Origin of the sequence: Salinarimonas sp. NSM (assembly GCF_052380005.1) — a bacterium.
Classification (GTDB): domain Bacteria; phylum Pseudomonadota; class Alphaproteobacteria; order Rhizobiales; family Beijerinckiaceae; genus Salinarimonas.
Map to the genome: position 1 here is coordinate 1 of NZ_JBQTCJ010000022.1, position 56,305 is coordinate 56,305.

Consider the following 56,305-nt stretch of genomic DNA (forward strand, 5'->3'; position numbering starts at 1 on the left):
GCGCTGGCGCGGGCGGCGGACGGGGCGATCGTCGCCTCCGGCGAGGAGGCGCGCGCGCTCGCGCCGCTGCCCGTGCGTGCGCTCGGCGTCGCCGAGGAGGTGGTCGAGGGGCTCGCGCGGCTCGGGCTCTCCCGCATCGAGGACGTGGCGCTGCGCCCGCGCGCGCCCTTCGCCGCACGCTTCGGCACGGATCTCGTGAGCCGGCTCGACGCCGCGCTCGGCCGCACCCGCTCCGCCATCGGCGCGCGGCTCGAGGCGCCGCCCTACGTGGTCGAGCGGCGCTTCTTCGAGCCGATCCTCACGCCCGAGGACGTCTCGCGCACGCTGGCGCACCTCGCCGAGGAGCTCGCCGGCATGCTGGAGCGTCACGGCGAGGGGGCGCTCGCCCTCGAGCTGTCGCTGTTCCGGGTCGACGGGGCGGTGCGGCGGCTGCGGGTGGGGGCGAGCCGCCCCACCCGCGAGCCGGCGCGCATGGCGCTGCTGTTCCGGGAAAAGCTCGCCGGCGAGCGCGACGAGCTCGACATCGGCTGGGGGTTCGAGGTGGTGCGCCTGTCCGCGCTCTCGGCGCGCCGGCTCGACGAGGCCGCCCGCCGGCTCGACGGCTCGGTGGCGGGGGAGGATCTCGCCCGCCTCGTCGACGCGCTCGGCGCCCGGCTGGGGACGGAGCGCGTGCGCCGGATCGCGCCCTGCGACAGCCATTGGCCGGAGACGGCCGCGGCGCTCGTTCCGCCGGGCGCGCCGGCCCGCCCGGAGGGCGATCGCGGGGGGAAGCGCCGGGGGGACGACCATGCCGCCGGCTGGCTCGCGCCCGTCCCCGACGCCGCGCCCGACCGGCCGATCCGCCTGTTCGCCCGGCCCGAGCCGATCGAGGCGGTCGCCACCGTGCCGGACGGCCCGCCCCTGCGCTTCCGCTGGCGGCGCGTCCTGCACGAGACCGCCGCCTACGAGGGTCCCGAGCGCATCGCGCCGGCCTGGTGGGACGGGGAGGGCCTCACCCGCGACTACTTCCGCACCGAGGACAGCGCGGGACGCCGCTTCTGGATCTTTCGCGAGGGCCTCTACGGTCGCGAGACCGCCGCGCCCCGCTGGTACGTGCACGGGCTGTTCGGATGAGCGCGCGGCCGATCAGCTCCCGCCCCATCGGGGCGGGGACGGCGAGCGGGAGCGAGCGAGGGGCGGGGTTGCGTCGCGCGACGCGTGGAGTCTCGGCCGCGTCGCGTGTGCCCCGCCACCGAGACGGCCAACCCGTGAGACCGTGAGCGACGCCCCACCATGACCGGCCTCCTCCCGCTCCACATCCCCTACGCCGAGCTCGCGGTGACGACGAACTTCTCCTTCCTGGAGGGGGGCTCGCATCCCGAGGAGCTGGTCGCCCAGGCGGCGAGCCTCGGGCTGTCGGGGATCGGCATCGCCGACCGCAATTCCGTCGCCGGCGTCGTGCGCGCGCACGTGGCGCTGCGGGAATGGCGCGCGGAGAACGCGGCGGGCACGCGGGACCTGCGTCTCGCGGTCGGCGCGCGCCTCGCCTTCGCCGACGGCACGCCCGACATCCTCGCCTATCCGCGCGACCGCGCCGCCTGGGGCCGGCTGTGCCGGCTGCTCACGCTCGGCAAGAGCCGCGCGCCCAAGGGGTCGTGCGCGCTGCATCGCGACGACCTGCTGGAGCGTGCGGACGGCCTCCAGCTGATCGTGCTGCCGCGGCTCGAGCGGGCGGACGAGGACCTCCGCTTCCTGCCCGCCCTCGCGGAGGCCTCCGCCGGCACCTGGCTCGCCGCGCGGGCCGGCTGGGGCCGCGCGCCCCGCGCCACGCTGGCGCGCACCCTCGCCCTCGCCGAGAGCCAAGGCCTCCCCGCGATCGCGGTGGGGGACGTGCTCTACCACGTGCCCGAGCGGCGCCCCCTGCAGGACGTGCTCACCTGCATCCGCCACGGCACGACCCTCGACGCCGCCGGCCGCCGCCTCGCGGCCAACGCCGAGCGCCACCTCGAGCCCGCCCACGAGATGGCGCGGCTGTTCCGCGAGGCGCCGGGCGCCATCCCCGAGACGATCCGCTTCCTCGACGGCCTCGCCTTCTCGCTGGACGACCTGCGCTACGAGTACCCGGAGGAGGGCCGCGAGGGCTTTCCCGATCCCCAGGCGGCGCTCGCGCACTACGCCTGGGAGGGTGCGCGCCGACGCTTCGGCGAGGCGATCCCCGAGAAGGTCCGCGCCGCCATCCGCCACGAGCTCGCGCTCATCGCCGAGCTCGCCTACGCCCCCTACTTCCTCACGGTGCACGACATCGTGCGCTTCGCCCGCTCGCGCGGGATCCTCGCCCAGGGGCGCGGCTCGGCGGCGAACTCCACCGTGTGCTTCTGCCTGGGCATCACCGAGGTCGACCCGACCAAGCACGACCTCCTGTTCGAGCGCTTCGTCTCCAACGAGCGCAAGGAGCCGCCCGACATAGACGTCGACTTCGAGCACGAGCGGCGCGAGGAGGTGATGCAGTACGTCTACGAGCGCTACGGCCGCGAGCGCGCCGGGCTCGCGGCGAGCGTCATCACCTACCGCGCCCGCTCGGCCGTGCGCGAGGTCGGCAAGGTCTTCGGCCTGTCGGAGGACGCGGTCTCCGCGCTCTCGGGCTCGATCTGGGGCTGGTCGAAGGCCGCCGTCGAGGAGAAGGAAGTCGAGCGGCTGGGCATGGACCCGCACGAGACCCGCCTCGCCCGGGTGCTGGCGCTGGCGCAGGAGCTCTCCGGCTTCCCGCGCCACCTCTCGCAGCACACCGGCGGCTTCGTCATCACCCGCTCGCGGCTCGACGAGGTCACCCCAGTCGCCCCCGCCGCGATGGAGGACCGCACCACGGTGGAGTGGGACAAGGACGATCTCGAGGCGCTGGGCATGCTCAAGATCGACCTGCTCGCGCTCGGCATGCTCTCGTGCCTGCGCCGCGCCTTCGATCTCCTCGGGGAGCACTACGACGAGCGCCCGACGCTCGCCACGATCCCCGCCGAGGATCCGCGGGTCTACGCCATGATCCAGCGCGCCGATACGCTCGGCGTCTTCCAGATCGAGAGCCGCGCGCAGATGTCGATGCTGCCGCGCCTCAAGCCCGCCTCGTTCTACGACCTCGTGATCGAGGTGGCGATCGTGCGGCCCGGGCCGATCCAGGGCGACATGGTCCACCCGTATCTCCGCCGCCGCGAGGGCCGCGAGCGGGTGTCCTACCCCGCCCCCGCCCCGGAGCACGGCCCGAAGGACGAGCTCGAGCGGGTGCTCGGCAAGACGTTGGGCGTGCCGCTCTTCCAGGAGCAGGCGATGAAGATCGCCATCGTCGCCGCGCGCTTCACGCCGTCCGAGGCCGACCGGCTGCGCCGGGCCATGGCCACCTTCCGGCGGGTGGGCACGATCGGCACCTTCGCCCAGAAGATGGTCGAGGGCATGGTGGCGCGCGGCTACGAGCGGAGCTTCGCCGAGCATTGCTTCAAGCAGATCGAGGGCTTCGGCGAGTACGGCTTCCCGGAGAGCCACGCGGCCTCCTTCGCGCTCCTCGTCTACGCCTCGTGCTGGGTGAAGGCGCGCTATCCGGACGTGTTCGCCGCCGCCCTCCTGAACGCGCAGCCCATGGGCTTCTACGCACCGGCGCAGATCGTGCGCGACGCCCGCGAGCACGGTGTCGAGGTGCGCCCGCCCGACGTCAACGCCTCCGCCTGGGATTGCACGCTCGAGCCCGGCCCCCGCGCCGCCGAGCGGCTGCACCCCGCCCACGCCTCGATGCGCGGGGACATCCGCTCGGCCCGCGCCGTGCGGCTCGGCCTGCGCACGATCAAGGGCGCGAACGAGGCCGAGATGCGCCGCCTCGCGGCGCGGCGCGGGGCGGGCTACGATTCGGTGCGCGACCTGTGGCTGAGGACGGAGCTGCCGCCGGCGACGCTGGAGCGGCTCGCCGAGGCCGACGCCTTCGCCTCGCTGGGGCTGACGCGCCGCGACGCCCTGTGGGCGGTCAAGGCGCTGCGGCGCTCCGGCGACAAGGACGACCTGCCGCTGTTTCGCGCCGCCACCATGGCCGAGCGCGAGCCCGACGCCGCCCTGCCCCCGATGCCGCCGGGCCAGGAGGTGGTGTGCGACTACCGCTCCCTCACACTATCGCTGAAGGCTCACCCGATCTCCTTCCTGCGCGCGGAGCTGGCCCGGCGCGGCGCGACGCGCCACGCCGACCTCGCCGGCGCCCGCGACGGGGCGCGGGTCGCGGTATCGGGCCTCGTCCTCATCCGCCAGCGGCCGGGCTCGGCCAAGGGGGTCATCTTCATGACGCTCGAGGACGAGACCGGCATCGCCAACCTGATCGTCTGGCCCAAGACCTTCGAGGCCTTCCGGCCCGTCGTCGTCGGGGCGCGGCTGGTAGGCGTGCGCGGGCGGCTGCAGCGGGCGAACGGCGTCGTCCACGTCGTCGCCGACCGGCTGGAGGACTGGTCGGGCCTCCTCGCCCGGCTCGGCGCGCAGGCGCTGCCCGAGGCCCTCGCCCGCGCCGACGAGGTCAAGGGAGGCTCCGCTCCCGATCCGCGGGAGAAGGAGACGAAGCGCGAGCGCGAGGCCCGCTTCCGGGCGCTGGTCCGCGAGGAGCCGGCGCTCGCGCGCGACGTCGACCGCCACGAGGCCGAGCGCGCCGTGCGCAGCCGAGGGCGTGGCGCCGTCGCCGCGGTCATGCCCAAGGGGCGGAACTTCCGGTGAGGCGCGCCCATCTCCCGTCCCGCCATGCTGACGCCGCGTTCACGACCTCCTAACGTGGGGCGCGTCATCATCCGCACGACGCCGATCCGACGCGATTCGGCGCCCTCTCGGGAGTCCCACCGGCCATGTGCCGCTTCCTCGCCTACCGGGGCGAACCGGTCTTCGTCTCCGATCTCGTCTGCGCGCCCAAGCATTCGCTCGTGCACCAGTCCCTGCACGCCGAGGAGGCCAAGACCGAGACCAACGGCGACGGCTTCGGCATCGGCTGGTACGCGGAACGGCCCGAGCCCGGCCTCTACCGCGAGATCCGCCCGGCCTGGTCCGACGAGAACCTGGCGAGCCTCTCCGAGCAGGTGCGCTCGCGCCTGTTCTTCGCCCACGTGCGCGCCTCCACCGGCACGGCGACGACGCGGGCAAACTGCCATCCGTTCAAGCAGGGCAGGCACCTGTTCATGCACAACGGGCAGATCGGCGGCTACGCCCGCATCCGCCGCAGGCTCGACGCGCTCATCCCCGACACCCTCTTCGACGCGCGCCAGGGCAACACCGACTCGGAGGCGATCTTCCTGATGGCGCTGGCGAACGGCCTCGCCGAGGACCCGATCGGCGCGATGGCCCGCACGCTCGCCACCGTGCGGGCGATGGTGCGGGCGGCCGAGATCGACGAGCCGGTGCGCTTCACGGCGGCCTTCACCGACGGGGAGAGCCTCGTCGCCTATCGCTGGGCCTGCGACGACCGCCCGCCCTCGCTCTACTGGCGCGAGAGCGCGACCGGGCTCCTCGTCGTCTCCGAGCCGATCGACGCCGAGCGCGAGGGCTGGCGCGAGATGCCCCGGGGCTGCACGCTGCTGGCCCGGCCCGGCCGCCCGGTCGAGATCGCCTGCCTCAACGCCGCCATGGCCCGGGCCGCCTGACGCGGCCCGCCCGCTCTCGGATGCGCACTCAGACCATCGCGAGGGCAAGCATCGCCACCCCGCCGACGAGACCGGCGCAGGCGAGCGCGGAGGCGACGAGCGAGGCCCGCGCGCTCGCGCGGTAGCCGAACGCCGCGTCCGCACCCCGCCGCACGCCCGCGGCCGCCGTCCCACCCGTGTCCCGTACCATGATGGCCCCTCGTCCGGCACCCGCGGCCTCCCTGGCCGGCGGGCTCGATCACGGGAACGAGAAGGCACCGGACGCGCTGAACGACCGGTAAAGCCGATCCGTCGCATTCGATCTATCGTGAACGCTCGGTTAGCTCACGCCGCGCGGACCGAGGCGAGGAACGCCGTCACCTGCGCGCGCAGCTCGCCCGCCTGCCGGTCGATGTCCTCGGCCGAGGCGCGGATCTGGTCCGCCGCGGCGCCCGTCGTCGCGGCCGCCTGGCGCACGCCGGAGATGTTGGCGGAGACCTCGTTCGTGCCCGACGACGCCTCGGCCACGTTGCGGGCGATCTCCTGGGTCGCGACGTTCTGCTCCTCGACGGCGGCGGCGATGCCGGACGCGTAGGTGTCGAGCTTGCGGATCACCGCCGCGATGTCGCCGATCGCGGAGGCCGTCTCGCCGGTCACGCCCTGGATGTCGCGGATCTGCTCGGCGATCTCCTCCGTGGCCTTGCCGGTCTGCGCGGCGAGCGACTTCACCTCGGCGGCGACCACGGCGAAGCCCTTGCCGGACTCGCCCGCACGGGCCGCCTCGATGGTCGCGTTGAGCGCCAGCAGGTTCGTCTGCTCGGCGATCTGCTGGATCAGCCCCACGATGTCGCCGATGCGCTGGGCGGCGTCGGTGAGCCGGCCCACCTTCTCCACCGTCGCCCCCGCCTGGTCGGCCGCGCCGCCGGCGAGCGTCGCCGTCTCGCCGACCTGCCGGCCGACCTCCTGCACTGTCGCGGCGAGCTCGGTGGAGGAGGCGGCGACGTTCTCGACGTTCGAGGCCGCCTGCTCGGAGGCGGCGGCGACGGCGGTCGCCTGGTTCGTCGTCTCCTCGGCGGTGGCCGACATCGAGCGCGCGCTCTCGGACAGCTCGCTGGAGGAGCGATCGAGGGCGGCGGTCACCGTCTCGGCGCTCCTCTCGAAGCGCGCGATCGCCGCCTCCATCGCCGCCTGGCGCCGCTCGCGCAGGGCCTGCGCCTCGGCCGCCTCGGCACGCAGCCGCTCGGCCTCCACGCCGTTCTCCTTGAAGACCGCGACCGCCTGCGCCATCTCGCCGATCTCGTCGCCGCGCCCCTGCGCGGGGATCGCGACGCTCCAATCGCTGCGGGCGAGGCGGCTCATGGCCCCGGTCATCTGCCGGATCGGAACGGATACGCTGCGCGTGAGCCAGAGAACGACGCCGACGGCGGCGGCGAGCGCCGCGACGAGCGCGGCCGCCATGGTCCAGGTCGCGCGCGCATGGGCGGCGCGCGAGTTCTCCATGCGCTGGCGCGCACGCTCGACGGTGTATTCCATGAAGGCGTTGACGCTCTCGCGCGCCGCGCGGAAGCTCTCGACCGCCGACGTGCGGGCGACGCGCTCCGCCTCCTCGAGCGCGCCCGCGTCGACGGCGGCGAGGACTCCGCTCTCGAGCGTCGCGAGGTAGTCCGCCGACGCCTCCTCGAGCGTGCGCAGGTAGCCGGCCTCCTCGGCCGAGAGCCGGGTGGCGCGCAGCGTGCCGGTGCGCACGGCCAGGCGATCCGCCTGCTCGCCGATCTCGGCGCGCAGCTGCGTGCGGGTCTCCGGACGGTCGGCGAGCACGTATTCGAGGCTGTCGCCGCGCACCCGGTAGAGCGACGACTTCACGTCGTCCAGCGCCTCGATGGCGAGGAGCTCCTGCGTGTACATGTCCTCGAGGCGGCGGTTGCTCTCCCCGAGCGCCCAGAAGGCGATCGCACCGACGATCCCGCCTCCGGCCACGATGGCCGACACGCCGAGCATGACCTTGTGCGCGATCCGAAGGTTGAGAAGGCTGACCATCGTCGTCTCCCGTGATTTTCCAGCGGACGCATGGTCCGAGCGTGGCGGGGACGCTAGTCGTCGCAACTTACCTGTTCGTTATTTCTATCTAGTAACAAATGATAATCCTGAATAGTCGCAAGCCGAATCCCGTGAAGACCAAGGCGTCATCGGGATCTTGCGCGAGTGCCGACGCGCATGCGCTTTGCTGCAAGGAGCCTAATTCCCGGCTTCCGGCCCCGCGCGCCTCACGCCTCCGCGACCACCCGCGCGAAGGCGAGCACGTCGACGCGCGCGGCGCGGGCGCGGCGCAGCGCGCGGGCCGCAGCCTCGGCGGTGGAGCCGGTGGTCAGAACGTCGTCGACGAGCACCACGTGCAGCCCCGCGACGCGCGGGCGGAGCGGCTTCGGGACCACGAGCGCACCGGCGAGATTGCGCGTGCGTTGCGGGCGGGTGAGGCCGACCTGGGTGCGCGTCGCCTTCACCCGGCGCAGGACGAGCGGGTCCGTCGGCACGCCGCTCGCGCGCGAGAGCGCCTGCGCGAGCGCCGCCGCCTGGTTGAAGCGCCGCCGCCAGAGCCGGCCGGGGTGCAGCGGCACCGGCACCAGGAGATCGGCGTCGGCGAGGAGCTCGCGCCCGGCCCGCAGCATCATGCGCGCCAGCGTCGGCGCGACGTCGAGCCGGTCGCCGTACTTGAGCTTGTGCACGAGCGTGCGCGCCCCGCCTTCGTAGGCGACGGCCGCCCGGGCGCGGGCGAAGGGCGGCGGTGCGGCGATCGCAGCCGGCGAGAGCGCGCCCGCGCCCATGTCCACGGGAAACGGCGTGCCGAGCCGCTCGCACCAGGGCCGCTCGAGGAACGTCAGCCCCCGCCAGCAGGCGGCGCACAGGCCGGGCGCCTCCGCCAGCGCGCCGCCGCAGGACGGGCAGGCCGGGGGGTAGACCACGTCCGCGAGCCGCGCGAGCACGCCCCGCCGCGCCGGCGGGACGAAGCGCGACCGGGGCGGGTGCGTGGGAGCGTCCATCGGCCCAGGATAGCCGGAAGCGGCCATTGCGGGAAGGCGGCGCGTCAGCCGTCCGCGCCGGTCCGCTCCCCCGCTCGCTCCCCCGCTCGCTCCCCGTTGCGTCCGCGCTTGCGGGCGTGCGCGGCGAGCAGCGTGATGGCGGCGGGCGTCATGCCCTCGATGCGCGCCGCCTGGCCCAGCGTGCGCGGGCGCACGCGGTCGAGCTTCGTGCGGATCTCGTTGGAGAGCCCCGGCAGGGCGGAGAAGTCGATGCCGTCGGCGAGAACCACGCTCTCGTCGCGCCGGTGCGCGGCGATGTCCGCCGCCTGCCGGTCGAGGTAGACGGCGTAGGTCGCGTCGGTCTCCAGCCGCTCTCGCAGCGCCGGTGCGATCGTGCCGAGGTCCGGCCAGGCGCGCACGAGGTCGTCGAAGGAGACGTGCGGGTACGACAGCAGCTGGAAGGCCGAACGGCGGATGCCGTCCTGGTTGACGGCGAGGCCGACGCCGGCCGCGTCCGTCGGCGTGAGCATGCGCGCCTCGAGCAGCGCGCGAGCGGCCGCGAGCCGGTCGCGGCCCTCGCCGAACACCCGCGACCGCTCGGACCCGACGCAGCCGGCGGCGAGCCCGACCGGGGTGAGCCGCTCGTCGGCGTTGTCGACGCGCAGGCTCAGCCGGTACTCGGAGCGCGAGGTGAACATGCGGTAGGGCTCGCTCACCCCGCGGGTGACGAGGTCGTCGATCAGCACGCCGAGATAGGACTGCGCCCGGTCGAAGACGACGCCCTCGCCGCCGCTCGCCCGCAGCGCGGCGTTGATGCCCGCCGCGATCCCCTGCGCGCCGGCCTCCTCGTAGCCGGTCGTGCCGTTGATCTGTCCGGCGAGGAAGAGGCCCGCGACGCGCTTCGTCTCCAGCGTCGGCGAAAGGCTGCGCGGATCGACGTAGTCGTACTCGATGGCGTAGCCCGGCCGCAGGATCGTCGCCCGCTCGCAGCCGGGGATGGCCGCGACCACGCCGGCCTGCACGTCCTCCGGCAGCGAGGTCGATATGCCGTTGGGGTAGACGGTCGGGTCGTCGAGCCCCTCCGGCTCCAGGAAGACCTGATGCCCCTCGCGGTCGCCGAAGCGCACGACCTTGTCCTCGATCGAGGGGCAGTAGCGCGGGCCGGTGGAGGCGATGTCGCCGGAATACATAGGGGCGCGGTGCAGGTTGGCGCGGATGAGGTCGTGCGCGGCAGGCGTGGTCCGGGTGATGCCGCAGGCGACCTGCGGCGTCCCGATCCGCGTCGTCAGCGCCGAGAACGGCACGGGATCGTCGTCGGCTTCCTGCACGGCGACGCTCGCCCAGTCGATGGTGCGCCCGTCGAGCCGCGGAGGCGTGCCGGTCTTCAGCCGCCCGAGCGGGAAGCCGTGGCGTTCGAGCGTCGCCGAGAGGCCGAGCGAGGGCGCCTCGCCGGCACGGCCCGCGGGGATCTTGCGCTCGCCGATGTGGATGAGCCCGCACAGGAAGGTGCCGGTGGTGATCACCACCGCGCCGGCGTTCAGGCGCCGGCCGTCGGCGAGCACGAGCGCGGCCACGCGGCCGTCCACGATCGCGATGTCGTGCGCCTCGCCCTCGACGATCGCGAGGTTCGGCTGCGCGGCGAGCGCGGCCTGCATGTGCCGCGCGTAGAGCCTGCGGTCGGCCTGGGTGCGCGGCCCGCGCACGGCGGGGCCCTTGCGGCGGTTGAGCAGGCGGAACTGGATGCCGGCCGCATCCGCGACGCGTCCCATCAGCCCGTCGAGCGCATCGATCTCCCGCACGAGATGGCCCTTGCCCAGCCCGCCGATGGCGGGGTTGCAGGACATCGCGCCGATGGTGGCGGCCTTGTGCGTCACGAGCGCCGTCTTCGCGCCCATACGCGCCGCCGCCGCCGCCGCCTCCGCGCCGGCATGGCCGCCGCCGACCACGACGACGTCGAAGGAGAGGATCTCGGCGTGCGGCGGGGGGCCGTCCGGCGGGGTCATGGCGGCTGGTCTCGGCTCGAGTGGACCGCCGGGATATACAGCCTGTGTCCGCTCGCATCCAGGGCGCCCGATGCCGCCCCTTCACTTCCCGATGCAGAACGCCCCGAACAGCGCGTCGAGCACGTCCTCCACGTCCACCCGTCCCGCGATCGCTCCCACCGAGCGGGCGGCGAGGCGGACGTCCTCGGCGGCGAGCTCGGTGTCCCCGGCGGCGAGCGCGCCGGCCGCGCGGAGAAGCGCCTCGTGGGCGACCTCGAGGGCGATCCGGTGGCGGGCGCGGGTGACGACGGCGTCGCCGCCGTCGCCGATCGCGGCGCGGGCGCGCGCCTCGATCGCCGCGAGGAGGTCGGCGATGCCGCGCCCCGTCGCCGCCGACAGGGCGAGCGCGCCGGAGGGCGTCGCGTCGGCGAGATCCACCTTGGCGGCGACGTGCAGGACCGGCGTCGCTCCGCCCGCGTCCGGCGGGGCCGGCGCGTCGACCGGGTCGAGCCAAACGACGAGGTCTGCGCCCGCGATCCGCGCGCGGGTGCGCGCCACGCCCGCGGCCTCGATCGCGTCCTGCGTCTCGCGCAGCCCTGCGGTGTCGATCAGCGTCACGGGCAGGCCGCCGAGGTCGAGGGCGACCTCGATCGCGTCGCGGGTCGTGCCGGGCACCGCCGAGACGATGGCGACGTCGCGCCGCGCGAGCGCGTTCATCAGGGTGGACTTGCCGGCGTTGGGCGGGCCGGCCAGGACGACGACGAAGCCCTCGCGCAGCCGCTCCCCGCGCCCGGCATCCGCCAGCGCCGCGCCGATCTCCGCGGCGAGCGCGGCGATGCGCTCCGCCGCCTGCGCCTCCACCGAGGTGGCGACGTCGCCCTCGTCGGAGAAGTCGAGGGCGGCCTCGATCAGCGCCTGCGTCTCCACGAGCCGCCCGCGCCAGGCCTCGGCCAGGGCGCCGAGCCCGCCTTCGAGCTGCCGGAGCGCCTGGCGGCGCTGCGCCTGCGTCTGCGCCTCGATCAGGTCGGCGAGGCCCTCGACCGCGGTGAGGTCCATGCGCCCGCCGAGAAAGGCGCGGCGGGTGAACTCGCCGGGCTCCGCCGCGCGGCAGCCGGGCAGGCGCGACAGCGCCTCGAGCACGCCCGTGCGCGTGGCGAGCCCGCCGTGAATGTGGAGCTCCGCCTGGTCCTCCCCCGTGAAGGAATGCGGCGCCGGGAAGAAGACGACGAGCGCCCGGTCGAGAGCCTCCCCGCTCTGCGGATCGCGCAGGGTGCGCAGGGCGAGGCGCCGCGGCGCCGGCGTGCCGCCGGCGAGCGCGTCGAGCACGCGGCGCGTGCCGGGGCCGCTCAGGCGCACGACGCAGATCGCCGCGCGGCCGAAGCCCGAGGCGGGGGCGAAGATCGTATCGGTCTCGGCCGGCGCGTCCCGCGTCACGGTGCGCCCCGCCGCTCGGCGTCCGTCGGCTCCCCGCGCCCCGCCGACCGCCCCGCGACCGCCCAGTAGACGAGCCCCGCGACGGCGCCGGTGACGAACAGGATCGCGGTCAGCCGCCCTTCCGCCGGCAGCGCCGCCGCCTCCCCGGCGCCCCCGCGGGCGATCCACGGCACCGCCGCCGTCAGCGCCGCGGCGAGCCCGCCGTAGAGGACGAGGGAGCGCGCGCCGGCGATCTCGCCCACGGCCGAGACCAGCGTCACCGGCGCGACGACGAGCACCGTCGCGAGCATCCAGAAGCCGAGGAACAGCGTCTCGACCACGGGCGCGGGATCGCCGCCGGCGGCGGCGATCCGGAAGACGGCGGCGAAGGCGGACAGCCCGATGCGCGCGATGGTCTCGCGCGCGAGGGGATCGTTCAGGACGCCGACCGCCAGCGCCACCGCACCCGCGGGGATGGCGAGCACGAGCCCGACGAGCCAGAAGGCGAGGCGCGAGAGCGCGTGCACGGAGACCTCAATCCCCGGCCTCGGCGGCCGCCGCGGCGTAGACGCCCTCCGCGCCGATGCCGCTCTCCAGCATCATGCGGGCGCGGGCGCGCAGCTTCTCGGTCTCGCTCTTGAGCTGCCCGCAGGCGGCGAGGATGTCGCGCCCGCGCGGCGTGCGCACCGGCGAGGCGTAGCCCGCGCGGTAGACGATCTCCGAGAAGCGCTCGATCCGCTCCCAGGACGAGCACTCGTACTTGGAGCCGGGCCAGGGGTTGAACGGGATCAGGTTGATCTTGGCCGGGATGCCCTGGAGCAGCTTCACCAGCGCCCGCGCGTCGGCGTCCGAATCGTTGACGCCGTCGAGCATCACGTACTCGAAGGTGATGCGCCGCGCGTTGGAGAGGCCCGGGTAGTCCCGGCAGGCCTGCATCAGCGCGGCGATCGGGTACTTCTTGTTGATCGGCACCAGGGTGTTGCGCAGATCGTCGCGCACGGCGTGGAGCGAGATGGCGAGCGCGCTGTGCGCCTCCTCGCCCAGCCGGCCGATCTGCGGCACCACGCCCGAGGTCGAGACCGTGATGCGCCGCCGCGAGAGGCCGAGCCCCTCGTTGTCCGCGAGCACGCCGATCGCCGCGACGACGTTGTCCGTGTTGTAGAGCGGCTCGCCCATGCCCATGAAGACGATGTTGGTGACGAACCGCCCGCCGTCGGACGGCACGAAGGCGCCCTCCGGGGGGCTCGCGTCGGGCCAGTCGCCCAGGCGGTCGCGCGCGACCACGAGCTGGGCGACGATCTCGGCGGAGGTGAGGTTGCGCACGAGCTTCTGCGTGCCCGTGTGGCAGAACGAGCAGGTCAGCGTGCAGCCGACCTGACTCGACACGCAGAGGGTCCCGCGGTCGCTCTCGGGGATGTAGACGCACTCGATCTCGGCGCCCTTGTCGTACGGGCCGGTCGAGGGCATCCGCACGAGCCACTTGCGGGTCCCGTCCTTGGAAACCTGCTCGGAGACGACCTCCGGGCGCGCCAGCGTGTAGTGCTCGGCCAAGAGCGCGCGCAGGTGCTTGGAGACGTTCGTCATCGCGGCGAAGTCGCGCGCGCCGCGGAAGTAGATCCAGTGCCAGATCTGCGCCACGCGCATCTTCGCCTCGCGCTCGGGCACGCCGGCCTCGAGCAGGCGCGCCTTCAGCTCCTCGCGGGTGAGCCCGACGAGGGAGGGCTGGCCTGCCTGGGCTCCCGGCGCGAGCTCGAGCTCGGCCGCCTTCTCGATGGCGACCTCGTCGAGGGCGGGCGCGTTCGGGTTCCGGCGCGCGATGTCGAGCGCGTGGGGCATGGATGGTTCCGACCTTCGTGTCTCGTGATCCGGCTCATATAGGGGAAAAACGCGGCGAGCGTGAGTCCCCCGCGGATCCGGCGAATGCAGCTCACGCCACGGCGGGAGATCGAGCGCCGCGCGCGTGCGGGTCCGTCGACTGTTGACGCCGCAGCTGGGCGCGCGCATATTGCGGGTGCCTTCGAAAAGCGTTCATGCTCCTTTCGACAAGAGCGAGCAGGAAGCTGTCACCTTCCGCGACTCGCGAAGAAGAGACGCCGAGCTCCCCCCGGGGCTCGGCGTCTCCGCGTGCGGCTCCTTACCGCGCGGTCGCGATCAGGAGCGTCGCCATGATCTGAACGATCATTAGCATCAGCACTGCGCCTTCATAAGCGTCCATTCGCCCTCCTTTCCGCCCGCCGGCTGAGATTGGCCGCGCGCTGTCACAGCACGGCCGCCGCCTCGCCGGGCGTGGCCGCGGAAACTCCGGGGCGTTCCGCGGCCCGCACAGCCCGGGAAGGCTGCAGGCCGTTCGTTATCGGCCAGTACACGCAAGAGAGCAATGTACGTCGGATGACTATCTCCTTTGCGCGCGAAGCCCCGCGACCGCCCGCGGCAGGCGTCCGTCGATCGCGGCGAGGCCGAGGCCGATCAGGGCCATGCCGACGAGGTGCTTGGGCGCCAGCGTCTCGCCGAGCACGAGGACGCCGAGCAGGATCGCGCTCACCGGAACCAGGAAGGTGACGAGGAGCAGGTTCGTCGCGCCCGCGGTGGCGAGCAGGCGGAAGTACAGGATGTAGGCGAAGGCGGTCGAGACGAGCGCCACGCCCGCCAGCGACGCGACCGTCGCGAGGCTCGGCGCCGGCAGGGCCAAGGGCCGGTCCACGAGGAGCGCGAGCGGCACGAGCACGAGGGCGGAGGCCGCGAGCATGCCCGCCGCCGTCGTCATCGGCGCCACGCCGAGACGCGCGAAGCGCCGGCCGTAGACGCCCGACACGGCATAGGAGACCGCCGCCGCGAGGCAGGCGAGCTGCGCCGCGACGCTCTCGCCGAGCCCGGAGAGCGCGGCGGGGCCGATCATCGCGACGACGCCGAGGAAGCCGACGGCGACGCCCGCGACGCGGAGCGGCGTCATCCGCTCGTCGCGGGTGAAGCGGTGCGCCACGAGCACCCCGAACAGCGGCGTCGTGGCGTTGAGGATCGCCGCGAGCCCCGACGCGATGTGGGTCTGCCCCCAGACGATGAGGGTGAACGGTATCGCATTGTTCAGGACGCCCATCACCAGGAACGCCACGAGCACCGTGCCGCCGACGGGCAAGCGCTGCCCGCGCGCGGCGAGCACGATCTGCAACGCGAGCGCCGCGACCGCGACGCGCACGGCGACGACGGTGAGCGGCGGCAGCTCCGCCACGGCCACGGCGTTGAAGAAGAACGACCCGCCCCAGACGAGCGCGAGCAGCACGAGCATCGCCCATTGGCGGGCGGACATCACGGCGGCGGGTGCGGAGTCTGCGGGCATGGCGGCCTCTGGTGCGGGGAGCGCGGACGCCGGGTGTAGAGCGCCGCCGAGCCGGCGGCGACCCGTTTTCGTCGTTCGCGCCGCGCCCTATTCCGCGACCAGCACCCGCCGGCACGCGTCGGGGAGATCCGCCAGGGTCTTCTCGCGCCGCGCGCCGCCGCCGCCAGGCCGCGGGTTCAGCACCTCGTCCGAGAACCACCAGTCGAGGGAGGCGTCGCATCCGTCGCCGGGCGGGACCGTGGCCTGGGGCTCGCAGCCGCTCTCGCCGGCCGGGCACGAGATGCGGATATGCATGTGGTAGTCGTGCCCCCACATCGGCCGGACCTTGCCGAGCCAGGAGCGGTCGCCGGTCGTCTCGCGGCACAGGGCCTTCTTGATCGCGGCGTTGACGAACAGCCGCTCGACCCGCGGCTCGCGCGCGGCGAGGGCGATCAGGCGGGCGTGGGCCGGCGTCCAGACCGCGGGATCGACGTCGCGGCGGTCGGCGCGCACGACGGAGGTCGCCATCATCGACTCGCGCTGCGCGCGGTCGACGCCGGCTTCCGGCATCGGCGTGAGCCAGACGTCGGCGTCGAGCCCGTTCTGATGCGAGGCGTGCCCCCAGATCATCGGCCCGCCGCGGGGCTGGGCGAGGTCGCCGACGAGGAGCCCGGGCCAGCCCACGGCCTCGGGCGTCGCCTTTGCGAGGCGCTCGAGCAGCGCGACGAGGTCGGGATGACCCCAGTTGCGGTTGCGCGAGACGCGCATCACCCGCCAGCCCGGCCCGTCGACGGGCAGCGCCACGGCGCCGGCGAGGCAGCCGGCGGCGTAGGACCCGAGCGCGCGCGCCGCGAGCGGGGCGGGCTCGGCGGCGCGGCCGAACAGCTCCTTGGCGGGGAGCGACGGGTCGCCCGGGTTCGCGAGCGCGGGCAGCGGCCGCGGGTCGAGCGTGCCCGGCGTCTGGGCGGAGGCGGGAGCGGGGGCGGCGGCGGGCGCCAGCGCCAGCGCCAGCGCAGCGGCGAGGAGAAGGGTGCGGACGTATCTCGTGCGGACGTGTCTCATGCCGCGAGGATCGGGCCGCATGGTTGACGAAACCTTGCGGCCCGGTCCGTCGGCCGCGCTCAATCGCCGACCGCGAGACCCTCGCGCCGCGGGTCGGCGCCGCCGACGAGCCCCGCGGGGGTCACGACGATGGCGTGGATCCCCGAGGTCATCTCGGCGAGCCGGACCTCGTGGCCGCGGGCCTCCAGCGCCTCGGCCCAGGCCGCGGCCGCGGTGCCCTCCTCCAGCTCGGTCGGTCCGTTGCGCGACAGGAAGCCCGGGAGCGCGGCGGCGGCCTGCGGGTCGAGGCCCCAGTCGAGAATGCCGATCAGCGTCTTCGCCACGTAGCCGATGATCCGGCTGCCGCCCGGCGAGCCGGCGACGACGTAGAGGCGCCCGAAGGCGTCGAGCACGATCGTCGGCGCCATCGACGAGCGCGGCCGCTTGCCCGCCTCGACCCGGTTCGCCACCGGCCGGCCGTCCGCCTCCGGGCGGAAGGAGAAGTCGGTGAGCTCGTTGTTGAGGAGGAAGCCGCCCGCCGTCATCAGCCGCGCGCCGAAGGCGCTCTCGATCGTCGTCGTCAGGGAGACGGCGTTGCCGTCCGCGTCCACGATCGAGACGTGGCTCGTGCCGGTCGAGCGGTCGATCGAGGGGGCGAGCCGGCCCTCGCGCTGGAAGGGCGGCTCGCCGGGCTCGGCCTGGCCCAGGGAGGCGTCGTCGGCGATCAGCCCCGCGCGCTCGGCGAGGTAGCCCGCGTCGAGGAGGCCGCGGACGGGCACCGAGACGAAGTCCGAATCGGCGACGAAGTGGTTGCGATCGGCGAAGGCGAGGCGGCTCGCCTCGGACACGACGTGCGCCGCGTCGGGCCCCGGGCCCATGGCGGCGAGGTCGTAGCCCTCGACGAGGCCGAGGATCTGACCGACCGCGATGGCGCCGGAGGACGGCGGACCCATGCCGCAGACCTCGTAAACCCGATAGGGGACGCAGACCGGCTCGCGCGCGACGACGCGATAGGCGGCGAGGTCGTCGAGGGTCATGTCGCCGGGATTGGTCGGATGGCCGGTCACCGTGTCGACGATGTCCTGCGCCACCGCGCCGGAATAGAAGGCGGAGACGCCCTCCTCGGCCATCGCGCGCAGCGTCTCTCCGAGCGCCGGGTTGCGCAGCATCGTGCCGACGGGAAGCGGGCTGCCGTCCTCTCCGTAGTAGAGGGCGCGGGCGCGCGGATCGTCGCGCAGCGCCGGGTCGCCGTCGAGCAGGGCGTGGAGCCGCTCGGAGACGGGGAAGCCTTCCTCGGCGAGGCGGATCGGGATCGTGAACAGGCTCTCCCAGGGCAGCCGGCCGTGGCGCGCGTGCGCCTCGGCGAGGAGCGCGGGCGTGCCGGGCACGCCCACCGAGAGCCCGCCGACGACGGCCTCCATGAAGGGCCGCGGCTCCCCGTCGGGGCCGAGGAAGCGCTCGGGCGTCGCCGCGGCGGGGGCGGTCTCGCGCCCGTCGAGCGTGGTGAGGTCGGAGCGGTCGGCGTCCCAATGCAGCAGGAAGGCGCCGCCGCCGATGCCGGAGCTCTGCGGCTCGACGATGTTGAGGACGAGCTGCGTCGTCACCATCGCGTCCACCGCGCTTCCCCCGGCGCGCAGGATCGCGAGCCCCGCCTCGGCGGCGATGGGGTTGGCGGCGGCGACCATCCGGCTCTCGGCGCGCGCCGGCTCGCGCGCCTCGGCGACGCCGGTCGCGGCCTCGGGCGCGGGGGCGAGATCGGCGGTCTGGGCGAGCGCCGCGCCCGGCAGCGCCGCGCCCGCCAGCACGAACGCGGCGGCGAGCGCCGGCCCGCGGGCCTCTCGAGGAATGCGCATGGGGTCTCCTCCTTCGTGGGGCGGCCCGTCCCGAACCGCCGGGGGGAGCTTAGCACCCCGGGGTCGCGACGGAAGCCACTTCACGCGGAGGCCCGACGCGATGGCGAGACGAGATCCGAGCGCCTGCGCTGGGCGCATGACAGTCGCCGCCGGCCGTGGCATCGTCGGCTCGAACCGCCCCGCTCGGAGACCCACAGCCGTGATGCGATTCCTCCGCTGCGCCGCCGCGGCCGCGCCGTGCGTCGCGTCCCTCCTCGCCCTGCACGCCGTCGCGGCGGCGGAGCGCACGCCCGATCCCGCCGCCGGCGCCGCGATCGCGGCGGCGCTCGCGAGGGGCTATGCGGGCGCCTGCACCGCCGACGAGGCGCAGCCTGCCGAGGCGCTCGAGATCGCAGCCTGGGACATCGCCTGGACCCCGTCCTGGGCGAGCGAGCCGCAGGCCTGGACGCTCTATCGCGCGCTCTGCACGCGCGGCGCCTACAACGCGGTGCACGCGTTCTTCCTCGACCAGGGCTACGGCCTCGAGCCCGTCGCCTTCGCCGAGCCGAACCTCGACATCGCCTATGCCGACGAGGAGCAGACCGCCGCCGAGGCGATCACCGTCGACGGCTTCGCCGCCACCGCGCTCCTCGTCAACGCCGAGTTCGACCCGAAGAAGCGGGCGATCACGACCTACAGTGCCTGGCGCGGCCTCGGCGACGCGTATGCGTCCGCCACCTACCTGCTCGGGGAGGAGGGCGGCTTCGTGCTCGTTCGCTACGAGGTCGACCCGACCTACGACGGCGAGCAGGACGGGACGGTGGTCTTCGCGCGCGATTGAGCGGGGCTCGGCGCGCGTCGTGGCGAGAAGGCTCAGCGCGCGTCGCTGCGGCCCGCCCCGACGATCGGGCCGGGATGGTCGCCGTGGCGGGACTGGACGAGGACGACGTGGAAGTCGCCCCGGCCGGCGAGCGCGTGGTGAAAGGTGCGGGCTTCGCCGGCCCATTCGCCGACCTTGGTCATGGCGCGCACGACATTGGCGTAGGTGGCGTGCCGCCCGGAATTCTCACCGCGGCCGATGGAGACCTCCTCCTCGCGATCGACCGCCATCAGCCAGACATCCGCCGGTGCGCCACCACCTGGGCCGGCACCGACCTCGATCCGCGCCTCGCCGGCGGCGACCTCGACGGCCACCGGGACGGGCAGGCGCTCGCCGGAGGCGGCGACCTCGGCACGGGCACGCGCGAGGGCGTCAGCAACGTCGGCGGGCTTCGAGCCGACGCAGGCGAAGGTGCCGTTCACCACCATCTGCGGGGTGAAGACCATGCGGTCCCCGCGCGCTGCGGCATAGCCGCGCTGGCGGGCGGTATGGGCCGGCGCGGCGAGGGTGTCGGTCCAGCCGAGATAGTCCCAGTAGTCGACCGGCAGCGTCAGCGCCAGGAGATCGGGATCGCGGGCCATCTCGACGAGGGCGGCATCGGCCGGCGGGCAGGAGGCGCAGCCCTGGCTCGTGAACAGCTCGACGACGGCGCGCGGCGCCGCCTGCGCCTGCGCGCCGCCGCTCGCCGGGACGAGGCAAGCGGCGAACGTCGCGCCGAGCGCGAGGAGGGCGAATGAGAGCTTCATGAGCCCATCTAAAGCACGGACGCGGTAAACGGCGAATTCACGTTGCCTTGAGGCTGCGCGTGATCGGAGGCGGCGCGTGATCGGGCTCGGCGCGCGCGGATCAGGGCGCCCGCTTCGGCACCGGCCGCCAGCGGCGGTGCTGCCAGAGCCATTGCTCGGGATGCTCGCGCACCCAGCCCTCGACGACGTCGGTCATCGCCTGCATGGCGCCGGCGACGTCGATCTCGCCGTTCGCGTCCCGCGGCAGGTCGAGCGGCGGCGTCAGCTCGAGGCGGAAGCGGCCCTGCGGCAGGCGCACGACGCGCACGCCGTGCACGGGGCACTCGAAACGCCGCGCGAACTTCGCGAGGACCGGGTTCGCCTTGGCCGGCATGCCGAAGAAGGTGACGTCGACGCCCCGGGTGAAGTGCTGGTCGACGAGCATGCCGAGGTGCCCGCCGCGATCGAGCACGCCCGCCATGGCGAAGGCGGCGCCCTGGCGCGCCGCCTCGAGCCCGCCCATCGTCTGCGAGCGCACCTCCATCACGGCGCGCGCCACGGCGGCCGTGTTCGGCGCGCGGAAGACCGCGGTCGCCGAGAGGCCGTAGCGGTGCGCGCAGATCGCCGGCAGCTCCCAGTTGGCGAGGTGGGCGGAGAAGATGATGCCGGGCAGCCCGTCGTCGCGCAGGGCCTCGAAATAGGGGATGCCCTCGACCTCGACGCGCCCGGCGCCGGGGTTCGCCGGGTCGAAGTCGAAGAGCGTGTCGAGATGGGCGTATTCCGCCGCCGTGCGCCCGAGATTGTCCCAGGCGCCGCGCACGATGGCGCGGTGCTCGGCGGCGGACTTCTCGGGGAAGGCGGCCGCGACGTTGGCGAGCGCGGTGCGGTGGGCCGGCACGAGCGGCCCGAGCGTGCGCGTCAGCGCCGCGCCCACGCGCGCGGCGCGATCGGGCCCCAACCGGCGCGCGAGCCCGAACACCCCCCGCACCGCGGCGACGCTCAGGCCTTCGAGGACGCGCCCGGAGAGCCGAGCCAGACGGAGACGGAAACCGGACACGGGAGGGACGCCTGAGACCTCGAACGGGGGCGGGCAGCGCGAGCTGGGGACGGCGCGCGTGTGTGGCCGATCGCGGACGCGGGGTCAAGCGAGGCGGGCAGCTTCGCCGGCCGGCCTCACAGCGTCACCACCACCTTCCCGAACACCTTTCTCCCCTCCAGCCGCTCGAGCCCCTGCTGGAAGTCGGCGAGCGGGAAGGTCGAATCGATGACCGGCGTCATGCCGCCGGCCATCTTCTCGAGCGACTGGGCGATATTGCGCATCGAGCAGCCGAAGGAGCCGAAGATGCGATACTGCTGCTGGAACAGCTGCATCAGGTTCATCTGCGTCGAGACGCCCGAGGTCGAGCCGCAGGTGACGAGGCGCCCGCCACGCTTGAGGCAGAGCAGCGAGCCGTTCCAGGTGTCGGCGCCGACGTGCTCGAAGACGACGTCGACGCCCTTCCTCTTGGTGAGGCGGCGGACCTCGCCCTCGAAGCGCTCGGTCTTGTAGTTGATCACGTGGTCGGCGCCGAGCGCCCGGGCCTTCTCGCCCTTCTCGTCGTCGCCGACCGTGGTGTAGACCGTGCAGCCGATGGCCTTGGCCATCTTGATCGCGGCGGTGCCGATGCCCGAGCCGCCGGCGTGGACGAGGATCTCTTCGCCCGGCTCGAGCTTCGCGTTGTCGAAGAGCATGTGCTGGACGGTGCCGAAGCCGATCGCGGCGCAGGCGGCGTCCTCGAAGGCGACGCCGGCGGGCACCTTCACGAGCAGCCGCTCGGGGCGGTTCATCAGCTCGCGGGCCATGCCGTCGATGTGGAAGCCCATGATGCCCTTGACGTTCTCGCAGAGATTGTCGCGCCCCTCGCGGCAGGCGCGGCACTCCCCGCAGGTCTCGGCACCGTAGGGCACGACGCCGTCCCCGACGGAGAAGCGCGTCACGCCCTCGCCGATGGCGACGACCTCGCCCGCCGCCTCGACGCCGGCCACCTGCGGCAGCTTGCGCTTGGCGAAGGCCATGCCGCGAAAGCCCCACACGTCGAGAAAGTTGAGCGCGACGGCGCGCACCCGCACCCGCACCTCGCCCGGGCCGGGCGGAGGCGGATCGTCGAGCGTCTCGAGCCTGAGGTCGCGGTCGCCGTGGAGACGCAGGGCGCGCATGGGATCTCCGTTGCCGTCTCGTGTTCCGGTCCGGGGCAGGTGGGCGGCTTAGCGGGTGGCGGGGGGGATGACAAGCCGGGGGGACGGGGCGCGGTCGGGTGCTCGATCCGCACGCGATGGGGAAATGGGCGCGCCGTTCGGCGGCTTCGCCTCAAGCGCCCTGCTCGTCCAGGTGAGCGGCGGCTGCCAAGACGGCGGCGCTTTTCCCTTCCCGCAGCAGATCGACGGGGCGGCGCCCATCGAGCCGTTCGTCGGCGTTGACGAGGAAGTTGAGCGCAGCCCAGGGATCGCGTGTGGGCAACGCCGCGAGGATTGCAGGCAGGCCGGGCAGGAGCGATCCGCCGGCCGCGACCTGGAACGTCGGATAGATCCGCCGCCCGCTCGGACCGGGAACTGCTAGCAGCTGCCCCGCCTCGACCTTGCGAGCGACCATCTGCCGTGAGATGTCGCCGAGGACGGTCCGGACCTGCTCGAGATCGTAGGCTCCGCCCGCATCGCGAAGGTCCTGTGCTGCGATCTCCCCCCCGCGCAGGATGGCGCGCGCACGGGCATCCGGCACAGCGGCTCGGTGGAGTTCGGCCTCCTGATCGGTGAGCGGCACGGGGCGGACCTCTGCTCATGCAACGGGACGCTAGGATGAGCGTCTGCTTCGGGCACGTCAAACGATGAGCCGCAGCGTTCACCCGATCAGCATCGCGCGAAGCCCGTGGTCCACGGCAATGCGGTCCGTTTCGCAAAGCGCTCCCAATCGGCGCCCGACGAGCGTCTTGTCGATGGAGAAGAGCTTCCAACGGACGACGCAGGGGTGCGTCAGGCCGCTAGCCGCCAGATCCGTGACCCTGACGTCGGAGGCAATCGTGCCCGCGGCTGCCGTGGTGATCATCGCGACGACGACATGCCCGTGCGCCGCGTTGAAGGGCGCGACGGAGAGGATGACCACCGGCCGCCGCTTGGACACTGCCACGTCGACGAACGGAAACGGGACGACGACAACGTCGAACCGCTCAAAGCTCATCGAACGCCGCCTCGTCCTCGGCCGATGCCCATTCCCGTAGATGCGCGTCGAGATGGAGGAGGTACGGGTCGGTCGTTCGCGGCGGCAGGGCGACGCTGACGGGCTCGCCGCGCCGGGGCTGGAGCGCGTCCCAGAGCGGCTTGTCCTGCGCGAGCGGCTCGAGAGCGTTTGTCGGTCGACCGTCGAGACCGTTGCGCATCTTGACGAAGCGGATCGGCCGCTCGGCGACGAGCAGGGTGAGCGCCTCGCCCTCACGCATGCCGCGGATCGCGGCGGCGAGCACCTCGTCGTCGAGGTGCTTCGCCCACAGCGCGTCGTCGTCGATCGTGGTCATGCAGCCCATGAGGACCTCCGGTCGCCGGAGCATACGCGGCACCGGCGCCGGAGGCGAGCCCCTCACTGCATCGTCGGGATCGAGAACTCCGCGCCCTCCTTCACGCCCGACGGCCAGCGGGCGGTGACGGTCTTGGTCTTGGTGTAGAACAGGATCGCGTGGGGGCCGTGCTGGTTGAGGTCGCCGAAGCCCGAGCGCTTCCAGCCGCCGAACGTGTGGTAGGCGAGCGGCACCGGGATCGGCACGTTGATGCCGACCATGCCCACCTGCACCTTGGCGGCGAAGTCGCGGGCCGCGTCGCCGTCGCGGGTGAAGATGGCCACCCCGTTGCCGTACTGGTGATCGTTGGCCAGACGCAGCCCCTCGTCGTAGTCCTTGGCGCGCACCACGGAGAGGACCGGGCCGAAGATCTCCTCCTTGTAGATGCGCATGTCCGGCGTGACCTCGTCGAAGAGGCAGCCGCCCATGTAGAAGCCCTTCTCGTAGCCCTGCAGCGAGAAGTTCCGGCCGTCGACGACGAGCCTGGCGCCCTCCTCGACGCCGAGGTCGACGTAGCGGCGCACCTTCTCGAGGTGGGCCTTCGTCACCATCGGGCCGAAGTCGGCGGAGGGGTCGGTGGAGGGGCCGACCTTCAGGCTCTCCACCCGCGGGATCAGCTTCTCCATCAGCCGGTCGGCGGTTGCCTTGCCGACCGGGACCGCGACCGAGATCGCCATGCAGCGCTCGCCCGCCGAGCCGTAGCCGGCCCCGACCAGCGCGTCGACCGTCTGGTCCATGTCCGCGTCGGGCATGATGATCATGTGGTTCTTGGCGCCGCCGAAGCACTGCGCCCGCTTGCCGGTCGCGGCCGCGCGGGAATAGACGTAGTGCGCGATGTCGGAGGAGCCGACGAAGCCCACCGCCTTGATGTCGGGATCGTCGAGGACGGCGTCCACCGCCTCCTTGTCGCCGTTGACGACGTTGAGGATGCCCGCCGGCAGCCCGGCCTCGATCATCAGCTCGGCGAGGCGCATGGGCACGCCCGGGTCGCGCTCGGACGGCTTGAGGATGAAGGCGTTGCCGCAGGCGATCGCCGGCGCGAACTTCCACATCGGGATCATGGCGGGGAAGTTGAACGGCGTGATGCCGGCGACCACGCCCAGCGGCTGGCGCATCGAGTACATGTCGATGCCCGGGCCCGCGCCCTCGGTGTACTCGCCCTTCTGCAGGTGGGCGATGCCGAGCACGAACTCGCAGACCTCGAGCCCGCGCTGGATGTCGCCCTTGGCGTCGGGGATGGTCTTGCCGTGCTCGCGGGCGAGCAGCTCGGCGAGCGCGTCGTAGTCGCGATGCAGGAGCTCGATGAACCGCATGAACACGCGCGCGCGGCGCTGCGGGTTCGTGGCGCCCCAGGCCGGCTGCGCCTCGAGCGCGTTCTCGACGGCGGCGCGGACCTCGTCACGGGTGGCGAGCGCGACCTTGGCCCGCACCTCGCCCGTCATGGGCTCGTAGACGTCGCCGTAGCGTCCGGAGGAACCCTCGACCTCGCGACCACCGATGAAATGTCCGACCGTGCGCATGTTGCACGCCTCCCTTGCTCTCGCGGCATACGGTTAGCATTTGCGATATTCGCACAGCTATAGGAGAAATCGAAGCCGTGACGTGCGAAACTGCACGCGCGCTGACCCTTGGGAAACGCCCGCGGACGGGGCCGTGCCTCCCGCCCGAGACCGGAGCTTGGTGGAGTCTAACATGAGTCGCTTCGATTGGGACGACCTGCGCTTCTTCCTCGCCGTGGCGCGGGTCGGCCGTCTCACGGTCGCCGCGCGGCGGCTGGGCGCCGACCACGCGACGGTATCGCGCCGGATCACCGCGCTCGAGGACGCGCTGAAGGCCAAGCTCTTCGAGCGCCGCCCGCAGGGCTACGCGCTCACCGAGCACGGCGAGCGGCTGCTCGCCAAGGCCGAGGCGATCGAGACGCAGGCGCTCGCGGTCTCCTCCGAGATCGGCGGGGCGGACCTCGCGCTCTCGGGGACCGTGCGCATCGGTGCGCCCGACGGCTTCGGCACGATGTTCCTCGCCCCGCGCACGGCGGACCTCGCCAAGCAGTTCCCCGACCTCGAGCTCCAGATCGTGGCCATGCCGCGGCTGCTCTCGCTGTCGAAGCGCGAGGCGGACATCGCGATCTCCCTCGCCCCGCCGAAGGAGGGCAAGATCGTCGCGCGGCGCCTCACCGACTACAAGCTCGGCGTCTTCGCCACCCAGGCCTATCTCGACCGGGCCAAGCCCATCGAGACGCCCGAGGATCTGCAGGACCACCCAGTCATCGGCTACATCGACGACCTGATCTTCACGCCCGAGCTCGACTATCTCGACGAGGTCAACAAGGGCCTGCGCGCCAAGATCGCCTCCTCCTCGCTCGTCACCCAGATGCAGGCGGCGCTGGCCGGCGCCGGCGTGTGCGTGCTGCCCTACTACGTCGCCGCCCAGGACCCGCGCCTCGTGCAGATCCTGCCCGAGAAGACGAGCTTCTCGCGCTCCTACTGGCTCATCGTCCACGCCGACCTCAAGGACATCGCCCGCATCCGCGCGACGATGGACTTCCTCGTGCGCGAGGTGAAGGCCGCGCGCGCCGACTTCATGCCCGAGGACCGGCCGTGAGGGGCCGGGAGGAGGGCTCGGGCGCGGCGAACGCGCGAGGCTGATCGCAGGCCGGAGAGAAACTCTTCCTGTGCTGGTGCGTTTTCCGGCTTCCTCCACCAGGAAGAGGCCCGGATGCACTCCCGCTATGCCCTCGTACTCGTTCCCGCCCTGTGCGGCGCTGCGCTCGCGGGCGTCGCGTATCTCGGCATCCATACCGGCGTCGACGGGACGCTCGGGGCGCTGCTCGCGTTCGTCGGCGCCTGCGCCGTCGCGGCCGGCGCGCTCGTCGCCCTCCTGGTCCCCATACGCGCGGGCCTTCTCGCGGCGCTCGACGGGCTCCTCGCCGTCGGCGCGCTGCTGACGGCGCTCGCCGCGTGGTTCCTGATGCAGGACCTCTTCCTCGCGGCCATGGTCGTGACGCTCGGCATGCTCGTCGTCGTGCGCGTCGTGCCCACCACGCCCAAGGCTCGCCTGACGCGCCTCGGACTCCTCGCCGCGCTGGTCGCGGGATCGCTCCTCGCGCTCCCGGCGCCCGACCACCCCGCCCGTGCCGAGCAGCCCGCCTGGCGCTCCTTCCACGGGGACCTCGCCTCGCGGAAGTTCGCCGACGTCGAGAGCTTCACCCCGGAGGCGATGTCGCGCCTCGAGCGTGCGTGGGAATACCGCACGGGAGACGTCTCGGACGGCTCGGGCGAGCTTCCGGCGACCGTCTGGTCGGCGACGCCGATCTACGCCAACGAGACGCTCTACCTCGGCACGCCGCTCTACCGGATCATCGCGCTCGACCCGGCGACCGGCACGGAGATCTGGAGCTACGACACGCGCTCCACGCTGGAGGCGCTGACGCAGCCGGCGCTGAAGAACCGCGGTGTCGCCTACTGGGAGAGCGGCGGGCAGGGTCCATGCGAGAAGCGTGTCTACATCGGCACGATGGACGCGACGCTTCACGCCGTCGACGCCGACACGGGCACGCCCTGCGCCGACTTCGCCGATGGCGGCGTGCTGAACGTCAACCAATGGAACGACGTCAACGACGAATTCCCGTTCTCGCTGCTCCAGCCGCCCACCGTCGTCGGCGACATCCTTCTCCTCGGCTGGGCGGGCAAGGACTGGGAATACAGCGTCGCGCCCCCCGGCAACCTGCTCGCCGTCGACGCGCGCACCGGCGCGCTCCTCTGGGAGACCGCGTTCATTCCCGAGGCGATGATCGAACGCACGGGGACGGCCAACATCTGGACGGCGATGTCGGTCGATCCCGAGCTCGGCCTCGCCTACGCGCCGGTCTCCTCGCCGAGCCCGAACTATTGGGGCGGCGATCGCACCGACCCGATCCCGCTCGCCACCTCGGTGACGGCGATCGACCTCGAGACCGGCGCCGTGGCGTGGACCTTCCAGCACGTGCGCCACGACATATGGGACTACGACACGCCGTCGGCGCCGACCCTCGTCGACATCGACCGCAACGGCGAGACGATCCCCGCGCTCGTGCAGGCGACGAAGCAGGGCTTCCTCTTCGTCCTCGACCGTCGCACCGGCGAGCCGGTCTTCCCCGTCGAGGACCGTGCGGTGCCCGCGAGCGACGCCCAGGGCGAGGTGGCCGTCGAGACCCAGCCCTTCCCGACCGCACCCGCACCGCTGAGCGACGCGCTCGACCTGCCCGAGGTCTGGTGGCTCGCGGACGCGATGAGCCTCGGCCAATGCTCGCGCGAGCGTGAGCAGTATCGCTACGACGGCCTCTTCACGCCCCCATCCGAGCAGGGGACGCTCATGTACCCGGGAACGGCGGGCGCCACCAACTGGGGCGGCGTCGCCGTCGACCCGAGAACCGACGTCCTCTACGTGAATTCCATGCGCGTGGTGCAGCTGATCAAGCTGATCCCGCGGGAGGAATACGAGCGCATCGGCGGGGAGTCGGGCGCCGAGGAGGGCTACTATCCGCAGGAAGGCTCTCCCTACGGCTTCCTGCTGACCGACTGGAGCAACTGGGCCGGCATCCCCTGCTGGGAGCCGCCCTTCGGCACCTTCAGCGCGATCGATCTGCGCACGGGGGAGCGCCTCTGGGAGGTGCCCTTCGGCATGGGCCAGTACTGGGGCTTCTACGGGCTGCGCGACTGGGGCACCCCGACGCTGGGCGGCCCCGTCGTCACCGCGGGCGGCGTCGTCTTCATCGGCGCGTCGATGGACGCGCGCGTGCGCGCGCTCGACGCCGCGACCGGCGAAGAGCTCTGGTCGGACCGCGTCCACGCGCCGGCGGTCTCGATCCCGGCGGTGTTCACCCACGACGGCGTCGACTGGGTGGTCTTCGCGGTGGGCGGCAACCCGATCCTGAAGGACCAGGTGGCGGATCAGGTGGTGGCGTATCGCCTCGGGGAGTGAGGGGCGCGGCCGCGCGGCCGGTTACCGCGTGCGCTCGATGTAGGTCTGCACCTCGGACGTGAGCTGCGCCGTCTGGCCGTCGAGATCCGTCGAGACGCGGCTCACCGTGCCCGCCGCGCGGCCGGTCTCGGCGGCGGCGTCTGAGACGCCGGTCATGTTGGCGGTGATCTCGCGCACGGCCACCGACTGCTCCTCCACCGCGGCGGCGATCTGGTCGGAGGTCTCGCTGAGCGTCGCGATCTGGCTGCGCACGGCGGCGATGACGTCCACCGTATCCCCTGTCATCGCCTGGATTCCGGCGATGCGCTCCTTGATCTCGTCGGTGGCCTTCGCGGTCTGGGTGGCGAGCGCCTTGACCTCCGCGGCGACGACGGCGAAACCGCGGCCGGCCTCGCCCGCGCGGGCGGCCTCGATCGTCGCGTTGAGCGCGAGCAGGTTCGTCTGCGCCGCGATCGTCTGGATCACCTCCGTGATGCCTCCGATCGACGCGGCGGCCTCCGCGAGACGCTTGATCATCGTGTCCGCGCCCGTGGCCTTCGACGTCGCGTCGCGCGCGAGGCCCGAGGCGGTCGAGACTTGCTCGGCGATCTCCCCGATCGAAGCGGCGAGCTCCTCGGTGGCGGCGGAAACGGACGCGGCCATCGCCTGCGCGCGCTCCGCGATCTCCGCCATGCTGGTCGCGGACTCGGACATCGCGTTCGAGGACCCCGCCATCTGCTCCACCGCCTCCGTCACGCTGTGCGCGAGGCGCACGCTGTCGGAGATGATCGACCAGGACACCATCGGTCCCATATAGGCGCCGTTCGCGTCCAGGATCGCGTTGACCTTCAGGTTGAGGGTCTCCGGCCCGACGCGGATGTTGGCGTTCATCGGCAGGCGCGAGGGATCGCGCAGGATGCCGTGCTGATGGCTCGGGTTCTTGTGGAACACGTCGACCGTCGAGCCCATCATCTGGTCGACCTTGATCGGCAGGTGCTGCTCGATCCGCTTCAGAGTCTCGCGGCTGGTCTTGTTGAGGTAGTTGATCTTGAAGTCGACCGGGTCGCAGGTCATCACCGCGATCGGCATCTCGTCGATCATCTGGAGGAGGCGCTGCGTCTCGGCCTCCTTCTCGAGCACCTTCGTGACGACGTTCCAGGTGAGCGACGCGTGCGTGTAGCGCCCGCGCGCGTCGAACACCGGCGCGATGTGCAGCGACAGGCGTTCGCTGCCGAGGCGGATGTGGGCCGTGTGGGGCAGCCGCTTCGGATCGGAGAGCATCGTGCGCTGATGCTCCGGGCGCTTGTGGAACACGTCGATCGACGTACCGATGATCCGCTCGACGTCGATGTCGAGCTCGTGCGCGATCTCGCGCAGGAGCTTTCGCGAGGCGGCGTTGGCGTAGACGATCTCGAAGCTCGGGACCTCGCAGATCATCACGGCGTCGGGCAGGCCGTCGAGGACGGAGCGGGCGTCGACGCCGAGCGACGACGACTGGGCGGGCCTGGTCTTGAGGGCGAGCATCGGGTTGGTCTCCGGGAACGTCACTGGCGCGCCGCAACGGCGCCTCGCACGAGGGATAGGCGGAAGAAGGTCTCGCCGGCGAACCGGGCATTCGCGGCCGCGCGTCGCCGGCTCCACGGGGGCGCGGCGCTCGGTCGATCGCGGCGACGCTCTGCCACCCACTCGCGCATCCGGTCGACGACGGTGACGAGTGCATGGTCGAGCATTCACATGGTATAGCGCGTGAGTTGTTAAACGGCGCTTAATCGGATCGCCACCGGGTCGGTATTCGCCGAGAAAGAGAGCCGATTTGGTGCCGAAGGATGGGCCATTGCTTCGTTCTGGAAGCATCTCGGCTGGCGATTGCTGGAGAGTTCGCTGATCAAGGGCTGGTACGGCAAAGCCGAAACAGGCAAGAAACGCGAGGAAGGAATCTCCCTATGATTGCCTATCAGTCCCGTGAGACGCGGATGCGTGCGCGCTCCACCGCCATCGCCGCGTCGTTGACGGAGCTCAAGGGCCTGTCCAGCGAGATCGAGGCCAATGCGCACGCCTTCCGCGCGAACCTCGAGCGCGTGACCCGCTCCGAGGCGCTCGCGAGCATGCGCACGCTGCTCAGCTCGATTCGCTGATCCCCGCGGGATGACGGGAAACTGAGAAGCTTGACTCAGATGTTCGGCTGAAACCGTTGCGCACGCTCGATTTTGGCTGTACCGCCCTCACCATAAGCTTGACTCGCTACTTGCGAAAGCTGGACTCGGCGGACGCCCGACTCACGAAAAGTGGACTCGAGCACGACGACGAACGGCAATCCGCCGGATGCCGAATTTCGGCGCTGCCTTCGATTGCGCATCGCAAGAACGACGCTGACGGCCCGTGTCTCGGCGCCGGCCCCGCCGGTGTCGCCAATCCTGCACCGGCGCGTCGAGGACGTCACCGCGCCTCCCGCGCTGGCGCCGACGTCCTCGTTTTCGTACCGTCCGCTCCTGGCCTGGCGCGAGGCACGGGGGGGGGCGGATGGCGATCAGCGTGCTCATCGACACCTGTGTTTGGCTCGAGCTCGCCAAGGATCACCGCGAGCAGCCCGTCATCGGCGCCCTCCAGTACCTGGTCAGGGATCAGGAGGTGGAGCTCATCGTGCCGGAGCTCGTCCGTGAGGAGTTCGCGCGCAACAAGGCGCGCGTGATCGCCGACGCCAAGCGCAGCCTCCAGGCTCATTTCCGTATGGTGCGTGACGCGGTGAAGCGACATGCCGATGCGGATCGGGCGCAGGAGACGATCGACGCCTTGAACGAGATTGACCACCGCATCTCGTTGAAGCCCGACGGCGTCGTCGAGCTCGTCGAGCGCGTGGAGATGCTCCTCGAGCCGGGAACGATGGTTCGGCTCACCGACATGACCAAGGTCCGAGCTGCGGAGCGCGCCTTCGCCCGCTTGGCCCCGTTCCACCGCTCCAGGAACAGCATTGGCGACGCCGCGCTGATCGAGATCTACGCCGAGCTTCTGGAGAACGCGCCGGAGGGCCGGCTCTTCGCCTTCGTCACCCTGAACTCGCACGACTTCAGCCATCCTCAGGGCGACATGGCCTGTTCTCTCGCCATGACGTGCAAAACGGCTGGTCTTTCACAAGCTAGGCGCTCATCATTCTAAGGCATGAGAAGCACCTTGGGTGCGGCGATGCGGCCCTCTGCGAGGGCGGCGAGTACGGCCGGCCCCTCGATCATCGGCCGTAGCTCGACGAGGGCGTCCAGGTGGCGTACGATAGGGAGTCGCCCGTCGAAGATCGCCGCCGCCGTCTCGCGGAAATCCTCCGCCGTGTAGGTATAGGTGCCGAAGAAGGTCACCTCCTGCAGCGTCGCGTAGCGCGGATCGAAGCCGCCCGTTCCGCCGCCCAGCCCGATATGCGCGATGACGCCGCCGGGGCGCACCGCCGCGAAGGCAGCCGCGCGGGTGGCGTCGATGCCGACCGCGTCGATCACCGTCTCGGCGGCGGTCGGCGTGTCGGCGACGGTGATGCCGTCGAGCCCCCGCAGGCGATCGGCGCGGGCGGCATTCGGCTCCACCACGGTGACGGCCTCCGCGCCCTGCGCGACGAACGCGAGCGCCGCGCCAAGCCCGATCGCGCCGCCGCCCAGCACGAGCGCGTGCCCGAGGGGCGCTATGCGGCGGGCGAGCCGCACCGCGTGCCAGCCGCAGGCGAGCGGCTCGGCCAGCGCTGCCGCCTCGAGCGGCACGCCGTCGGGGATCGGGACGCAATAGCGCGCCGGGGCAGAGACCGCCTGCGCGAAGCCGCCGGGGCGCGGGGGCATCGACAGGATCTTGCGCTCCGGGCAGAGATTGTCGCGGCCGGACGTGCAGCACGCGCAGGTCCCGCAGGTCGCGAGCGGGTTCACCGTCACCGCCCGCCCGGCGGCGTCGTATCCCGCGATCTCATGGCCGAGCACGATCGGCGTCGGCCGGCGCGGGTCGTGGCCCGCATAGGCGTGCATGTCGGAGCCGCAGACGCCGCAGAAGGCGACGCGCACGACGTCCGCTTCGGGCGCCGGCACGTTGCGGATCTCGAGGCTGAGGGGAGCGGTCTGGACGAGCGCCTTCATTTCGCGGTGAAGCCTCCGTCGACATGCAGCACCTGGCCCGTCACGTAGGCGCAGGCGGGCGAGCAGAAAAACAGCGTGGGGCCGTCGAGATCGGCGAGCGCGCCGTTTCTCCCGATGCAGGTCTGCGCCGCGTTGCGGGCGGCACGCTCCGGATCGGCGAAGACCGGCCCGGTCAGCTCGGTGGGGAAGAAGCCCGGCGCGATGGCGTTCGCCATGATCCCGCCTGAGGACCAGGCCTCCGCCATCGCCCGCGTCAGCTGAGTGACGCCGCCTTTCGACGCGCCGTATGGGATCGAGTTCGCGAAGGCCCGGGAGGATTGGAGCGAGGCGAAGGTCACGATGCGCCCCCAGCCGCCCATCCCCGGCACCAGCGCGCGGGACAGGAAGAAGGGTACCTTCAGGTTCAGGTCAAGCGTCGCGTCCCAGGTCGCGCCCGAGATCGCATCCCACGGCTCGCGCAGGTTCACGCCCGCCGCATGCAGGACGATCTGCGGCGGGCCGAACGGGGCGGCGAGGGTCGCGGCGAAGCCGTCCCAGTCCTCGATCGCGGCGAGGTCCGCGGGACACGCCGCGATGCCGTCGCCCAGCCCCGCCAGAGCCTCGGCGCGGCGGGCGACCGCCACGACCCGCGCGCCCCGCGCGGCGAGCATCCGCGCGAGATGGGCGCCGATCCCCGAGGACGCGCCGGTGACGACCGCGACGCGCCCGGACACGTCGAACAGGTCGACGTCGAACGGGCTCATGACGCAGCGCTCAGGTCGAAATTCTCGCCGGGGAAGTACTTGGCGAGCCGCACGTCGGCGGTGCGGGCGTGGCCCTCCATGCCCTCGAGCCGGCTGATCCGGGCGCAGGCCTGGCCGATGGCCCGGTTCGCCTCCCGGGTCGCGCGCTGCCACGTCACGGTCTTGATGAACTTGCCCACCGAGAGCCCGCCCGTGTAGTGCGCCGCGCCCTTGGTGGGGAGCACGTGGTTGGGGCCGGAGCACTTGTCTCCATAGGCGACGGTGGTCTCCTCGCCGAGGAAGAGCGAGCCGTAATTCGTCAGGTTGTCGAGCCACCAATCAAGGTCGACCGCCTGCACCTGCAGGTGCTCGGAGGCGTAGCCATCGCTGATGCGAACCGCCTCCTCGCGGCTGTCCGCCAGGATGATCTCGCCGTACTCGTCCCAGGCGCGCGTGGCGTTCTCCCGGTTGAGATCGGGAAGCTCGGCGATGCATCGCGGCACGAGGCGAGCCACCTCCTCGGCGATGGCGCGGTCCGTCGCGATCAGCCAGACGGGGGAATTGTAGCCGTGCTCCGCCTGGCCGACGAGGTCCCAGGCGACGATGAAGGGGTCGGCGGAGGCGTCGGCGATCACCATGCTCTCGGTGGGGCCGGCGAACATGTCGATGCCCACGCGGCCGAACAGGATGCGCTTGGCTTCCGCCACGAACTGGTTCCCGGGTCCCGCGAGGACGCGGGCGGGCTGCGCGCCGAAGAGGCCGAACGCCATCGCGGCGATGCCCTGCACGCCGCCCAGGTTGAGGATGCGGTCGGCGCCGCAGACGTCGAGCGCGTAGAGCACGGCCGGGTTCATGCCCACGCCCGGCTTGGGCGGCGAGCAGGCCGTGATGTGGCCGACCCCGGCGACCTTGGCGGTCGTCACCGTCATGATGGCGCTCGCCACGTGGGCGTAGCGCCCGCCCGGCGCGTAGCAGCCCACCGCCGAGACGGGGATCTGCTTCTGGCCGGCGACGAGGCCCGGAACGACCTCGTATTCCACGTCCTGGAGGCTCTCGCGCTGGCGCTCGGCGAAGCGCCGGACGTTGTCGCGGGCGAAGCGGATGTCGTCCTTGAGCTTCTGGTCGACCTTGGCCGCGGCCGCCGCCCGGTCCACGTCCGAGACGACGATCTCCCCGTCGTAGCCGTCGAGCTCGCGGGCATAGCGGCGGGCGACGTCGTCGCCGCCCGCCTCGATCGCGTCGAGGATGGATTGCACCGTGTCGCGGACGTTCCGCTCGTCCGTCGCTGCCGTCTTCCGCGCCGTCTTCAGGTATTCCATCCTCGTCTCCACTCGATTGGTGAGATCACTCGCCGCGGGCGAAGGCCGCGAGCTCGGGGGTGTCGGCGACGAGCCGCATGTAGCTGGGATCGACGAAGGTAGAGGCGTCGAGCTCGCTCTCGAGCGTGCCGGTCGAGGTCATGTAGCCGCCGAGCCCGTCGAACCACTGGACCGCGGTGGGGTTGTCGCCCTCCATGATCTCCAGCTGCTCGTCGAGGGTGAACATGGGCCGCAGGGCGATCTCCTGGCGCAGGAACTCCTCCGGCAGCTCCACGCCGGTGAGCGCATAGAAGTCCGCCATCATCGAGACCGCTTCGTCGTTGTTGTCGCGGATGTAGTCGACGCCGCGCAGGAAGACCGCGAGGTAGCGCGCCACGAGCTCCGGGTTCGCCTCGGCGTAGTCGCGCCGCGCGATCAGCGCGCCGGGCACGATGGCGCCGGCATCCTGGCCAGAGCAGAGCAGCTCGGCGCCGGCGCGGTCCTGCAGCGTGTAGATGTTGGGCGCCCACAGGCCCGCCATCTTGCCGGTGCCGCTGGCGAAGGCGCTGATGATCTCGCCCTGGTTCAAGTTCACGACGTCGACATCCTCGGGATAGCTCAGCCCGAAGCTCTCGATGCAGGCGGCTGCGGCGTATTCGCCGGTCGAGTTGGTGGTGACGAGAAGGCGCTGCCCGCGGAGTTGGCCGGCGGGATCGGCGCGGATGGCCTCCGCCTCGTCGCCGCGCACCATCATGGCGTTGGTCGCGCTTTCATTGTTGGTGATGCCGATCGTCACGATGTCGAAGCGCGCGGCGCCGAGCACCGCGGGCGCCGAGCCCGTGCCGCCGACGTCCCAGTCGCCCGCGGCAGCGGCCGCGACCTGGGGCGCGCCTGAGGGGAAGGTCGAGTAGGAGGGCACAAGGCCGACCTCCTCCCACCAGCCCATCTGGTCGGCGATGTAGTAGGGCAACGCCCAATACAGCGCCGGCTGATAGGAGACCTTGATCTCGGTCGTGCCGTCCTGCGCGGCGGCGGCGCCGGGCAGCGCGAGCGCGGCCGCGACGATGAGCGCATGGCTTCGCTTGAAGGTCATCGGAACGTTTCCCCTCTTGTCTTCGTCAGACGTCGGCGCCCATCTGCTCGCGCAGGAGACGCCAGACCTGGCCACGCAGGTGCGTGAAGCTCGGCTTCTCCATCACGTCGTCGATGGGCTCTTCGGACCACCTCTCGGCCTGCCGGGTCGAGGCGACGTCGATCACCTCGCGGATGTGGCCGGGATTGCGGCCCATCACCACCACGCGGTCGGCGAGGTAGACCGCCTCCTCGACCGAGTGGGTGATGAACATGACGGTGCGCGGATTGCCCTTGGACACGCGCACCAGCTCCTCCTGCATGATGGTCCGGGTCTGGGCGTCGAGCGCACCGAAGGGCTCGTCCATGAGCAGGACGCCCGGATCGGTGGCGTAGCTGCGGGCGATGGCCACGCGCTGCTGCATGCCGCCCGAGAGCTGATGGGGATACTTGTCGGCGGTGCCCTCCATCTTCATCAGATGCAGGTAGTAGGCGACCGCCTCGTCGCGCTCGTGCTTCGTGGCCCCGCGCGAGCGCATGCCGAAGACGATGTTCTCCCGCACCGTCTTCCACGGGAAGAGCGCGAATTGCTGGAAGACCACGGCGCGGTCGGGACCAGGGCCGGTGACCGGCTTGCCGGCCACGCGGATCTCGCCGCGGCTGACCGACTCGAGCCCGGCGACCATCCGCATCAGGGTGGTCTTTCCGCAGCCCGAGGGACCGACGACGGAGATGAATTCCCGGTCGGCGACGCGCAGCTCGACGCCCTCGATCGCGACGAAGGGCTTGGCCGAGCCTTCGCCGAAGATCTTGGACACCTTGTCGATGACGATCTCGCTCATTGTCCTTCCCACTTCCGGCGCACGGCTGTCTCGACGCCGCGCAGGCCGACGTCGATCAGGAGACCGATGAGGCCGATGACGAACATCGCGGTGATCACGGTCTGGGGGCTGAGGTTCGACTGGCCCTGGATCATCACGTAGCCGATGCCCGAGCTGACCACGATCAGCTCCGCGCCGATCAGGGACTGCCAGCCGAGGCCCGCGGAGACCCGCAAGCCCGCGACGATCGAGGGCAGCGCGCCGGGCAGCAGGACCTCGGTCGCGATCCTGAGCTCCGAGGCGCCGTGCGTCTGCGCGGCCTCGATCAGGTGCTTGTCGACGAGGCGCGCGCCGCGATAGGCGTTGATCAGGCAGGGCGCGAAGGCGCCGGTGAAGATCACCATGATCGCGCCGCCGACCCCGGTCCCGAACCAGAGCGCCGCGAACGGCACCCAGGCGAGCGGGGCGACGTAGCGATAGGCCTCGAAGACCGGCGTCACCATCTCGTCGAGGAGCCGGAAGCGGCCCATCATCAGGCCGAGCGGCACGCCGATCACGGCGGCGAGGCCGAAGCCGCCGAGGAAGCGCAGGAAGGACGAGAAGGCGTGCTCCCACAGGAGCGCTCCGGCGAACGGGCGCTGCATCATCGCGATCGCCCGCTCCGCCACCGTCACCGGCGAGGGCAGCACGAAGGGCGAGACGAGGCCGAGCACCGTCACGCCGTGCCACACGCCGAAGAACAGGACGAGGCTGGAGGCGGAATAGGCCCAGAGCGGAACGGCGCGCGTCATGGCTCCGCCCTCCAGCGGATGAGCCGCTTCTCGAGCTTCGAGAGGAGGATCGTCGTCGCCGCACCGGCGATCGCGATCGCCACCATGGCCACAAGGATCATCGGCGTGTTCACGTCGCGATAGGCCGTCTGCAGCGCGCGCCCGAGGCCCAGGAACGCGCCGACGAGCTCGGCTGCGACGAGCGTCGTCCAGCTCGCCTGCAGGGAGAGGCGCAGGCCCGTGAAGATCATCGGCGACGCGTCGGGGAAGTAGACCTCGCGGATCACGCGCCCGCGGGTCGCCCCGTGGACGAGAGCCGCCTCCACGAGGTGCTTACGAACGTTGCGCACGCCGGTATAGGTGTTGATGACGGACGGCACGAAGGCGGATACGAAGATGACGAACACCTTCGAGGCGTCACCGAGGCTGAACCACACGATGGCGAGCGGGATCCAGGCGAGCGGCGGGATCGGCCGCAGGACGAGGAAGACGGGATTGACGAACGCCTCGATGCGCCGGTCGTACCCCATCGCGAAGCCGAGCGGCACGCCGATGACGACCGCGGTGAGGAAGCCGATGAACACGAGGCGCACGCTCTGCACCACGTGCTCGATCAGCGTGCCGCCGGCATATCCCTGCGTCCAGATCCGGTCGAGGGCGGCGAGGAAGGCCTCCGGAGAGGGAAAGCGCGCAGGGCTCACGAGCCCGAGCACGCTGGTCGCGAGCCACCACGCGACGAGCAGCGCGCCGATCGTGGCGATGCCCGTGACGACGGATCGCCTCATCCTCGGCTTCCATGACACGCGTTTCGCGGGGGCGGGCCCCACGACGGTCTGCGTCATCGTCCCCTCCCGTGGTCCGATGCTTCAGTCTGCGCCTTTGTTTGCGCTTTCATTCGAGTGTATACGCATACAATGACCGAGAGCAACCCAAAAACCGCAGAGCCTCCGCGCCTCGGCGGAGCGACGCAGATCGACGTCGCGCGCCGTGCCGGCGTCTCGACGGCCACCGTCAGCCGCGTGCTGAACGGATCGCCCCTCGTCAGCCCCTCGTCGCGGGAGAAGGTCGAGGCCGCGATCCGGGAGCTGGCCTACATGCCCCACGAGGCGGCGCGCTCGCTCGCGACGCGCCGCTCGCGCACGCTGGGCGCCATCATACCCACGCTGACGAACGCGATCTTCGCCGCTGGCGTGAACGCCTTCGAGGACGAGGCGCGCCGCCGCGGCCACGCGCTCTTCATCGCCGTCTCGAACTACGATCCCGTTCAGGAGGGCTTTCTCATCCGGCAGATGGTCGAGCGCGGCGTCGACGGGCTGCTGCTCGTGGGCAACGATCGCGGAGCGGAGAGCCTCGCGATGCTGGACGCGTCGGGCCTGCGTTGCGCCTGCGCCTGGGCCTACGACGAGGGCGCGCGGCTCGCCAATGTCGGCTTCGACAACGCCGCCGCGATGGCGCCCGTGGTCGATCACCTCGTCGCCAGCGGCCGGCGCCGCGTCGCGATCCTCGCCGGCGTGCTCGCGGGCAACGACCGCGCCCGCGCGCGCCTCGACGGGACCGTGGCGCGCCTCGCCGATCACGGGCTCGCGCCGGTCGCGATCGCGCAGACCCGCTACTCGATCCGGCGCGCCAAGGAGGCCGCGCGCGCCCTCCTCGACGAAGCCCCGGACGCCATCGTGTGCGGCAACGACGTCATCGCGCTCGGCGCCCTGGCGGCGGCGCGCAATGCCGGCTTGGCCGTGCCCGACGACGTCGCCATCACCGGCGTCGACGATCTCCCGATCTCGGCGGAGATGGACCCGCCGCTCACCACGGTCCGCATTCCCGCCGAGGAGATGGGCCGTCGCGCTGCGGCGGAGCTCATCGCAGCGATCAAGGAGGAGCGCCCCGTCTCGCCGATCCGGCTCGAGACGCGCCTCGTCGTGCGTCGCAGCAGCTGGCGCAGGCCCGCCGACCAGGGCTCGCCCGGCCCGGGTGCCGCCGCCTAGGCCGCGAGAGCGGCGACGGCATCGCGGATGTGGCCGGCGATGAGGTCGCAATCCTCGAGCGAGAAGGTCAGCGGCAGCCGCATGTCGAAGAGGCCCGACAGGATGCGGTCCGTCCGCGGCAGCGTCTGCGCGGGCACGTATCGCCAGCTGCGATGCGCCGAGGTGAAGCCGACAGGCTCGGGCGCGCCGAACCATTTGAGCTCGACCCCCTGCGCCGCGCACCGCGCGAGGACGGCGCGTGCCGCATCCGCGCCGATACCGGGCACGAGAAACTGGATCGAGGAGCCGACATACGCCTCCTGCGGCGGGCGCACCGGCAGGCGTATGTGCGGAGCGTCGGCGAGATGCGTCGCGACACGGTCGTGACGGGCGTTCCAGCGGGCGATCGCGTCGTCGATCCGGGCAAGCTGGGGACGCAGGATCGCCGCACGCAGGTTGTCCATGCGCGCCGACATGTTCGGCGTGTCGAGCCGGATGTCTGCGTAGGCCTCGGGCGGGGGGCCCGCGCCGTGGCGATCGTAGAGCATGTAGCTGCCCGAGAGCATCGTCGCGCGCGCCATGAAGGCGGCGTCGTCGCTCGTGAGCAGGCCGCCCTCCCCTGCGTTGAGATGCTTGTAGGTCTGCGTCGAGAAGCAGCCGGCGAGGCCGAAAGTGCCGGACTTGCGGCCGTTCCAGCGCGCGCCCATCGTGTGCGCACAATCCTCGATGATACCGATGCCGAGCTCGGCGGCGAGCGCCACGAGGCGGTCCATGTCGCACAGGTGCCCGCGCATGTGCGACAGCAGCAGCCAGCGCGCGCCGCTCGCGTGCGCCTTCGCCGCGAGATCGTCGAGATTGATCACGAGGTCCTCGGTGATCTCGACGAGGACCGGCTCGGCGCCGATCCCGGCGATCGCGCCGGGGACGGGGGCGAGGGTGAAGGCGTTGGTCAGGACGCGCTCGCCGGGGCGCACGCCGGCTGCGCGGAGCGCGATCTGCATCGCCTGCCCGCCGGACGCGAGGGCGAGGCAGAAGCGCGCGCCTTGCCAGGCGGCGTAGTCCCGCTCCAGCGCGGCAGCCTCCCCGGCCTCGCCGGGACGCGTGTTGTAGCGGTGGAGGCGCCCGCTCCGCAGCACCGCCACCGCGGCCTCGATCGCCTCGTCGGGGATCGGTTCCTGCTGGGTGAAGCTGCCTGTGAAGGTTGGTCGGCTCATCGCATGTCGTCGCCGCGGCCTCCCGAGCGGGCCGGCGGGGCGTAGCATCGGCGAGGGAGCCGCGCGTTGCAAGCGCTTACTTCGCGCGTTCGCACGCGCGCCGCGCCGGCTCAGCCGACGAGCGCCCCCGTTTCCGAGGCAGCCAGGCACTCGTGCCGAAAGGCCGCGATCTCGTCGGCGACGCGGTCGCGATCGTGGTCGAGCGTGGCGACATGGTAGGAATTCTCGAGCCAAGCGAGGCGCACGCGCGACGCCGCCACGCTGCCGACGATCCGCAGCGCGTTCTCGGGCGAGACCACGTGATCCTCCCGCGATTGCAGCACGAGGACCGGGCGCGTGATCAGCGGGAGCATGTGGCCGGTGGCACAGGCCAGAACGTAGCGGTTCTGCAAGGCCGGGACGGGGATGCGCGCATAGGCGATCTCCCGCACGCCCGCGCGCTTGATGTCCGAGCCGATCCCCGGCACGTCGCCGCTCGGGTCGGCGTCGAGGAGCTGAGCCGCGACGGTGGGCTTGTAGACGCCCGTGGAGGCGTTGATCGCCGCCACCCCGAGAACGAGATCGCCACGTCGCGCGCACAGGTTGAGAGCGATCGTGCCGCCCATCGACAGGCCGACGACCAGCACCGGCCCATGGCGCGCCGCAAGCCCCTCGAGCGCTCCTTCCGCGGAAGCGACCCAGTCCCGGTAGCTGCAGCTGCGCAGATCCTCGGGCACCCCGCCGTGCCCGGCCAGCAGAGGCGCATGGACGGTCGCGCCGGTCAGGTGATGCAGACGCTCGCCCACGGGCCGCACGCCCTGCGGCGTCCCCGTGAACCCGTGGATCAGGAGGATCGCGGTGCCCTCCCCCTCGAGAAGAAACGGATCGGTTTCGGCGGTCAAGAGAGCGCTTCCCGGCAGGTCGCTCCCCCGTGCGGCGAGCGTTCCTCGGGTTTGTCCGACCATTCGCCGCCGCATTTCCAATCGAAAGAAGAGATCGATCGATCGCGATCTTTGATCAGCGCCCCTCGGTGAAATAGCTCCGGAACCGGCGCAGCAGCCCCGTGTCGGCCGCCTCGTGATAGGCCATGCCGATCGTCGCGCGCGCCTCGAGATCGCGAATCGGGATCGTCGAGAGCTGCGCCGGCAGGCTCTCGGCGATCGAGGCGGGATAGATCGTCACGCCCTTGCCGTCCGCGACGCGCTGGAACATCACCTGGACGTCCCAGACCTCGTCGACGACCCGTGGCCGCAGGCCGTGCGGCGCGAGCGCCTCGTCGAGGAGGAGCCGGTAGCTCCGCCAATTCTCCCGCAGCCCCATCACGAAGGCTTGGTCCGCGAGCTCGTCGACGCGCACCGACTCGGGCAGCGCCGCCCGCGGCGCGACGAGGGCGAGCGGATCGTGCCAGAGCGGCTCGATCGTCAGGTCTCCCCGCGCCACGGAGGCATGGTCGAGCAGGAAGCCGACATCGATCGTGCCATCGGCGAGTCGGCGCGTCATCGTGTCGGTGGAGAGCACGTGCATCTCCACCTGCACGTCGGGGCAGGCGCGCTGGAAGCGCTCGAGCGCACGCGTCAGCGCGCTCGAGGTCGCGAGCGCCGAATAGCCGACGATGACGTGCCCGCGCGTTCCGCTCTCGTTGCGACGCGCGGCGCGCACCGTCCGCTCGAAGAGAGCGACCGCCGTGCGCGCGTCGGCGAGGAAGCTCGCGCCGGCTTCGGTCACCACGACGGAGCGGGTCGTGCGCTCGAAGATGGCGAAGCCGAGATCCTCCTCGGTGTCCTTCACCGTCTTGGTGATCGCAGGCTGGACGACGGCGAGGGCCTCCGACGCGCGCCGGAAGCTCCCCGCATCCGCCACGGCGACGCAGGTCCTCAGATGCCTGATGCCGATCCGCGACGCCCTCATCCACCGCTCCTCGCTCGGGAGGCAGGCTGATAGCCGATCGTGATCAGTCGATCAACAAAGGATATTTGTGCCGCGAACCGATCGAGGAAATCCTCAAGCCCGAAGAAGAGCCGGCGCGAGCGGCCTTTTTGCGGGACGAGACGAGGGAGATCGGGAGTGGCGAGCCTCACGCGACGCGCATTCGACGGCCTGCTCCGCGCGCTGACGCTCATCGGCGGTGCGGCGCTCGTCCTGATGATGCTGCACGTCACCCTCGACGTCGTGCTGAAGAACCTCCTCGGCCAGCCGATCCAGGGCACGATCGAGATCTCGTCCTACTATTACATGGTCGCGATCGTCATGCTGCCGCTCGCCTTCGTCGAGCGCAACGACGAGCAGATCAGCGTCGATCTCGTCTTCAACCGCCTTCCCATCGCGCTTCGCAAGGTCGCCCTCGCGCTCGCCTGCCTCGTGACGGCGAGCGTCCTGTCGGTCATGACCTACCGCACCGGCCTCGACGCCATGCGCGCCTTTCGCGTCGGCGAGGTGGTGATGGGCGCCCGCGAGGTCGTGGTCTGGCCTGCGCGGCTGATGCTGCCCGTCGGCTTCGGCCTGGCCACCCTCGCGACGCTCCTGCGGATCGTGCTGCTCGTGCGCGGCGACGAGATCGTGGACGCGCATGCGCCGAAGGACGTCGCGTGATGAGCGCGCTCGCCGTGGGCTGGGTCGGCATCGCCGCGCTCTTCGCCCTCCTCGCCATCCGCGTCCCCATCGGCGCAGCCCTCGCGCTCGTGTCGATCGTGGGCATCACGGTGATGACGAACCACGTGGCAGCGCTCGGCATCGTGAGCGCGCTGCCCTTCACCTTCATCGGCGACTGGTCGCTCACCGCGATCCCGATGTTCCTGCTGATGGGCTTCGTCGCGGCCAACACGGGGCTCACCGCCGGCGCCTTCGACCTGATGCGACTGCTGCTGCGGCGGGTCCCCGGCGGGCTCGCCTCCGCGAGCGTCGCCGCCTGCGGGCTCTTCGCGGCGGCCTCGGGGTCGAGCATCGCGACGACGGCGGCGATGTCACGCATCGCCGTGCCGGAGATGCTGCGTGCCGGCTACCGTCCGTCGCTCGCGACCGGCGTCGTCACCGCCTCGGGCACGCTCGGATCGCTGATCCCGCCCTCGATCCTGATGGTGCTCTACGGCATCTTCACGGAGCAGTCGATCGGTCAGCTCTTCATCGCGGGGATCGTGCCGGGCATCCTGTCCGCCCTCATCTACATTGCGATGATCACGGTTCGCGCCGTGCTCGACCCGAGCCTCGCGCCGGCCGACCGCGCGGATCGCGTCGCCCCCGGCGAGCTCGGCCGGCTCATCCTCGCCGTCTGGCCGTTCCCGCTGCTCATCGTGGGCGTCCTGGGGGGCATCTTCGGCGGCTACTTCACGCCGACGGAAGCGGGCGCGGTCGGCGCCTTCCTCGCCTGCACCATCGCGGCGCTGCGCGGGCAGCTGACCCGCGCCGCGCTCTCCGCGGCCGTGCGGCAGACGGTGGTGGCGACGGCCTCGATCTTCTTCCTCTCGATCGGCGCGATCATGTTCACGCGCTTCATGGGCCTGTCGGGCGTTCCCGATCAGCTCGCCGACGCGATGCTCTCGATCTCGACGGAGCCGCTCGTCGTCATCGCCATGATCGCCGTGCTGTTCATCGTGCTCGGGATGGTGATCGACTCGATCGGCCTGATGCTGCTCACGCTGCCCGTGCTGCTGCCCGTGCTGGAGGCTGCGAACGTCGACCTGATCTGGTTCGGCATCATCGTCATCAAGCTGCTCGAGATCGGCCTCGTGACGCCGCCCGTCGGGCTCAACCTCTACGTCATGCACTCGGCGCTCTCCGGAAAGGTCCGCCTCGGCGAGATCCTGCGCGGGACGACCTGGTTCCTCGCAATGGACCTCGTGACGCTCGTGCTCCTCATCCTCGTGCCCGGCCTCACCCTCGCCCTGCCCGCCTTGATGCGCGGGTGAGGCGATGCGCGGGTGAGACCGGGCCCGAGAAGAACCGCCCCACAGGAGGAAAATCGCCATGAACAGAACGCATTGCGCGGCGCTCGTCGCCGCCGCCCTCGCCTGCGCCACGAGCACGACGGCGCTCGCCCAGGCCAACGCCAACCACTTCTTCGCCGAGCGCCATTCGATGGTGCGCGGCCCCTATGTCGAGTTCGCCGACCGCGTGCGCGAGCGCACCGACGGCTCCGTCGACCTGCGCGTCTTCAGCGGCGGCTCGCTTCTGCCGCCGGCCTCCTCGCTCCAGGGCGTGCGCGACGGCATCGCCCAGGTGACCTACCACGCAGGCACCTACACGCCGGCCGAGCTGCCCATCGCGAACCTCGTCGGCGACATGGCCTTCTACAACACCGATCCGATGGTCATGGCCTTCGCCTCGACCGAGTTCGGCCTCACCGACCCGCGCATCCAGGCCGAATGGGAGGAGAACGGCGTCGTCTTCGGCGGCGGCTATTCCACGTCCCAGTACTTCATGATGTGCAACACGAAGGTCGAGACGCTCGCCGATCTGCAGGGCAAGCGCCTGCGCATGGCGGGGGGCGCCTGGTCGCGCTTCGCCGAGCATGTGGGCGCCGTGCCCGTCTCGATCCCCTCGAGCGAGATGTATACCGGGCTCGACACCGGCTCGCTGGACTGCGCCGTCGCGGCCGCCGACGCCCTCGACAGCTTCAGCCTGAAGGACGTCGTCACCTCGATGAACATGCTGGAGATCGGCAATTACTATGCCGGCTTCCTGTGGGGTTACAACCCGAGCTTCTGGCAAGGCCTCTCCGATGAGGAGCGGCGCGTCCTCTTCGACGAGATGGCCTATTACCTCGCCCAGCACCGCGTCGCGTTCGACGCCGATGTCGAGGCGGCCGTCTCCGCGGCGAAGGCAGCGGGCATGACCGTCTACGAGCCCGATGCGGCGCTCGAGCAGGCCTTCGCCGAGTTCGTGGCGCAGGACGAGGCGGCCCTGGTGTCGATTGCGCAGGAGCGCGGCGTCGAGGATCCGGAAGCGATTATCGCCGACTTCAAGGCGACGATCGACAAATGGGACGTCCTCCTCGCAGACGTCGACCGCAGCGATGTCGAGGCGCTCGCCGCCCTGGCGCGCTCGGAGATCTACGATCGCCTCGAAGCGAGCGCCTACGGCCTCTGATCAGTTCTCCCCTCGTGGGCGCGCGCTCCTGTGCCTGCGCCCACGCCCAGCTCATGGCGGAGGCGATCCGACCTCGCGAGCGACCGCTTTCGCAGCGTGCAAGGCACCGAGCTGCCCGTACCGTTCGAACGTGACCTTCACACGTTTGCACGGGCGAGCTTCGGTCGAACGAGTCTGATGTTCGGAAGTGGCCGACGCCGGTCTGAGACGGTCCGGCGCATAATCCCCCTTCAGCTGGCCCTTCATCTTCATCAACAACCAAGCACCGTTTTCGCCACGCGCCAGCCGAACGGGCTCGTCAGGCCGATTCATCGTGGGCTCCTCGTTCGGCAAGCCGCGCATGCAGATACGCATTGGCTCCTGCAAGCGTCGTGAGGCGTGCCGTGTCCGTCTCGGGAATGTCGATATGAAGCCGCTCGTGGAGCGCCGCGACGAGGTTCAGGAGATCCATTGAATCGATGTCTATCGCCTCCCGCAGATCGTGGTCGGGGTCGACGCCGGCGAGGTCGGCATCGGGGGCGATCCGGAGGAGCTCCTCCTCGAAGACTGTACGAGGATCGGGCGTCGTCATAGGTTATCGGCCTCCTGCAGCAGACGGGCGACCTCCGCGAGAAACAATGCGCCCCGATGGCCGTCCCCGGCACGGTGGTCGGCAGAGAGGGTGATCGTCGCGAGCGGTCGGGGGACCACGGCGCCGTCGACGACGGAGGGGCGCTCGCGCGGAGTCCCGACGCCGACGAGCGCGACCTGAGGCGGGTAGATCACGCCGGTCGGTGCATCTACGCCGCGCTCGCCCAGGCTCGAGAGCGTGATCGTCGCGTCGGTCATCTCGGAGGAACGCAGGCGAGCCGCTCGCGCCCGCGTGACGAGATCGCGGAAGGCCGCCATCAACTCGCCGAGCGGTCGCACATCGGCATCGTGCAGGGCCGGGGCAATGAGCCCTCCGCCGCGGATCGAGACCGCTACTCCGACATGCACGGCCTGCGCCGGACGAAAGCCGCCCGCCTCGAAGAAGCCAATGAACTCGGGGTACCGCCGCACCGCGCGGGCAACCGCTCGCACCACGATGAGACCGAGGAGGAAGCGCTCCCCGGGCGGGAGGTTCGCGTTCCGGAACGCGACCCAGTCGCGCGCTGCGCCGACGTCGACCTCGTGAGCGAGGTAGTAGTGCGGGATCTCACGCTTTGCGCGGGCCATGGCGCTGGCGATCGCCTTGCGCATTTCGCCGACATCGAGACCCACCGAATGCCGCGGGACGAGCGCCGCACGAGCGGCGACGACCGCCTCGACTACGGCAAGCGTCATCGCGCCGTCGGGCCCGGAGCCGGTCAGGCCCGCGAGGTCGATGCCCTGCGCCTCGGCGAGACGCCGTGCGGCCGGGGATGCGCGCGGACGGCCCGCGACAGATCCTGAAGCTGTCGGAGGCGCCTGAGGCGGCGGCCGGTCCGGCGGGTGTCCCGGCGTCCGCGCCGGCGCAATCGTCGCGCCCAGCTCGTCGGCCCGCTCTTCCGTAACCGTTTTCGCCTCCACCGCAGCCTCGCCCGGAGCGCGGATCTCGGCGAGCGCCGTGCCGACGGGCACGGTCGCGCCGACCCCGACGAGATGGCGCGCCAACACGCCCGGCTCGAAGATCTCGATCTCGATCGCGCCCTTCTGCGTCTCGACCACGGCGACGACGTCCCCGCGGGAGACAGCCGCGCCGGGCTCGACCAGCCATTCGACGAGGGTCCCGGCCTCCATGTCAGCACCCAGCCCATCAGGAAGACCCGCGGGTCGCGTGCGAGCGCGTCGCGGATGCCCTGCTTGACCGCCTCGCGATAGGTGGTCTCGACGGGCGTCGCCTGCTCGTGCGTGGGCGGAGGCGGCGGCGTGGGGCGCTCGTCGGCGGTGACGAAGCGCGCGAGCTCCGAGACGGGCTCCAAGGTCCCGCCTTCGGCCTCGGCGCGGGCCCGTCGATCTCCGCCTCGATCGCCTCATCGATGCGGGTGCGGTCGGTCTCGTGCAGGACGCCGATCTCGCGCAGCCAGGCCTCGAAGCGTACGATCGGCCCTTTCACCCGCCAGGCCTCGATTTCCTCCTTCTGCCGGTAGAGCTGCGCGTCGAACATGGAATGCGCCGTCGTCGTCATGGACAATCTCTTGAGCCACAAGGGGCCGCGGGTCCGCGAGCTGATCGAAGCCACCGGCGCGACCCTGCTCTACCTCCCGCCCTACAGCCCCGACTTCAATCCGATCGAGAACGCCTTCGCCAAGCTGAAGGCGTTCCTCCGAAAGGCCGCCGAACGCAGCGTCGACGGCCTCTGGGCCGCCATCGGCCGTGCCGTCGACCTCTTCTCACCGGAAGAGTGCTCAAACTACTTCAAGGGCGCAGGGTACGATGCAAGCTGATCGGCGGATGCTCTAGAATGACTGAAGCCGGGTTGCCGATATGGCAGCCCGGCTTCAGTCGTTCAAGGATTCGGTATCAATCCTTCCGCCCTTGACGGAAGAACGGCTGAAGGGCAGCATCGCATCGACCTTACCTGGTGGAAAAATGCAATCGACGCGCGCTGCAACAGCAGCCGAGCCCTGAATGCAGAGTCCAATTTCTAGGAGTCGTGAGTCGAAATACCGGCCCTCTGAGTCAAATTTCTCTGTTTCCCGTCAGGGAGCACGCCCGTCGCCCGGGCCCTCCTCCGCATCCGCCAGCGCAGCGAGCGCGATTCCGCTCGTCACCGCCACGTTGAGGCTGTCGAAGCCTCCGCGCATGGGGATGCGCACCGTGCGCGCGCGGGCAAGGATGGCGTCGGGGAGGCCCGGGCCCTCCGTGCCGAGCACGAGCGCCGTGCGCTCCGGGCGGGCGAGGACCGCGAGCGTCTCCTTCCCGCGCGGCGACAGCGCGAGCGGCGTGAATCCGGCGTCCTCGAGCATCGAGACGGTCTCCGACGGCCCGCCGGCACGGGCGAAGGGCACGAGCAGCGCCCCGCCCGCGGAGACGCGGATCGCCTTCCTGTAGAGCGGGTCGCAGGTCTCGCCGTCGAGGATCACCGCGTCGGCGCCGAAGGCGGCGGCGTTGCGGAAGATGCCGCCGACGTTGTCGTGGTTCGTGAGCCCGATCAGCGCCACGACGAGCGCGCGCGGCGGCAGGCCGGCGAGCAGGGCGCCCGCGTCTGGCGCCTCCCCCCGCAGGCCGATGGCCAGCACGCCGCGGTGGATCGGGAAGCCGGCGATCGCCTCCAGCAGCGGCTGGGGCGCGACGTGGATCGGCACGCCCGCGGGGATCGTCTCTGCGAGCGCCGCGCGCTTCTCCGACAGGAGCACCGAGGCGAGGGGGAAGCGCCCGCGCCCCGCCGCGATGCGCAGCGCCACCTCCCCTTCGATCACGAACCTGCCGGCACGCCCGACGAGGTCCTTCTCGCGGATCGCGCGATAATCGACGATGCGCGGGTCGTCGGGATCGTCGATCTGGATCGCCTCGCGCACGGTCTCCCTCACCCGTCCCCGTGGACGATCGCACCGTCGACGATCGTCAGGACGCAGCGCGTCTCGCGCACGGCCTCGGGCTCGGCGAGGAAGTCGTGCGTGAACACGGCGACGTCGGCGAGCATGCCCGGCGCGAGCCGCCCACGTGTCGTCTCCGCCTTCTCGACCCAGGCGCCGAGCTCGGTGAAGGCGGCGAGCGCCGTCTCGGGCGAGACGCGCTCGCGCGCATCCATCACCCGTCCCGTGCGGGTGCGGCGCGTGATCATCGCGTCGAGCGAGAGCCGCGGGTCGAGCGCACAGACCGGCGCGTCCGAGGAGGCTGCGGGGTGGAGGCCCGCCTCGATCCAGGTGCGGGTCGGGTAGGATGCGAGCGCGCGCTCCTCGCCGAGGACGTCGACGTAGAGGTCGCCGAAATCGTGCAGGAAGACGGGCTGCGGCACCGGCTCGATCCCGAGCCGCACCATTCGCGCCGTCTGGTCGGGGCGGGCGAAGCCGCAATGCTCGATGCGATGGCGCCGGTCCGGATCGGGCGCTTCCGCCAGCGCGGCCTCGATGGCGTCGAGCGTCTGCTCGATCGCGGCGTCGCCGATGGCGTGGACGGCGAGCTGCCAGCCCTGCTCGTGGTACCGGCGGGTGAGGTCGCGCATCTCGTCGTCCGTCAGCGACAGGAGCCCGCGGGTCTCCGGAATGCCGCGATAGGGCGCGCTCATCGCGGCGGTGCGGCCGCCGGCGCTGCCGTCGGTGAAGATCTTCACCTGCTTCGCCATCAGGCGCGCATCGCCGCGGCCGGGCCGGAACCCGGCCTCCCAAGCCGCCTCGGCGATGCCGCCCGGGCCGCCGAGCAGGCATTGCGAGACGCGCACCGGCAGCCGGCCCGCTTCGTGCGCCGCGTCGTAGGCGGAAAGCTCCGCCATCCCCGCGCGCATGCCCACCGCCGCATCCATCACCCCGACGATGCCGTGCGCCAGGCAGGCGTGCCCGGCGCGCTCGACGGCGTCGACCAGCTCGGCCTGCGACGGATCGGGCATCGCCGCGCGCACGGGGTCTCGCGCGGTCTCGGCGAGGAGGCCGGTGAGCCGGCCGGCCGTATCCCGCTCGATGAACCCGCCCTGCGGCGCGACGCTCGCCTCGTCGAGGCCGGCGAGGGCGAGCGCCGCCGAGTTGCAGATCGCGACGTGGCCACAGGCGCGCACGACGTAGGCGGGGTTGGCGGGCGCGGCCCGGTCGAGCTCGTCGCGGGTCGGTGCGCGGCCGACGTCGAGGCGGGCCTGGTCCCAGCCCCGCGCCAGCAGCCACGCCCCCGTCGGCAGGGCGGCGGCGCGCTCCGCCACCCGGGCGAGGAGCACGTCGAGGGTGGGCGCCGCCTGCGGCGTGAGGTCGAGCTCGACCATGGTCAGGCCGAGCGGCAGCAGGTGCATGTGGGCGTCGATCAGCCCCGGCGTCGCGAGCCGCCCGCCGAGATCGATCGTGCGGGTGCCGGCGCCCGCGTGCGCGGCGATCTCGCGGGTCGTGCCGACCGCCGCGATCCGATTCCCCGCGATCGCCACCGCCTCGTGCACACCCTCCGCCCGCCCGGCGAAGACGCGGCCGTTCAGGAGCAGGAGGGTGGGGGTGGTCATGTGCGAGGCTCCGGTCGTGTGGCCGGACAGGTAGCCGGTCCGTCGGTCGCGGGGAAGCCGAAACCGCTCCTCCCCCGTCGGGGGCCGTCGGGGGAGGTGGATCGGCGCCGCGGCCGACGAGACGGAGGGGGTGCGCCGAAGGCGCGCTTCGGCGACAGCCGAGATCACGCACGTGCCACCAGGGGACCCCGCCCCTGATCCGCCGACGCGGATCGTCCCCGCCCCGAGGGGGCGGGAGCGGCAGTCACTCCGCGGCGGGCGCCTCCTTGCCCTTCTTGCCGAACACGCCCGAGAACCAGCCCTTCTTCGGCGCGTCCTCGCCGCTCGTGCCGGAGATCGCCTCGCCCTCCTCTTCGGGCGGGGGCGGGGCGACGACCTCGCCGAACTTGGTGAAGAACTCGCCGGCGAGCTTCTTCGCGGTCGCGTCGATCAGGCGCCCGCCGAGCTGGGCGATCTTGCCGCCGACCTGCGCCTTCACGGCGTAGTGCAGGATCGTCTCCGGCGCGCCGTCCTCGCCCTCGACCGCCTCGAGGTCGACCTTGGCCGAGCCCTTGGCGTGGCCGGCCGCGCCGCCGGCGCCCTCGCCGGAGATCAGGTAGCCTTTGGGCGGGTCGAGGTCGGAGAGGGTCACCTTGCCGTTGAAGGTCGCCTTCACCGGGCCGATCTTGAGCGTGACCTTCGCCGTCATCTCGGTGTCGGAGGTCTTCTCGATCGTCTCGCAGCCCGGGATGCACTGCTTGAGCACCTCGGGATCGTTGAGCGCGGCCCAGACCGTCTCCCGGGGGGCGGCGATCCGCTGGCTGTCGGTCATGTCCATGGCGTCTTCCTTCCTCGTGTCCGTCTTCTCGGGATTCGTCCTCACGCCCCGCGCTGTCCGCGCCGGCGCAGGACGGTGATCTCGGCGAGGATCGACAGCGCTATTTCTTCGGGCGTAATCGCGCCGATGTCGAGCCCCGCCGGGGCGTGCAGCCGCTCGAAGGCGGCCTCCGGCAGCCCCGCGCCGGTCAGCTCCGCGCGCAGCGCCGCCGCCTTCAGCCGCGAGCCGACGAAGGCGACGTAGCCCGCGTCGCTCGCGAGCGCCGCCCCGAGCGCCGCCGCGTCCCCCGCGCCCTGAGTCGCCACCACGACGAAGCGCGTCTGCGCCGCCTCGGGGGCGATGCCCCAGCCGGGAACCGCGCGGTCGGGCGCGGCGAAGGCGTCGAGATCGGCCGCGGGCGCGTGGACCACGGTCTCGTAGCCCATCCGCCGGCCGAGGTCGCACAGAGCCTTCGCCACCGGCGTCGCACCGCAGATCACGAGCTGGGCGCGCGGCAGCACCGCCTCGACGAAGACGTCCATCGTTCCCTTGGAGGGGCAGCGGTTGGCGGCGAAGCGCACGCCGTCGCGCTCGTCGCCGGGCGCGATGCCGAGATCGGCGAGGAGCTCCTCCGGCTGGACGGAGACGAGACGCGCCTCGCCGTCTGCGATGACCTGGCGCGCCGTGCGCAGCACCGCCCCGCGGGCGCAGCCGCCGCCGATCCAGCCGCCGGTGATCGTGCCGTCGGCGCGGATGATCGCCTTGGCCCCGGCCTTGGCCGCGGTGAGCGAGACCGTGCGCACCACCGTCGCGACGGCGAAGGGCTCCGCCTTCGCCCGCATCGCTGCGACGAGGGAGTGGACGTCCTGGGGATCGGTCATCGTGTCCCTCACAGGCGGGCGAGCTCCGGCTCGAGAGCCGCGAGGCTCGCGAGATCGTGGGCGGGGGCGAAGAGGTCGACGTGCGGCAGCGCCGCCTGCATTCCCCGGGCGGCGGGGGCGTAGTCGCGCCAGCCGAGCATCGGGTTGAGCCAGATCACGCGCCGCGCGCGCCGGCGCAGGCGCGCCATCTCGCGGGAGAGCACCTCCGGCTCGCCGGTGTCGTAGCCGTCCGACACGATCATCACCGCCGTGCGGGAGGTGAGCGTGCGCGACGCATAGGCCCGGTTGAAGGTCTCGAGCGCGGCGCCGATCTTCGTGCCGCCGCCGAAGCCCTGCGCCAGAAGCGCGAAGCGCTCGGCCGCGCGCACCGCGTCGCGCTCGCGCAGCGCCTGCGAGACCTGGATCAGCCGCGTGTGGAAGACGAAGGCGTCGGCGCGCGCGAAGCCGGCGAGGACGCCGTGCATGAAGCGCACGAAGGTCGCGGCATAGACGCTCATCGAGCCCGACGCGTCGAGCAGGACGACGAGCTTCAAGGGCTTCCTGCGCGGGCGCCGGCGCACGAGATCGAGCGGCTCGCCGCCGCGCTCGACGGCCCGCGCCAGGGTTCGGCGGAGGTCGAGCCGCGGGCCTTTCCGGGCGATCCGCTCGCGCCGCGCGAGCCGCGCGCGCATGCGCCGCGCCAGGCGCTCGGCGAGCGCGTGGGCGGCCTCGATCTCGGCGGGGTCGGTCAGGTGGCGAAAGTCGGTGTGGGCGAGGCTCTCGATGCGTGAGCCGCCGGCCCGGCGGCTGCCGGCTTCGTCCCCGGTCTGCGCCGCGTGATCCGCGTCCTCGGAGCGCGTGACGCGATCGGGCGCGCCCTCCCGCCCCGGTCCGGCGTCGGACCCCGGCCAGGAGCGGATGTCCAGCCCACCCTTGCGGGACGCGCCCGACGTGGTCACGCGCATGCCGGTGCGCCGGGCGCTCCAGTAGGCGCGGAAGATCTCCGGGAAGCGCTCCCAGTCCGAGGGCCGCGAGGCGAAGAGCGTGCGCAGGGCCGGCATCAGGGCCGCCGGGCGCGACAGGTCCGCCTCGGCGAGGATCGCGAGCGCGTCGCGGCTCTCGGCGAGGCCGATCGGAATGCCGTTCATCCTCAGGCTTCGCACGAAGCCCGCGAGCCGCCCGCGGATCGCCGCGGCGACGGCGGGCGCTGGATCGGCGGCCGCAGGGTTCACGCGCTGGCCTCCACGAGGCGCGCGATCACCGCGGGCGCCAGCCGCGCACGGTCCTCTCGGGTCTTGAGGAGCGCCATCAGCGCGTCGTGGACGGCTTCCGTGTCGTCGCGCAGGTCGCCGAGGCCCACGAGGCTCGCGGCGAAATCGAGCGATTCCGCGACGCCCGGCACCTTGGCGAGATCCTCCTTGCGCAGCTTGGCGACGAAGCGCGCGATCTGGGTGGCGAGCGCCGTGTCGATCCCCGGAAGACGCGCGAGGAGGATGCGCGCCTCGCGGTCGGGCTCGGGGTAGTCGACGTAATGATAGAGGCAGCGCCGCCGCAGCGCGTCCGAGAGCTCGCGGGTGGCGTTCGAGGTGAGGATCACGTGCGGGACGCTGGTGGCGGTGATGGTGCCGAGCTCGGGGATCGAGACCTGGAAGTCGGACAGGAGTTCGAGCAGGAAGGCCTCGAACTCCTCGTCCGCCCGGTCGATCTCGTCGATGAGCAGGACCGGCGCCGTCTCCTGGCGGATCGCGGCGAGCAGCGGGCGCTCCAGGAGATAGGCTTCGGAGAAGATCTCCGCCTCGACGGCCTTCGCGTCGTGACCCTCGCGCGCCTTGATGGCGAGGAGCTGGCGCTGGTAGTTCCACTCGTAGAGCGCCGCCGCCCGGTCGAGCCCCTCCCAGCATTGCAGCCGGATGAGGCGCGTCCCGTGGATCGCGGCGAGCGCCTTGGCGATCTCGGTCTTGCCGACGCCCGCCTCGCCCTCGAGCAGCAGCGGGCGCCCGAGCCGCTGCATCAGCGCGAGCGCCACCGCGAGGTCGCGATCGGGCACGTAGCCGGTGGCGACGAGGCGCTGGGCGATGGCGTCGCGGTCGAGGGGGGCGGTCACGGGAATGGTCCTCTTCCTCTGATCCAGTCGCCGACCTTCTTCCTCCCCACAGGGGAGGAGTCCGCGCGAAGCGCGGGCGGTGGGGCCGTTCGGCTCGTCCTGGCAAGCGGCGTCGCCGCCCTCCCCACCCTCCGGCCTTCGGCCTCCGTCCTCCCCTGCGGGGAGGAGGGGCGTCGCGGCCTGCATCCGCCGTTCGCGACATCCGCCGACCTTCTTCCTCCCCGGAGGGGAGGAGTCCGCGGCTCGCCGCGGGCGGTGGGGCCGTTTGCCGGATGATCGGGCCGGCCCGCCGCCCTCCCCACCCTCCGGCCTTCGGCCTCCGTCCTCCCCTGCGGGGAGGTGGCGGGGCGCGCGCGCCCCGCTGCGCCGGTCACGCCCCCAGCGCGCGCGCCGCCTTCCAGATGCGCCAATGGTCGTGGGGCATCTGGATGTGGGTCGAGCCGAGGAAGGCGAAGGCGTCGTTCACCGCGTTCGAGAAGCACGGCACGCCGCCGACGTGCGGGCTCTCGCCCACGCCCTTGGCGCCGATCGGGTGGTGCGGCGAGGGGGTGACGGTGTGGTCCGTCTCCCAGACCGGGGTCTCCACCGCGGTGGGCAGGAAGAAGTCCATGAAGGACGCGCCCATCACGTTGCCCTGCTCGTCGTAGCGGATCTCCTGGCCCATCGCGACCGCGAAGGCCTCGGTGAGGCCGCCGTGCACCTGGCCCTCGATGATCATCGGGTTGATCCGGGTACCGCAATCGTCGAGCGCATAGAAGCGCCGGACCTTGTAGACGCCCGTGTCGACGTCGATGTCCATCACGCAGAGATAGGCCCCGAACGGGTAGGTCATGTTCGGCGGGTCGTAGTAGGACACCGCCTCGAGGCCGGGCTCCATGTTCGGCGGGGGCTGGTTGTAGGCCGCCCAGACGATCTCCTTCATGGACTTGCGCTTCTCGGGCAGTCCCTTCACGCGGAAGCCGTCGATGTCGAACTCGACGTCGTCGTGGTGCACCTCGAGCATGTGTGCCGCGATCATCTGCGCCTTCGCCTTGATCTTGCGCGCGGCGACCGCGGTGGCCGCGCCGGCGACGGGCGTCGAGCGCGAGCCGTAGGTTCCGAGACCATATGGAGCGGTGTCGGTGTTGCCCTCCTCGATCATGATGTCGTCGGCGGGGATGCCGAGCTCGGTGGCGATGATCTGGGCGTAGGTCGTCTCGTGGCCCTGGCCCTGGCTCTTCGTGCCCATCCGCGCGATCACGCCGCCGGTCGGATGGATGCGGATCTCGGCGGAATCGAACATGCCGATGCCGAGGATGTCGCAATTGCGCGTCGGGCCCGCGCCGACGATCTCGGTGAAGAACGAGATGCCGATGCCCATGATCTCGCGGGTCTCGCCGCGCCGGAAGGCCTCCTGCTTCGCCTTCTGCTCGGCGCGCAGCGCGTCGTAGCCCACCGTGTCGAGCGCCTTCCTCATGGCGGTGTGGTAGTCGCCCGAATCGTATTCCCAACCCAGCGCCGACTGGTAGGGGAATTGCTCGGCCCGGATGAAGTTCTTCATCCGCAGCTCGGCGGAATCCATGCCGAGCTTCTGCGCCAGGATCTCGATCGCGCGCTCGATGGCGTAGACCGCCTCGGTGACCCGGAACGAGCAGCGATAGGCCACGCCGCCGGGCGCCTTGTTGGTGTAGACGCCGTCGACCGCGAGATGCGCGACCGGGATGTCGTAGGAGCCCGTGCAGATGTTCATGAAGCCCGCCGGCCACTTGGACGGGTCCGCGCAGGCATCGAAGGCGCCGTGGTCGGCGAGCACGTGCACGCGCATGGCGGTGATCGTGCCGTCCTTCGTCGCGGCGAGCTCGGTCGTCATGTGGTAGTCGCGGGCGAAGGAGGTGGTGGAGAGGTTCTCCATCCGGTCCTCGACCCACTTCACCGGGACGCCCAGCACGATCGAGGCCACCACCGAGCAGATGTAGCCCGGATAGGCCCCGACCTTGTTGCCGAAGCCGCCGCCGATGTCGGGGGCGATGACGTGCACCTTGTGCTCGGGGATGCCCGCGAGCATGGAGGCCACCGTGCGGATCACGTGGGGCGCCTGGAACGTGCCCCAGAGCGTCAGCTCGCCGCGGATCTTGTC

General features: G+C 71.9%; 50 protein-coding genes and 1 pseudogene (1 of these 51 cut by a window edge). 13 read left to right on the forward strand and 38 right to left on the reverse strand.

Annotated features, from left to right (window positions below; genetic code table 11):
- From ACTZWW_RS10125 to ACTZWW_RS10135, 3 genes are all read left to right on the forward strand, one after another.
- Positions 1-1,113, forward strand: a 1,113-nt coding sequence (locus tag ACTZWW_RS10125; RefSeq protein WP_444780830.1) for a DinB/UmuC family translesion DNA polymerase, incomplete at its 5' end; no start/stop codon positions are given.
- Between the two features lie 159 nt (positions 1,114-1,272).
- The gene (locus ACTZWW_RS10130) at positions 1,273-4,710 is read left to right on the forward strand and encodes an error-prone DNA polymerase (RefSeq protein ID WP_444780831.1); all 3,438 of its coding nucleotides are present in this window, start codon (positions 1,273-1,275) and stop codon (positions 4,708-4,710) included.
- Positions 4,711-4,835: 125 nt separating this feature from the next.
- Entirely contained in the window at positions 4,836-5,624 is a 789-nt protein-coding gene (locus ACTZWW_RS10135; protein ID WP_444780832.1) for a class II glutamine amidotransferase, read from the forward strand.
- A 28-nt stretch (positions 5,625-5,652) separates the two neighbouring features.
- Here ACTZWW_RS10135 and ACTZWW_RS10140 read toward each other — a convergent pair whose 3' ends face one another.
- From ACTZWW_RS10140 to ggt, 10 genes are all read right to left on the reverse strand, one after another.
- Positions 5,653-5,814, reverse strand: coding sequence for a hypothetical protein (locus tag ACTZWW_RS10140; protein ID WP_444780833.1), 162 nt, complete (start codon positions 5,812-5,814; stop codon positions 5,653-5,655).
- Between the two features lie 134 nt (positions 5,815-5,948).
- Entirely contained in the window at positions 5,949-7,640 is a 1,692-nt protein-coding gene (locus ACTZWW_RS10145; RefSeq protein WP_444780834.1) for a methyl-accepting chemotaxis protein, read from the reverse strand.
- A gap of 227 nt (positions 7,641-7,867) precedes the next feature.
- The gene (locus tag ACTZWW_RS10150) at positions 7,868-8,641 is read right to left on the reverse strand and encodes a ComF family protein (RefSeq protein ID WP_444780835.1); all 774 of its coding nucleotides are present in this window, start codon (positions 8,639-8,641) and stop codon (positions 7,868-7,870) included.
- A gap of 44 nt (positions 8,642-8,685) precedes the next feature.
- On the reverse strand, positions 8,686-10,623 hold the full coding sequence (gene mnmG, locus ACTZWW_RS10155) for a tRNA uridine-5-carboxymethylaminomethyl(34) synthesis enzyme MnmG (protein ID WP_444780836.1): 1,938 nt from the start codon (positions 10,621-10,623) through the stop codon (positions 8,686-8,688).
- A gap of 81 nt (positions 10,624-10,704) precedes the next feature.
- Positions 10,705-12,036, reverse strand: a complete 1,332-nt coding sequence (gene mnmE, locus ACTZWW_RS10160; protein WP_444780837.1) for a tRNA uridine-5-carboxymethylaminomethyl(34) synthesis GTPase MnmE — start codon at positions 12,034-12,036, stop codon at positions 10,705-10,707.
- Positions 12,033-12,542, reverse strand: coding sequence for a hypothetical protein (locus ACTZWW_RS10165; protein ID WP_444780838.1), 510 nt, complete (start codon positions 12,540-12,542; stop codon positions 12,033-12,035). The genes mnmE and ACTZWW_RS10165 overlap by 4 nt, the downstream gene beginning before the upstream one ends.
- A gap of 7 nt (positions 12,543-12,549) precedes the next feature.
- Positions 12,550-13,851: a 23S rRNA (adenine(2503)-C(2))-methyltransferase RlmN gene (gene rlmN, locus ACTZWW_RS10170; RefSeq protein WP_444780839.1), complete on the reverse strand. Its 1,302-nt coding sequence runs from the start codon at positions 13,849-13,851 to the stop codon at positions 12,550-12,552.
- 556 nt (positions 13,852-14,407) lie between these two features.
- Complete coding sequence (locus ACTZWW_RS10175; protein ID WP_444780840.1) at positions 14,408-15,349, reverse strand: DMT family transporter; 942 nt, start codon at positions 15,347-15,349, stop codon at positions 14,408-14,410.
- Positions 15,350-15,436: 87 nt separating this feature from the next.
- Positions 15,437-16,390 carry a penicillin-insensitive murein endopeptidase gene (mepA, locus tag ACTZWW_RS10180; RefSeq protein ID WP_444780841.1) on the reverse strand — a complete coding sequence of 318 codons (954 nt, stop codon included), beginning with the start codon at positions 16,388-16,390 and terminating at the stop codon, positions 15,437-15,439.
- A gap of 59 nt (positions 16,391-16,449) precedes the next feature.
- Complete coding sequence (gene ggt / locus ACTZWW_RS10185) at positions 16,450-18,222, reverse strand: gamma-glutamyltransferase (RefSeq protein ID WP_444780842.1); 1,773 nt, start codon at positions 18,220-18,222, stop codon at positions 16,450-16,452.
- 202 nt (positions 18,223-18,424) lie between these two features.
- Here ggt and ACTZWW_RS10190 point away from each other — a divergent pair, with 202 nt between their 5' ends.
- A complete protein-coding gene (locus tag ACTZWW_RS10190) occupies positions 18,425-19,042 on the forward strand; it encodes a DUF1176 domain-containing protein (RefSeq protein WP_444780884.1) in 618 nt (205 codons plus the stop codon).
- Positions 19,043-19,074: 32 nt separating this feature from the next.
- On the opposite strand, the gene ACTZWW_RS10195 is transcribed toward ACTZWW_RS10190, so the two are convergent.
- The 7 genes from ACTZWW_RS10195 to ACTZWW_RS10225 form a co-directional block, all read right to left on the reverse strand.
- Positions 19,075-19,827 (reverse strand): DUF1223 domain-containing protein, encoded by a 753-nt coding sequence (locus ACTZWW_RS10195; RefSeq protein ID WP_444780843.1) that lies wholly within the window; start codon positions 19,825-19,827, stop codon positions 19,075-19,077.
- 100 nt (positions 19,828-19,927) lie between these two features.
- Positions 19,928-20,863: a lipid A biosynthesis lauroyl acyltransferase gene (locus ACTZWW_RS10200; RefSeq protein WP_444780844.1), complete on the reverse strand. Its 936-nt coding sequence runs from the start codon at positions 20,861-20,863 to the stop codon at positions 19,928-19,930.
- Between the two features lie 116 nt (positions 20,864-20,979).
- Positions 20,980-22,002 carry a zinc-binding dehydrogenase gene (locus tag ACTZWW_RS10205; protein WP_444780845.1) on the reverse strand — a complete coding sequence of 341 codons (1,023 nt, stop codon included), beginning with the start codon at positions 22,000-22,002 and terminating at the stop codon, positions 20,980-20,982.
- Between the two features lie 151 nt (positions 22,003-22,153).
- Positions 22,154-22,603, reverse strand: coding sequence for a hypothetical protein (locus ACTZWW_RS10210; protein ID WP_444780846.1), 450 nt, complete (start codon positions 22,601-22,603; stop codon positions 22,154-22,156).
- A 78-nt stretch (positions 22,604-22,681) separates the two neighbouring features.
- Positions 22,682-23,017 (reverse strand): type II toxin-antitoxin system PemK/MazF family toxin, encoded by a 336-nt coding sequence (locus tag ACTZWW_RS10215; RefSeq protein ID WP_444780847.1) that lies wholly within the window; start codon positions 23,015-23,017, stop codon positions 22,682-22,684.
- Positions 23,007-23,360, reverse strand: coding sequence for a hypothetical protein (locus ACTZWW_RS10220; RefSeq protein ID WP_444780848.1), 354 nt, complete (start codon positions 23,358-23,360; stop codon positions 23,007-23,009). Before ACTZWW_RS10220 ends, ACTZWW_RS10215 begins: the two co-directional genes overlap by 11 nt.
- Positions 23,361-23,413: 53 nt before the next feature.
- Positions 23,414-24,910, reverse strand: coding sequence for a CoA-acylating methylmalonate-semialdehyde dehydrogenase (locus ACTZWW_RS10225; protein WP_444780849.1), 1,497 nt, complete (start codon positions 24,908-24,910; stop codon positions 23,414-23,416).
- A gap of 172 nt (positions 24,911-25,082) precedes the next feature.
- Here ACTZWW_RS10225 and ACTZWW_RS10230 point away from each other — a divergent pair, with 172 nt between their 5' ends.
- On the forward strand, positions 25,083-25,991 hold the full coding sequence (locus ACTZWW_RS10230; RefSeq protein ID WP_444780850.1) for a LysR family transcriptional regulator: 909 nt from the start codon (positions 25,083-25,085) through the stop codon (positions 25,989-25,991).
- Positions 25,992-26,105: 114 nt separating this feature from the next.
- Positions 26,106-28,349 carry an outer membrane protein assembly factor BamB family protein gene (locus tag ACTZWW_RS10235; protein ID WP_444780851.1) on the forward strand — a complete coding sequence of 748 codons (2,244 nt, stop codon included), beginning with the start codon at positions 26,106-26,108 and terminating at the stop codon, positions 28,347-28,349.
- A gap of 21 nt (positions 28,350-28,370) precedes the next feature.
- On the opposite strand, the gene ACTZWW_RS10240 is transcribed toward ACTZWW_RS10235, so the two are convergent.
- Positions 28,371-29,852 (reverse strand): methyl-accepting chemotaxis protein, encoded by a 1,482-nt coding sequence (locus tag ACTZWW_RS10240; protein ID WP_444780852.1) that lies wholly within the window; start codon positions 29,850-29,852, stop codon positions 28,371-28,373.
- A 449-nt stretch (positions 29,853-30,301) separates the two neighbouring features.
- Between ACTZWW_RS10240 and ACTZWW_RS10245 the strand changes: the two genes are divergently transcribed.
- Together ACTZWW_RS10245 and ACTZWW_RS10250 are read left to right on the forward strand one after the other, a co-directional pair.
- Complete coding sequence (locus ACTZWW_RS10245; protein WP_444780853.1) at positions 30,302-30,463, forward strand: hypothetical protein; 162 nt, start codon at positions 30,302-30,304, stop codon at positions 30,461-30,463.
- 397 nt (positions 30,464-30,860) lie between these two features.
- Positions 30,861-31,481 (forward strand): PIN domain-containing protein, encoded by a 621-nt coding sequence (locus ACTZWW_RS10250; RefSeq protein WP_444780854.1) that lies wholly within the window; start codon positions 30,861-30,863, stop codon positions 31,479-31,481.
- On the opposite strand, the gene ACTZWW_RS10255 is transcribed toward ACTZWW_RS10250, so the two are convergent.
- The 7 genes from ACTZWW_RS10255 to ACTZWW_RS10285 are packed head-to-tail and all read right to left on the reverse strand — an operon-like array spanning position 31,478 to position 37,895.
- Positions 31,478-32,428 carry a zinc-dependent alcohol dehydrogenase gene (locus ACTZWW_RS10255; RefSeq protein WP_444780855.1) on the reverse strand — a complete coding sequence of 317 codons (951 nt, stop codon included), beginning with the start codon at positions 32,426-32,428 and terminating at the stop codon, positions 31,478-31,480. The genes ACTZWW_RS10250 and ACTZWW_RS10255 overlap by 4 nt on opposite strands.
- Entirely contained in the window at positions 32,425-33,171 is a 747-nt protein-coding gene (locus tag ACTZWW_RS10260) for an SDR family NAD(P)-dependent oxidoreductase (protein WP_444780856.1), read from the reverse strand. Before ACTZWW_RS10260 ends, ACTZWW_RS10255 begins: the two co-directional genes overlap by 4 nt.
- Positions 33,168-34,469 carry a histidinol dehydrogenase gene (gene hisD, locus ACTZWW_RS10265; RefSeq protein ID WP_444780857.1) on the reverse strand — a complete coding sequence of 434 codons (1,302 nt, stop codon included), beginning with the start codon at positions 34,467-34,469 and terminating at the stop codon, positions 33,168-33,170. The genes ACTZWW_RS10260 and hisD overlap by 4 nt, the downstream gene beginning before the upstream one ends.
- A gap of 25 nt (positions 34,470-34,494) precedes the next feature.
- Positions 34,495-35,541: an ABC transporter substrate-binding protein gene (locus ACTZWW_RS10270; RefSeq protein ID WP_444780858.1), complete on the reverse strand. Its 1,047-nt coding sequence runs from the start codon at positions 35,539-35,541 to the stop codon at positions 34,495-34,497.
- A gap of 25 nt (positions 35,542-35,566) precedes the next feature.
- Positions 35,567-36,361 carry an ABC transporter ATP-binding protein gene (locus tag ACTZWW_RS10275; RefSeq protein ID WP_444780859.1) on the reverse strand — a complete coding sequence of 265 codons (795 nt, stop codon included), beginning with the start codon at positions 36,359-36,361 and terminating at the stop codon, positions 35,567-35,569.
- Complete coding sequence (locus ACTZWW_RS10280) at positions 36,358-37,131, reverse strand: ABC transporter permease (RefSeq protein ID WP_444780860.1); 774 nt, start codon at positions 37,129-37,131, stop codon at positions 36,358-36,360. Before ACTZWW_RS10280 ends, ACTZWW_RS10275 begins: the two co-directional genes overlap by 4 nt.
- Positions 37,128-37,895: an ABC transporter permease gene (locus ACTZWW_RS10285; protein WP_444780861.1), complete on the reverse strand. Its 768-nt coding sequence runs from the start codon at positions 37,893-37,895 to the stop codon at positions 37,128-37,130. Before ACTZWW_RS10285 ends, ACTZWW_RS10280 begins: the two co-directional genes overlap by 4 nt.
- Positions 37,896-38,024: 129 nt before the next feature.
- On the opposite strand from ACTZWW_RS10285, the gene ACTZWW_RS10290 reads away from it, so the two are divergent.
- The gene (locus tag ACTZWW_RS10290; protein ID WP_444780862.1) at positions 38,025-39,095 is read left to right on the forward strand and encodes a LacI family DNA-binding transcriptional regulator; all 1,071 of its coding nucleotides are present in this window, start codon (positions 38,025-38,027) and stop codon (positions 39,093-39,095) included.
- On the opposite strand, the gene ACTZWW_RS10295 is transcribed toward ACTZWW_RS10290, so the two are convergent.
- From ACTZWW_RS10295 to ACTZWW_RS10305, 3 genes are all read right to left on the reverse strand, one after another.
- Positions 39,092-40,288, reverse strand: coding sequence for a DegT/DnrJ/EryC1/StrS family aminotransferase (locus ACTZWW_RS10295; RefSeq protein WP_444780863.1), 1,197 nt, complete (start codon positions 40,286-40,288; stop codon positions 39,092-39,094). The two genes, ACTZWW_RS10290 and ACTZWW_RS10295, sit on opposite strands and share 4 nt — an antisense overlap.
- 110 nt (positions 40,289-40,398) lie before the next feature.
- A complete protein-coding gene (locus ACTZWW_RS10300; RefSeq protein ID WP_444780864.1) occupies positions 40,399-41,169 on the reverse strand; it encodes an alpha/beta hydrolase in 771 nt (256 codons plus the stop codon).
- A gap of 115 nt (positions 41,170-41,284) precedes the next feature.
- A complete protein-coding gene (locus tag ACTZWW_RS10305) occupies positions 41,285-42,175 on the reverse strand; it encodes a LysR family transcriptional regulator (RefSeq protein ID WP_444780865.1) in 891 nt (296 codons plus the stop codon).
- Positions 42,176-42,331: 156 nt separating this feature from the next.
- Between ACTZWW_RS10305 and ACTZWW_RS10310 the strand changes: the two genes are divergently transcribed.
- The 3 genes from ACTZWW_RS10310 to ACTZWW_RS10320 are packed head-to-tail and all read left to right on the forward strand — an operon-like array spanning position 42,332 to position 45,349.
- Entirely contained in the window at positions 42,332-42,856 is a 525-nt protein-coding gene (locus ACTZWW_RS10310) for a TRAP transporter small permease subunit (protein ID WP_444780866.1), read from the forward strand.
- Positions 42,856-44,169 carry a TRAP transporter large permease gene (locus ACTZWW_RS10315; protein ID WP_444780867.1) on the forward strand — a complete coding sequence of 438 codons (1,314 nt, stop codon included), beginning with the start codon at positions 42,856-42,858 and terminating at the stop codon, positions 44,167-44,169. The genes ACTZWW_RS10310 and ACTZWW_RS10315 overlap by 1 nt, the downstream gene beginning before the upstream one ends.
- Positions 44,170-44,227: 58 nt before the next feature.
- Positions 44,228-45,349 carry a C4-dicarboxylate TRAP transporter substrate-binding protein gene (locus tag ACTZWW_RS10320; RefSeq protein ID WP_444780868.1) on the forward strand — a complete coding sequence of 374 codons (1,122 nt, stop codon included), beginning with the start codon at positions 44,228-44,230 and terminating at the stop codon, positions 45,347-45,349.
- A gap of 298 nt (positions 45,350-45,647) precedes the next feature.
- On the opposite strand, the gene ACTZWW_RS10325 is transcribed toward ACTZWW_RS10320, so the two are convergent.
- From ACTZWW_RS10325 to ACTZWW_RS10335, 3 genes are read right to left on the reverse strand one after another with little or no spacing between them, the layout of a single operon-like run.
- Positions 45,648-45,920, reverse strand: coding sequence for an acyl carrier protein (locus ACTZWW_RS10325; RefSeq protein ID WP_444780869.1), 273 nt, complete (start codon positions 45,918-45,920; stop codon positions 45,648-45,650).
- Complete coding sequence (locus tag ACTZWW_RS10330) at positions 45,917-47,089, reverse strand: dihydrolipoamide acetyltransferase family protein (protein ID WP_444780870.1); 1,173 nt, start codon at positions 47,087-47,089, stop codon at positions 45,917-45,919. Before ACTZWW_RS10330 ends, ACTZWW_RS10325 begins: the two co-directional genes overlap by 4 nt.
- Positions 47,090-47,105: 16 nt before the next feature.
- On the reverse strand, positions 47,106-47,477 hold the full coding sequence (locus ACTZWW_RS10335) for a thiamine pyrophosphate-dependent enzyme (protein ID WP_444780871.1): 372 nt from the start codon (positions 47,475-47,477) through the stop codon (positions 47,106-47,108).
- Here ACTZWW_RS10335 and ACTZWW_RS10340 point away from each other — a divergent pair.
- Positions 47,467-47,736 (forward strand): annotated as a pseudogene (locus ACTZWW_RS10340) (transposase); the annotation flags it as partial. The gene ACTZWW_RS10335 and the pseudogene ACTZWW_RS10340 sit on opposite strands and share 11 nt — an antisense overlap.
- 255 nt (positions 47,737-47,991) lie before the next feature.
- Here the strand turns inward: ACTZWW_RS10340 and ACTZWW_RS10345 are convergent.
- The 7 genes from ACTZWW_RS10345 to ACTZWW_RS10375 all read right to left on the reverse strand — a co-directional run.
- Positions 47,992-48,810, reverse strand: coding sequence for a TrmH family RNA methyltransferase (locus tag ACTZWW_RS10345; RefSeq protein ID WP_444780872.1), 819 nt, complete (start codon positions 48,808-48,810; stop codon positions 47,992-47,994).
- Positions 48,811-48,818: 8 nt separating this feature from the next.
- Positions 48,819-50,429, reverse strand: coding sequence for an amidohydrolase (locus ACTZWW_RS10350; protein WP_444780873.1), 1,611 nt, complete (start codon positions 50,427-50,429; stop codon positions 48,819-48,821).
- A 244-nt stretch (positions 50,430-50,673) separates the two neighbouring features.
- Complete coding sequence (locus ACTZWW_RS10355; RefSeq protein WP_444780885.1) at positions 50,674-51,246, reverse strand: SRPBCC family protein; 573 nt, start codon at positions 51,244-51,246, stop codon at positions 50,674-50,676.
- A 41-nt stretch (positions 51,247-51,287) separates the two neighbouring features.
- Positions 51,288-52,106, reverse strand: coding sequence for an XdhC family protein (locus tag ACTZWW_RS10360; RefSeq protein WP_444780874.1), 819 nt, complete (start codon positions 52,104-52,106; stop codon positions 51,288-51,290).
- Between the two features lie 8 nt (positions 52,107-52,114).
- Complete coding sequence (locus ACTZWW_RS10365; RefSeq protein ID WP_444780875.1) at positions 52,115-53,317, reverse strand: vWA domain-containing protein; 1,203 nt, start codon at positions 53,315-53,317, stop codon at positions 52,115-52,117.
- Positions 53,314-54,195 carry an AAA family ATPase gene (locus ACTZWW_RS10370; RefSeq protein WP_444780886.1) on the reverse strand — a complete coding sequence of 294 codons (882 nt, stop codon included), beginning with the start codon at positions 54,193-54,195 and terminating at the stop codon, positions 53,314-53,316. Before ACTZWW_RS10370 ends, ACTZWW_RS10365 begins: the two co-directional genes overlap by 4 nt.
- Positions 54,196-54,559: 364 nt before the next feature.
- A protein-coding gene (locus ACTZWW_RS10375; protein ID WP_444780876.1) for an aerobic carbon-monoxide dehydrogenase large subunit crosses the window boundary here: on the reverse strand, positions 54,560-56,305 show its 3' portion. 669 nt of this gene lie beyond the right edge of the window; 1,746 of the gene's 2,415 nt are visible here — the last part of the coding sequence; its start codon lies off the right edge, out of view — the gene reads right to left on this strand; it ends in the stop codon at positions 54,560-54,562.

Bases quoted from the DNA above. Each gene is read 5' to 3' on its own strand.
- ggt (WP_444780842.1), bottom strand. From the start codon at position 18,222: ATGCGCATTCCTCGAGAGGCCCGCGGGCCGGCGCTCGCCGCCGCGTTC.
- mnmG (WP_444780836.1), bottom strand. From the start codon at position 10,623: ATGACCCCGCCGGACGGCCCCCCGCCGCACGCCGAGATCCTCTCCTTC.
- ACTZWW_RS10330 (WP_444780870.1), bottom strand. From the start codon at position 47,089: ATGGAGGCCGGGACCCTCGTCGAATGGCTGGTCGAGCCCGGCGCGGCT.
- rlmN (WP_444780839.1), bottom strand. From the start codon at position 13,851: ATGCCCCACGCGCTCGACATCGCGCGCCGGAACCCGAACGCGCCCGCC.
- ACTZWW_RS10235 (WP_444780851.1), top strand. From the start codon at position 26,106: ATGCACTCCCGCTATGCCCTCGTACTCGTTCCCGCCCTGTGCGGCGCT.
- ACTZWW_RS10205 (WP_444780845.1), bottom strand. From the start codon at position 22,002: ATGCGCGCCCTGCGTCTCCACGGCGACCGCGACCTCAGGCTCGAGACG.
- ACTZWW_RS10335 (WP_444780871.1), bottom strand. From the start codon at position 47,477: ATGACGACGACGGCGCATTCCATGTTCGACGCGCAGCTCTACCGGCAG.
- ACTZWW_RS10270 (WP_444780858.1), bottom strand. From the start codon at position 35,541: ATGACCTTCAAGCGAAGCCATGCGCTCATCGTCGCGGCCGCGCTCGCG.
- ACTZWW_RS10355 (WP_444780885.1), bottom strand. From the start codon at position 51,246: ATGGACATGACCGACAGCCAGCGGATCGCCGCCCCCCGGGAGACGGTC.
- mepA (WP_444780841.1), bottom strand. From the start codon at position 16,390: ATGAGACACGTCCGCACGAGATACGTCCGCACCCTTCTCCTCGCCGCT.
- ACTZWW_RS10190 (WP_444780884.1), top strand. From the start codon at position 18,425: ATGCGATTCCTCCGCTGCGCCGCCGCGGCCGCGCCGTGCGTCGCGTCC.
- ACTZWW_RS10140 (WP_444780833.1), bottom strand. From the start codon at position 5,814: ATGGTACGGGACACGGGTGGGACGGCGGCCGCGGGCGTGCGGCGGGGT.
- ACTZWW_RS10320 (WP_444780868.1), top strand. From the start codon at position 44,228: ATGAACAGAACGCATTGCGCGGCGCTCGTCGCCGCCGCCCTCGCCTGC.
- ACTZWW_RS10290 (WP_444780862.1), top strand. From the start codon at position 38,025: ATGACCGAGAGCAACCCAAAAACCGCAGAGCCTCCGCGCCTCGGCGGA.
- ACTZWW_RS10175 (WP_444780840.1), bottom strand. From the start codon at position 15,349: ATGCCCGCAGACTCCGCACCCGCCGCCGTGATGTCCGCCCGCCAATGG.
- ACTZWW_RS10325 (WP_444780869.1), bottom strand. From the start codon at position 45,920: ATGACGACGCCCGATCCTCGTACAGTCTTCGAGGAGGAGCTCCTCCGG.
- ACTZWW_RS10350 (WP_444780873.1), bottom strand. From the start codon at position 50,429: ATGACCACCCCCACCCTCCTGCTCCTGAACGGCCGCGTCTTCGCCGGG.
- ACTZWW_RS10215 (WP_444780847.1), bottom strand. From the start codon at position 23,017: ATGAGCTTTGAGCGGTTCGACGTTGTCGTCGTCCCGTTTCCGTTCGTC.
- ACTZWW_RS10295 (WP_444780863.1), bottom strand. From the start codon at position 40,288: ATGAGCCGACCAACCTTCACAGGCAGCTTCACCCAGCAGGAACCGATC.
- ACTZWW_RS10225 (WP_444780849.1), bottom strand. From the start codon at position 24,910: ATGCGCACGGTCGGACATTTCATCGGTGGTCGCGAGGTCGAGGGTTCC.
- ACTZWW_RS10150 (WP_444780835.1), bottom strand. From the start codon at position 8,641: ATGGACGCTCCCACGCACCCGCCCCGGTCGCGCTTCGTCCCGCCGGCG.
- ACTZWW_RS10260 (WP_444780856.1), bottom strand. From the start codon at position 33,171: ATGAGCCCGTTCGACGTCGACCTGTTCGACGTGTCCGGGCGCGTCGCG.
- ACTZWW_RS10240 (WP_444780852.1), bottom strand. From the start codon at position 29,852: ATGCTCGCCCTCAAGACCAGGCCCGCCCAGTCGTCGTCGCTCGGCGTC.
- ACTZWW_RS10360 (WP_444780874.1), bottom strand. From the start codon at position 52,106: ATGACCGATCCCCAGGACGTCCACTCCCTCGTCGCAGCGATGCGGGCG.
- ACTZWW_RS10230 (WP_444780850.1), top strand. From the start codon at position 25,083: ATGAGTCGCTTCGATTGGGACGACCTGCGCTTCTTCCTCGCCGTGGCG.
- ACTZWW_RS10220 (WP_444780848.1), bottom strand. From the start codon at position 23,360: ATGGGCTGCATGACCACGATCGACGACGACGCGCTGTGGGCGAAGCAC.
- ACTZWW_RS10130 (WP_444780831.1), top strand. From the start codon at position 1,273: ATGACCGGCCTCCTCCCGCTCCACATCCCCTACGCCGAGCTCGCGGTG.
- ACTZWW_RS10135 (WP_444780832.1), top strand. From the start codon at position 4,836: ATGTGCCGCTTCCTCGCCTACCGGGGCGAACCGGTCTTCGTCTCCGAT.
- ACTZWW_RS10275 (WP_444780859.1), bottom strand. From the start codon at position 36,361: ATGAGCGAGATCGTCATCGACAAGGTGTCCAAGATCTTCGGCGAAGGC.
- ACTZWW_RS10255 (WP_444780855.1), bottom strand. From the start codon at position 32,428: ATGAAGGCGCTCGTCCAGACCGCTCCCCTCAGCCTCGAGATCCGCAAC.
- ACTZWW_RS10305 (WP_444780865.1), bottom strand. From the start codon at position 42,175: ATGAGGGCGTCGCGGATCGGCATCAGGCATCTGAGGACCTGCGTCGCC.
- ACTZWW_RS10315 (WP_444780867.1), top strand. From the start codon at position 42,856: ATGAGCGCGCTCGCCGTGGGCTGGGTCGGCATCGCCGCGCTCTTCGCC.
- ACTZWW_RS10195 (WP_444780843.1), bottom strand. From the start codon at position 19,827: ATGAAGCTCTCATTCGCCCTCCTCGCGCTCGGCGCGACGTTCGCCGCT.
- hisD (WP_444780857.1), bottom strand. From the start codon at position 34,469: ATGGAATACCTGAAGACGGCGCGGAAGACGGCAGCGACGGACGAGCGG.
- ACTZWW_RS10145 (WP_444780834.1), bottom strand. From the start codon at position 7,640: ATGGTCAGCCTTCTCAACCTTCGGATCGCGCACAAGGTCATGCTCGGC.
- ACTZWW_RS10280 (WP_444780860.1), bottom strand. From the start codon at position 37,131: ATGACGCGCGCCGTTCCGCTCTGGGCCTATTCCGCCTCCAGCCTCGTC.
- ACTZWW_RS10285 (WP_444780861.1), bottom strand. From the start codon at position 37,895: ATGAGGCGATCCGTCGTCACGGGCATCGCCACGATCGGCGCGCTGCTC.
- ACTZWW_RS10245 (WP_444780853.1), top strand. From the start codon at position 30,302: ATGCGTGCGCGCTCCACCGCCATCGCCGCGTCGTTGACGGAGCTCAAG.